Here is a 46,097-nt window from a genome sequence, read left to right as displayed (position 1 = left end):
GAAGTCGACCGTCGAGTCGAAGTCGATCGCGAAGGACGGCGGCCGCACGAACTACCGCGGCCTCGTCCACATCGCCGACGGCGCCGAGAACTCCTCGACCGCCGTGGAGTGCGACGCGCTGATGTTCGACAACGAGTCGACCTCCGACACGATGCCGTACATGGAGATCAACGAGTCGAAGGTCGACGTCGCCCACGAGGCGACCGTCGGGAAGATCGGCGACGAGGACATCTTCTACCTCCAGTCGCGCGGCCTCGACGACGACGACGCCAAGCAGATGATCGTCTCGGGCTTCATCGAGCCCATCACGGAGGAGCTACCCATCGAGTACGCCGTCGAGCTCAACCGGCTCGTCGAGCTGGAGATGGAGGGCTCGCTCGGATAACATGAGCACGAAGCAAATCGAGAGCCTCTCGGAGGACACGGTACGACGCATCGCCGACGAACGCGACGAGCCCGAGTGGCTCCTCGAGACCCGTCTGAACGCGCTCGCCGCGCTGGAGACGGCCGATCTGCCGGACGTCATCCAGACGCCCGGCCGCCGCTGGACCGACCTGGAGGCGCTCGACTTCGAGTCGCTCGTCGACCCGCTGAACCAGTCCGACGCCACGGAGCGGGCGGCCGGCGACGACGAGGTCGTCGTCCTCCCGTTCACCGAGGCGTTCGACGAGTACGGCGACGTCATCGAGGCGAACTTCGGCTCGGTGCTCGACCCGGAGCACAACTACCTCACGGCGCTGTCGGTCGCGCTGTTCACCACCGGCACGTTCGTCTACGTCCCCGAGGGCGTCGACGTCGAGGACGTGACGGTGCGCGCGGAGATGAACTCCCGCTCGCTGTTCAGCCAGACGCTCGTGGTCGCCGAGGAGTCGTCGTCTGTGACGATCCTCGAATCGATCACGTCCGGTGACGGCGAGGCCGCCGTCGACGGCGACCGGTACTTCTCGAACCTCGTCGAGATCGCCGCAGGCGAGAACGCGAACGTGCAGTTCGGCTCGCTCCAGAACCTCGACGACGACTCGTACACCTACTCGCTGAAGCGCGGCGTGACGGACGCGTACGCGACGGTCGACTGGATCGAGAGCAACTTCGGCTCGAAACTCACCCGCTCGGACGTCGAGACCGAGCTGAACGGCGACGGCTCCGAGAGCCAGATCGTCGGGACGTTCTTCGGCACCGACGACCAGCACTTCGACCTGAACGCCCGGGTCTGGCACCAGGCCGAGCACACGACGGCCGACCTCGTCACGCGCGGGGTGCTCGACGACGTGGCCCGCTCCGTCTACGAGGGCGTCCAAGACGTCGGCGAGGACGCGTGGAACACGTCCAGCTACCAGCGCGAGAACACGCTGATGCTGTCGGACGACGCCGAGGCCGACGCGTCGCCGAAGCTGATCATCCACAACCACGACACCGAGGCGTCGCACTCCGCGACGGTCGGGCAGGTCGACGCCGAGGACCTGTTCTACCTCGAGAGCCGCTCGATCGACTCCCGCACGGCGCGGAACATGCTCGTCGAGGGCTTCTTCGTGCCCGTGTTAGAGGAGATCGCGGTCGACGAGTTCCGCGACGACGTTCAGGAGCTCGTCTTCGAGCGGCTCCAGTAGACGGCCGGCCGCGTTCGAACGCGTGTCGCCGCGGTTCTCGTTTTTTGTGCCGCTGACGTCCCGGGTGAAGGGGAACTCCTTAAGTCGGACTACGCCTGAGCACGAGTGTATGCGAACGGGCGTATCGAGCGGCGACGGGTGGTGGCCGTGAGCGTGAGCCAGCGGATCGGCTCCGACGACCAGCTCGCCCGCCTGTTACAGATCGGGATCGTGTTGGAGGAGGTGGTCGAGGCGCGGGCCCACCACCACTACCGCGGGGTCGACGACGAGCTCGACGACGAGATCGAGGCGCTGCTCGCGGACGCGGCCGAGGAGTCGGCCGACCACCGCGAGCGGCTGGAGTCGCTGATCGCCGGGCTCGGGGTCGACAGCGTCCCGTTCGACGAGATCGAGTCGCTCGTCGACGCCCGCTACGGGCGGACGAAGCCCGAGGACTTCGACGGGATCCTGTACGACCAGCTGTGCAACGAGGAGACGGCCTACAAGTTCTACGACGACCTCATCGAGGCGATCGAGGCGTCCGACGCGGCGTTCTCGATCGACCGGGAGCGCCTCCTGGAGACGTTACGGACGATCCGGGAGGAGGAGGCCGAGGGCGTCAGCGAGGTCACGGAGGTCATGGAGCGACGATGAACCGGCGTATCGAACCGACGACGAGCCCCGACGGAGGAGAGCCGTGAACACCGCAGACCAGTACCTCAAGACGATATACGTCGTACAGGAACAGGAAGACGGGCCGGCCTCGACGGGGTCGATCGCCGACGCCCTCGACGTGAGCCCAGCGAGCGCGAACGAGATGATCGGGAAGCTGGAGGAGCGCGGGCTCGCCGAGCACGAGAAGTACAAGGGCGTCCGGCTCACCGACGACGGGATCGTCCGGGCGCGGGACGCGCTCCAGACGTACTGCATCATCGAGCGCTTCCTCGCGAACGTCCTCGGCGTCGAGGAGTTCCGCGAGGAGGCGCACGAGCTGGAGGCCGTCATCGACGACACCGTCGCCGAGCGGCTCGACACGATCATCGACCGGCAGCCGGAGTGCCCGGACTGCTTCGACCCCGAGACCGACGCCTGCGCGTGTCTGGAGGTCGCGATGGCGCCGGTCGAGTCAGACTGAGCCAGGGGCCCCGAACCGTCGGGAGGTCTCTGCGATCCTCAGACGCCCGTCGAGTACCGCAGGATACCCGCGATACCGCCGAAGGCGTCCATCAGCTGTTCGCCCTTCTCGAAGTCCGTGGAGATAAACTTCGTGTCCGTCCCGCGCTGTTCGGCGATGCTCATCAGGTGTTCGATGGCGTCCTCGCGCTCGTCGACGTCGGCCGGCTCCCCGCACTCGGCGCACTCGTGGTCCGGCGTGGAGTGCCGCGAGTCGACCACCTCGTACTCCTCGTGGCCGTTCGGACACTCGTAGACGACGACGTCGGAGCGGAGGTCCTCGGAGATGAGCAGCCGGTCGACCGACCCCATGATCAGGTTCCGGCGGGTCTGCTCGAAGCCGTACGTGGCCTCCTCGCCGGTGTTGAGCTTCTCGAAGAACTCCTCCATGTGGCGCTTGTCCTCGACGATCTCCTGGTCGGCGAGCGCCTCGCTCGCGTTGTCGACGAGGTCCTTCAGCCCGGACTCGTCGGTGTACGCCACGTCGAACTTCCCGAGCACCTTGTCTTGGAGCTCGTGGTGGAGGTAGTCGCCGTCGAGGAACTCGTCTTTCGTCGGGGAGGGGCCGCCGACGAGGATGCCGTCGAGCTCGTGGCGCTTGTCGACGAACAGGTCGTTGGCCATCCCCGCGACCTCCTGATAGAAGTTGTCGATCGCTTCCAGCCGGAGGCGGGCGAACCGCTGCGCGGACTGACCCCCCTTCCGCTGTTTGCCGGGGACGAGCGAGGAGGCGGACTTGACGGGTTCGACGCGCTTGCCCTTGAGCCAGCCGACGTTGGCCTCGCGGCGGTCCAAGACGATGAGCCCGAACAGCCCGGAGTCCTCCAGCATGTGTTCGAGCGGCTCGGTGAGGAACTCGGAGTCGCAGTGGTAGCGGAACGACTCGACGGGCTGCGGGGGCGACTCCAGCGTCCGGGTGACCATGTCGGTCTGGCCGCCGCCGGCGTCGATCGCCCCCGAGAAGATCACGATCCCGTTCTCGGGCGGATACGTGTCGTAGTAGCGGAGGCGGTCCTTGATCGAGGTGAGCGCGTCCTGTACCGCGGTCCGGGTCTGCTTGGACTTGATGTTGGACGCTTCGCTGTGTTCCTGGGTGACGTGGGCCACCACGTCGGAGATCTGCCGGTCTTCGGGAATGTAGATGGTGACGAGCTGCGTGCCGGAGCCCTCGAACTCCTTGAGCTCCTCGATGACCTTCCGGAACTCGTACTTCCGTCGGTCCTCGCTCGCCGCTTGGGCGTCGCTACTCATTACCCGAACTACGGCGGCGTGCGTGTAAGTAAGCTTTGACCTCCCCGTTAGGAAGGCGGTACCGAGTCGCACGGGCCATCAGATGCGTGGTTGTTTATAACCCAACTGCGGTGGCGCGTGCCTCCGAGCGGCCGCCACCGGCGGCCGAGGAGCACGCGCGAGGGAGCCGGTGAGCGCTCGGAGAGCGCGAACCGCGAGGCTGGGGAGGCGTGAGGTGCAGTTGCTGTGCGGAGCGGGGTGGGATTCAAAGGGGCAGTCGCGAGGGCGAAGCACGGCGCAGCAAGTACCGCAGCGAGTGAGCGAAGCGAACGAGCGAGGAACGCAGCAAGCCGCGCGAGCTCTCGCGGCTGGGGCTTTGGGAGTGTTTGCCGCCGAGTCATCGGTCACGTACTACAGAGCGGCTGGGGATTTAGAAGTGTTCGCAGCAGCGTCAACAGCGATATCCCGATCGAAGAAAGCCGAACGACAACCTCGATAGTACCGCTCCTACATCGACTCTGGCGCCTCGACCCCGAGCACGTCGAGCGCGTTCGCCATCGTGTGCTTCGCGGCCGCGACGAGCGCGACGCGCGCGGCGCGGAGCTCGTCGTCCTCGGCGGTGACGACCGGGCACTCCCGGTAGAAGGCGTTGTACGCGTCGGCGAACTCGCGGGTGAACGTGGCAACCGTGTGTGGCTCTAAGTCGTCGGCCGCCGCCTCAATGACGGCCGGGAAGCGGGCGACCTCGCGGAGGAGCTCGCGCTCCGCCTCGGTCTCGAAGACCGCGGCGTCGACGTCGAGGGCGTCGGCGTCGACGGTTCCCGCGGAATCGGCCGTCACGCCCGGCACGTCGACGCCCTCGGCCGCGGCCTCGTCGAGGATGCCGGCGCAGCGCGCGTGGACGTACTGGACGAACGGCGCCGACTGCGCCTCGAAGTCGAGCGCGTCCTCCCACTCGAAGGTGATCGCCTTCGCGGGCTGCTTCGAGACGATGTCGTACCGGACCGCGCCGATCCCCACCTGATGGGCGATGCGCTCGACGTCCGCCTCGGTGAGGTCGTCGTCGCGGATGCGGTCGTCCATCCGGCTCTCGACCGCCTCGCGGGCGCGGTCGATCGCCTCGTCGAGCAGGTCGTCGAGCATCACGCCCGTCCCGCGCCGGGTCGACATCTTCCCGTCCGGGAGGTTCACGTACGAGTAGATGACGTGGCCGAGCCGGTCCGTGTCGTTGCCGAGGAGTTCGAGAGTCGCGTCGAGCTGGTCGGCCTGCAGCTTGTGGTCCTCGCCGAGCACGGTGACGGCGCGGTCGTAGTTGTCGAACTTCCACTCGTGGTGCGCCAGGTCGCGGGTGGTGTAGAGGCTCGTGTCGTCGGAGCGCAGGAAGACGAGGTTCTTGTCGATCCCCCACTCGTCGAGCTCCAGCTGCCACGCGTCCTCCTCGTAGACCGCCTGCTCGGTCTCCTTGAGCCGGGCCGCGATCTCGTCGGTGGAGCCGTCGCGCATGAACCGCGTCTCCTTGACGAACTCGTCGAACTCGGCGGGAAGCCGGGCGAGACACTCCTTCATCCCGCCGAGAACGGTGTCGACGACCTCGCCGACGCGCTCGTACGTCTCGTCGTCGCCCGCTTCGAGCCCCTGCAGGATCTCGGCGATCTCCGCCTCCGCGGCCTCGACCGCGGCGGGCTCGGCCTCCTCTAAGAAGGCGTTCCCCTTGCGGTAGTACCGCACGAGGTCGTACTCGGCGCGGTCGCGGGCGGGCTCCGCGTCGAGGTCGGACTCGTCGAACCGCTCGTACGCCCACGTGAACACCGCCATCTGGCGGCCGGCGTCGTTGACGTAGTAGTGGCGGTCGACGTCGTAGCCGGCGTACTCCATGAGGTTCGCGACCGCGTCGCCGACGATCGGGTTGCGCGCGCGGCCGACGTGGACCGGGCCGGTCGGGTTCGCGCTCGTGTGCTCGACGACGACCGACGCGTCCCGGTCGGGGAGCGCGCCGTAGCCCGCGTCGGCGGCGGCCGCGTCGAGCGCGTCGACGAGGTAGCGCTCGCCCGCGTGGAAGTTGACGTACGGCCCGGCGGTGTCGACCGAGTCGAGGTAGTCGTAGCCGGCGACGGCGACCGCGTCGGCGACCTCGCCCGCCACCTGCGGCGGGGGCGCGCCGACCTCGCCCGCGAGCCGGAAGGCGACGCTGGAGGCGAGCGTCGCGTCCATGTCGTCGGGCGGGCGCTCGATGCCGAGGTCGTCGGTCGGGAGGTCGAGCGCGGCGAGGGCGTCCGCGAGCGCCGCCTCGACCTCCGACCGGAACTGCCTGAACATACCGACCGTTCGACGGGCTGATTAAAAGGGCCTTCCGAAGCGACGCGGTGGAGGAGCGGGCGCGTGGGAGCGGCCGCCGTGACCGCGCGACCGATACGGAGGGCGGATTCCGCGCGCGTCAGTCCAGCGCGTCGACCGCGTCCCGGGGCGTGAGTTCGACGCGATCCGTCTCGTCGGCGCGGATCCGGATCGTTTCGACGTTCCCGTCGGCGAGCTCGGGGAGGGACTCGACGAATCGGCGATACTGTTCGGATTCCGCGTGGGCCTCGGCCGCGGCGGCGTCCTCGTACTGTTCGAAGAAACGCACGACGTCGGGGTCGCCGACGTCGGTCATCGCGCGGTAGCGGACCGTCCCGTCTTCGGTCCGCGAGCGGTCGACGAGGTCGTCGACGAGCGCCATCGCTTCGGCGCGCTTCGCCGGATCGAACCGAATCGTCGTGTGGTTGATCAGCATGTCGAGAGACGAGTAGCCGCCGGAGGTACGTATGTGATGGGTGAATTCGCCGCCGCGTTGACGCCGCGTACGGAGCGGTACCCGCGGGACCCGCTTGCGCTCGTCCGTTCCCGACGCCGAGATACCGTTCGGACATAAAGAGGCTAACTGGGCCGTGGAAACTGACCCACTCGTGGCCCTCGTACGGGCACACATGGGTCGCCGGGAGACGGATAACCGCGCTGCGGAAGGATCGACGGAGACCGCCGCCGACGGACCGGGCGTCCGTCGGACGTACCCCGAGCGCGGCGGTATCGACGTCTTCGACTCGCTGCTGGTCCGCCAACCGATCGCTGACGGACGGACCGGAGCCGTCAGGGATCTGCTGGCGGACTGGGCGGGCGACAGCGCCGACGGTGACGTTCGCACGCTGTTACCGGTCGACGGCGCGACGCTGGTGACGCTGTTCCTCGACGATGGCGGGTTCGGCCTGACCGACAATGCCGGACGCGATCCGAGGCGCGGCGACGCGGTGCTGTGGTACGTCGAGGTGGTCGACGACGACGCCGAGGCGTGGACGACGCCGGACGAGACGATCCGAAGCGCGTCACCGCTGTTCGAGCGCGGACTGTCGGACCTGCTCACGGGCGAAGCGACGGTTCACGCCGACGGTCGCGGCGACCACCGGTACGTCACTCACGTGACGAACCCGCACCGGCAGGAGCGGTACGTCGACGCGGTCGGACGGTCGCTGGTCGCCCCCGTCGCCGGTGACGAGCTCCCGATCCCGGTCGCGGTCGTCTCTCTCGGGGTGAAAGCCGGCCTCACTAGCACCCTCGTCGCACGCGCCGTCGACCTCGTTAACCAACTCAAACGGTTCGACCGCGTACGGGCCTGGGCCCGTGAGGAGACGGAGACGGTCGAGGCGGAAGCGGTGTACACCGAGTCGCTGCTGCTTGAGGAGGTCGGCGACCGTCAGGTGGTCCACTACTATATCGAGACCGAGGACATGGACCGGCTCTACGAGGCCTTCCGCGAGTCCGACGACTGGGAGGCACGCCTTTCCGAGTGGGTGCTGCGGCGGGTGCTAGCGACCCCGGAGACGTTCCTCGATCCGCCCCTAGAGACGGATTGCGAGGTCCTGATCCACGCCGTCGACCCCGAGCGGCCCTGAGCGCTATGTCGGTCCGGCCCACAGGCACCGGTATGCACGCCGCGCGCGTCGCGCTGGAAATCCCGGCCGAACACCTCCACCCGATGCATCGGTTCGTCTGTGAGTCTCCGGCGGTCGACCGAGAGACGATACTCGAACGGGACGCCGGTGGCGAGATGACGACGCTGTTGCTCCACGTTGCGGGCGACCGTCAGCGCTACGAGCGGACCATCGACGAGGTCGCACGGGTCGAGGAGTGGACGACCACCGTCGCCGAGGAGGGGTTCTACGTCTACGTCCGGACGCGGTTACGCGCCCGCGAACGGCGGTACCGAGAGGCGCTGGACCGCGACGCCGTGCTCGTGGTACCGCCGGTGGAGCTGCGCTCGGACCGGACCGTCAGGCAGACGATGGTCGGCCCCGGCGACGCCCTCTCCGCGGCCATCGAGGCGCTCCCGGGCGGCGTCGACGTCGAGGTGCTCCGGACCGGCACGTACGACCGCTCGCGCGGCGTCCGGGTGAGCGACCGCCAGCGAGAGGCACTTGCCGCGGCGTGGGACGCCGGCTACTACGAGATACCCCGCGAGGGCGACATCGAGGCGGTGGCCGGCGCGCTGGACTGCGCGACGTCGACGGCCTCGGACCTGCTCCGACGGGCCGAGCGGCGGGTCGTGGCGGCCGCGCTGGACGAGCGGTCGTGACGCGCCCCGCGGCGAGCCGTCTCCGGACGGACGCCTCCCTATGTCACGATCTCGTCGATGAGTTCGCGCGCGCTTCGCCGCACCGCCTCGTCGCTCTCGATCGACGGCTCCCAGCCCAAGTCGGCCAGCCGCTCGATCGACAGCCGCATCTTCGGCACGTCCCCGGTCCAGCCGCGGTCGCCGCCGGTGTACGCGTAGTCAGGGTCGACCCCCAGCTCGTCGCTCACGATGTCGGCGATGTCGGTGACCGACGTGGTCGTCCGCGTGCCGAGGTTGTAGACGTTGTACGCGTCGTCGGCGTGCTCGACGACGTGCTGAATCGCGTCGACGCATTCGGTGACGTGCATGTACGACTTCTCCTGGCGGCCGTCGCCGAGGATCTCCAGCCTCGTGGGGTCGGCGTCGAGCTTCTCGATGAAGTCGGGGATCACGTTGCCGCGCTGGCGCGGCCCGACGATGTTCGCGAACCGGAACACCCACGACCGGATCCCGTAGGAGTGCGCGTGCGTGGAGATGAGCCCCTCGTCGGCGAGCTTCGAGGAGCCGTAGATGGAGATCGGTTCGAGCGGCCCGTAGTCCTCGGGCGTCGGGCGCGGCGCCTCGCCGTAGACGGTCGAGGAGGAGGTGAACGCGAAGCGGTCGATCCCGACCTCGCGCATGCGGTCGAGGACGTTGTACGTCATCTCGGTGTTCTCCTCGAACAGCTCCCGGTCGTCGTCGTAGTTCGTGTCCGTGTACGCCGCGAAGTGGAAGACGATATCGAGGTCGCCCGTGACCGCCTCGGCGACGTCGCCGGGGTCGGTCAGGTCGGCCGCGACGAAGTCGGCGCCGTCGGGCACTCGGTCGCGGGTCCCCTTCGAGAGGTCGTCGGCGACGCGGACGGTCGCGCCGCGGTCGAGCAGGCCCGCGGCGAGGTGGCTGCCGACGAGGCCGGCGCCGCCCGTGACGAGCGCGCGTGAATCGGCGAGGTGCATGCGTACCCGTGTGACGGTGGTGGGTAAGTACGTGTGGAATCGGAACGGGACGCGGTCGTGAGGGATCGCTGATAGATCGCTGTTGCCGACACAGTGAGCGCTTCCGGAGAACCGGCCGCTCGGCTATACTTCGGTAACCACGAATCTACCACAGACACCTCCAAAGCCCCAGTCGCGAGGGCTCGCGCGGCTCGCTGTGGTCCTCGTCACTCGCTCCGCTCGTTCCTGCGGTCCTTGCGTCGCCGTGCTTCGCCCTCGCGACTGCCCCTTTGAGTCCCACCCGCACAGCACAGCGACCGCACCTCACGCCTCCCCAGCCTCGCCGCGGCCGCCATCGGCGGCCGCGGGCTCCCTCGCGCGTGCGGTTCGCGGCCTGCCGGCCGCTCACCGGCACGCGCCACAGCAGCCTTCGAAGCGCCTCTCTCACAGCCCCTCTTCGCCGCCCTCCTGCGCGAGGATGACGACCATCGAGAGCCCGGAGATGACGAGGAGGATGAGCGTGGGGACGACCGCGTACTGGTACAGCGCCGTCGCCTGCGCGCGCCAGATCTGCGTGACGATCGTCTCGAACCCGGACGGGCGGAGGACGAGCGTGACCGGGAGCTCCTTCATCGTCGTGAGGAAGACGAGGGCGGCGCCCGCGACGATCCCCGACCGCACGAGCGGGAACGTCACGCGCCTGAACGTCCCCGTCGGCGACTCGCCGAGCGTGCGCCCGGCCTCGACGAGCCGCCGGTCGACCTGGAGGATCGACGTGCGGGCCGACCCGACGGCCTGCGGGAGGAAGCGGACCACGTACGCGAACACCAGGAGCGGCAGCGTCTGGTAGAGCCACGGCACGTACCCGGAGCCGAAGTAGACGAGCGCGAGCGCGAGCACGATGCCGGGGACCGCGAACCCGACGTACGTGGCGCGCTCGAAGACGGTCGCGAGCGGCGAGTCGTGGTTCGCCGCGAAGTACGCGATCGGGATCGCCGCGAGCGCGGCGGCGACCGCGGCCGCCGCCGAGACCGACACGGAGTTGAGCACCTGGACCGGGTCGAACGCCATCGAGGGGCGGCGGCCGGACTCCGATCTGACCAGCCACAGCCCGAGGATCCAGAGGGGGACGAGCAGCGCGAACCCGGAGACGCCGGCCGGCAGCAGCGTCGCCGGCCAGCGCAGCCACCCGAGCGACACCCGGTCCTCGGTCCGACCCGCGTCGTCGCCGCTCGTCTCGCGGTCCGAGCGGACGGCCCACTCCAGCGCGAGCACGAGGACGACCACGACGAGCAGCTGGAGGGAGAGCAGCGCGGCGTAGTCGCGACCGAACGCGTTGTACTCGACGTAGATCTGGCGGGTGAACACGGGGAGCCGCATGATCGACGGCGTCCCGAAGTCCGAGACCGCGTACAGCGCCGCGAGCAGGGACCCGGCGGCGATCGCGGGGCGGATCGTCGGGAGGGTCACCCGGCGGAACGCCGACAGCCGGCCGTGGTTCAGCGTTCGGGCGGCCTCCAACAGCGTCGTGTCGAACGACAGCAGCGCGGCGCGGGTCGTCAGGTAGACGTACGGGTACGTGTACAGCGTGATGACGAGGATCGTGCCGGAGAGCCCGTAGATGTCGGGCACCCGCTCGACCCCAAGCGGCGCGAGCACCTCGTGGAACTCGCCCTGCGGTCCGAACGCGGAGACGAACGAGAAGGCGCCGACGTAGCTCGGCACGACGAGCGGGAGCGCGACCGCGACGGACCAGAACCGGCGGAACGGGAGGTCGGTCCGGGCGGTGAGGTACGCGAGCGGGACGCCGAGAACGATACAGGAGACGGTGACGCCGCCCATCAGCAGCAGGCTGTTGACGAGCACGTCGGCGGTCCCCGCGCTGAAGAGGAGGTCGACCGCGCGCTCGCGCTCGACGGCGACCGCCTCGATGACGAGCCACGCCAGCGGGAACACGAGCGCGGCGGCGATCGCCGCGCACAGCAGCGTCAGCCCGATCGGAAGCCGGTCGTCGCCGTCCGTCAAGCGGTCGCGGATCCGGTGTCGCAGGGTCATTGTGCGGGGGGCGGTGTCGCTCTGTCCGAGGGTGGCCGCGCCCGCCGTTAGGGGTTCCGATCCCCCGGCGAGCGCGCTCCGACGGATATAAGAATTTAGGGATACCTAAAACCTTCCATGGAACTGACGCGACGCGACGCGGCGGCCGCGCTGGCCGCGATCGGCGCCACGGGCGGCGTCGCGCTCGGCGTCCGTCGAGCGGGCGACGGTGCGGCGCGACGGGACGGGACCGCGGGAGACGGCGAGGGGACCCCCGACGACGAGGCGGTCCGCGAGACGATGACCGCGGTCGCGCCCGTCGTCTACCCGGAGTCGGTGACCGGCGTCGAGGCGTTCGTCGAGGGGTTCCTCGACGGTCGCCTCGACGGGTCGGCGCACGGCGAGGGGATCCGAGCCGCGGTCGGCGAGGTCCGGTCGGCGTCGCGGTCGTGGTACGACGCGCCGGTCGCCGAGCTCTCGGCGACCGAGCGCGACTCGCTGCTCCGCGAACTCGGCGCCGACACCGCGGAGGAGGACCCGCGCGGGTCGGCGGCGGAGCGGGTGCGCTACTACGTCGTCAACGAGCTCCTCCTCGCGCTGTACGCCTCGCCGACCGGGGGCGAGCTCGTCGGGATCGAGAACCCGCAGGGGTACGCGGGCGGCGCGGAGAGCTACCGGGAGGGGCCGCGATGAGCGGCGCGGAGAGCGTCGGAGACGGGCGGTCGGACGCCGGCGACGGGGGGGCCGACGACGTCGACCGCACGCCGGTCTCGGACGCCGACGTCTGCGTCGTCGGCGCGGGGCCGGCGGGCGCGCTCGTCGCCGACCGGCTCGCCGGCGACCGCGAGGTCGTGGTGCTCGACGCGGGCCCGCGGTTCGACCCCGCGGACCGGCTGGCGCGTCAGGAGCGGGCGATCCGACCCTTCTACGGCCGGCCGGACGTGTGGGGCGTCGGCGGTGAGCGCGACGCGCACGAGAACGCCGGCGACCGGTTCTACCCGCTGAACCACGCCCGCGTGAAGGGCGTCGGCGGGTCGACGCTCCACTGGCAGGGGATGGTGATGCGGCTCCACGAGGACGACTTCAACTCCGGGTCCGTCCGCGGAGTCGGTCCGGATTGGCCGATCGAGTACGGCGACCTCCGGCCGTACTACGCCGAGGCCGAGCGCGAGCTCGGGGTCGCGGGCGCCTCGGACAACCCCTACGCGCCGCCGCGCGAGGAGCCGCACCCGATGCCGGCGTTCGAGCCCTCCTACAGCGACTCGCTGTTCGCCGAGGCCTGCGAGGAGCTGGGGATCGACATGCACTCGGTGCCGAACGCGCGCAACTCCGAGCCGTACGACGACCGGTCGGCCTGCGTCGGCTACGGCACCTGTCAGCCCGTCTGTCCGAGCGGCGCGAAGTACGACGCGACCGTCCACGTCGAGCGCGCCGAGGAGCGGGGCGCGACCGTCATCGACCGCGCCCCCGTCCGGCGGCTCGAACACGACGGCGACGACCGGGTGACCGCGGCGGTGTACGCGACGCCGGACGGCGAGGAGCACAGGCAGGAGGCGGACGCGTTCGTCGTCGCCTGCGGGGGCGTGGAGACGCCGCGCCTCCTCCTCATGTCCGCCTCGGACCGCTACCCGGACGGGCTCGCGAACCGGAGCGGCCACGTCGGGGAGTTCTTCATGGACCACCTGTTCGCCGGCGCTGGCGGGACGCTCGACGAGCCGACCCGGCAGAACCACGTCGGCTTCTACACCAGCGCCTGCGACCAGTTCTACGACGAGGCCGACGAGTCGCAGGCGCCGTTCAAGCTGGAGTTCTTCAACTACGCCGGCCCCTCGCCGGTCGAGATGGCGCTGTCGGGCGACGACTGGGGCGACCCGCTCTTGGAGCGGCTCCGCGACGGGTACGGGGACCACGTCGCGATGGGCGGGCTCGTCGAGCAGGCCCCCGACGCCGACAGCCGCGTGACGCTCGCCGACGACCAAACCGACGGTCACGGCGACCCGGTGCCGCGGATCGAGTGGACCGTCGGCGACCGCGCGCTCGATACGATCGAGCGCGCCAACGAGATCCAGGTCGGGATCTTAGAGGAGCTCGGCGCCGACGTCGAGTGGGTCGCCGGGCCGGACGCCACTGGTCCCGCCTACCACCACATGGGGACGACGCGGATGAGCGACGACCCCGACCGCGGCGTCGTCGACGCCGACTGCCGGACCCACGACCTGACGAACTGCTGGATCGCCTCCAGCTCCGTCTTCCCGACGAGCGGCGCGATGAACCCGACGCTCACCATCGCCGCGCTCGCGCTCCGCGTCGGCGACGACGTCGCCGGGTGGCTCGGCGACGGGAGCTGACGCCTCGACGATATTATTTTAGGTAAACCTAAAAGTTCAAGTGCGTGCGAACGGAGAGACGGGTAATGAGCGACTCAGCACACGCGACGAACGGGTCCGCGGCCTCGATCGAGACGGATTCGGCCGACGAGACGGGCTCGCGCGACGGAACGAACGCCGCCCCGACCGGGGAGGCGGACGCGGCGGTCGGCGCCGCGGACGGCGACGGGTTCACGTTCGATGACCTGAGCGTCGTGATGGGGACGTACAACGAGGAGGAGGCCATCGCGACGGTCCTGGAGGACATCGACGAGGTCACCGACGGGAAGGCGGAGGTCGTCTGCGTCGACGGCTCCTCGGACCGGACGGCGGAGATCGCCCGCGAGCACGGGGCGACCGTCGTCGAGCAGGAGCCGCAGGGGTACGGCGTCGCCGTGCGCGAGGCGATCCTCACGCCCGACCGCCCGGTGGTCGTCACAACCGACTGCGACGACACCTACCCGATGGAAGCGCTGCCGGAGTTCCTCGCGGAGATCAACGACGGCGCGGACGTGGTGAGCGGCGACCGGCTCTACCACGGCGCGGAGGCGATGCCGGCGTTCAACCGCCTGGGCAACCACGCGTTCGCGGCGGTCGCGAGCCTCCTCATGGGCGAGCGCGTCCACGACACCACCACGGGGATGCGCGCGTACCGCCGCGAGATCGTCGAGGAGATCGGGTGGACGGAGAACACCGGGCTCTCCGCCGAGCTCCTCATCCGCCCGCTGATGCGCGGCCACGACGTGCGCGAGCGCCCGATCGCCTACGCGGAGCGGCTCGGCGACACGAAGCTCGACCCGATCGGGGGCGGCGCCGCCATCGCGAAGTCGATCGTCACCGTCTGTCTCGAAGAGCAGCTCCGACGGTTCTGAGGGCGCTTCGCCCTCGATCCGTCGTCGGACGGCGGTCCGGAGGTACACTGTGGGCACAGTGGACCGCCGCCGGCGACGTTTTCCACGACCCCAAGCGACGGCGCTACCCAGTCGTCATCGACCGCAACTGTGCGGTGGCGCGTGCCTGCGAGCGGCCGGAGCGAAGCGGAGGCCGCGAGTCGGCACGCGCGAGGGAGTCGGGCGCGACGAGGGCGACCGAAGGGAGCCCGAAGGACGCGCCCGACGAGGCTGGGGAGGCGTGAGGTGCGGTCGCTGTGCGGGGCGGGACGTGACTCAAAGGGGCAGCCGCGAGGCCGCAGCAGGCGTTCACGAGAGCTTTGCTCTCGTGAGCCAATCAGAACGCGAAGCGTTCTGATGACGACGTAAGCACCGCAGGGAGCGAACGAAGTGAGCGACCGAGGAGCACAGCGAGCGTACTGCGGCCTCGCGGCTGGGGCTTTGGAGGCGTGCTTCGCTGTTCGAGAGCTAATTATATATAGCCGAGCGGCTGGGGCTTTGGAGGTGGTTTTCGCTGGTCTGCTAGCGACTATTTACAAGAAATCGACGTATCAGTCGCTTGTATCAGCGTCCGTCTCGAAGACGACCCACTCGGGGTGGGTGTCGGGCTCGTCGGGAAGGTACGTCCCCTCGTTGCCGCACTCCGTGACGAGCCGGCAGGTCGAGCGCTCGGGCGGCCAGACGGCCTCGACGCGCTCGCCGTCAACGCGTTCGCCCCCGGCGTCCGCCCCGTCGCCGCCCGTCACCCGGACCGTCACCTCCTGCCGATAGGTGTACGTCGCGCCTGCGGGGTCGACGAGCGTCACCGTCACGGCGACCACGTCGCCGTCGGGGTCGAAGGGGACCGGCGCGCTCGCGTTCGCGTCGCCGCCCGCCGTCGCCGCGCCGGGCAGCCGGACCCCCGCCGGCGTCACCGCCCAGTCGACCGCGAGCGACGCACCGGGGTCCGACACGGTGTAGGAGGCGCGCTCCGGGCCGCCGGCCGCGCCCCGCCGCGGGTCGACGCGGACTCGGGCGCGGGCGACGCGGTCCGGGACGCCGACGGTCGCCTCGGCGTCGATCCGCTCTCCGGACCGCCGGTCGAGCGACTCCAGCTTCGGCGTGACGCGGGCGTCCGGGTCCGCGGTCCAGACGCCGTGATAGCCGTAGCGGTAGAGCGTCCGGTCGGGGTAGGCGTCGAGCACCGCGAAGTTCTCCTCCGGGTCGCGGTCGAGCGCGTAGACGACCTCGCCGTCGAGCCCGGGGCCGTTCCGGAGGTACTGGAACGGGTGGTTCTGCCACTCGCCGTACGGCGTGGGGACGAACACCAGCCCGTCCTCGAACGTCGTCTCGTCGAACGGGGCGTACGCGGCCTCGTGTTTCGCGTCGATCTCGGCGTTCCGCTCGATCGGCTCCGCGGCCGCGTCCGCGGCGGCGACACCGGCGACGACGACCGCGCTCGCGACGGCCAGCGCGAGCGCGACGCGGGCGACCCGGGGAGAGCCGATCCGCGCCCCGGCCGCCGAGGCGGTCAGCCGGTCGCGGACGACGGGCAGCGCCCGGGCCACGGCGGCGACGCCGAGCCCGCCGAAGGCCGACAGCGGGACCAGCAGGTCGAAGTGGTAGAACGGACCGAACAGCGACGCGAGCCCGTCGGTCGGGTCCGAGAGGTCGGCGAGCGCGTTGTGCGTCCCCCAGAAGTACAGGTTCCCGACGACGACCGAGACCGCGACCCCGACGAGGAGGAGGGCGGCCGTCCGCCGGAAGGCGGGGGAGCCGGAGGCGTCGACGGTCCCGTCCCCGCCGTCGGCGGCCGGCTCGGCCCGGCGCGGATCGCCGCGCGCCAGCCATCGTCGGAGCGCGACCCCGCCGCCCGCGAGCGCCGCGAGCGTCCCGAGCGGGCCGGCGGCGAACCACCGCGTCGCGACCTCCTGGAGCGCGTACCGGTTCGACTCCAGCGCCAGCCCGAGCGTGTAGTCGACCGAGTGGCCGAGGATGCGCCGCTCGCCGAACCCGGGGCCGTCCATCGGCGCGAACACCTGGTACGGGAAGACGAGCGGCGACCCCGTCATCCGGGCGTTGTACGCGAGCGTGACGCCGACGAACAGGGTGCCGAACAGCGCCGTCAGCCCGTGGCGACGGATCGGGTCGGGAAGTCCGCGGGACCCGCCGACCGGGAGCGCACGGCGGCCGAGGGCCGCGAGCGCGCGCGGCGCCGACCGCTCCGTCTCGGCGCCGAAGCGACGGACCGCCGATCCCACCCGCCACAGCGCGTGGCCGATGAACGGCGCGGCGAACAGCACCGCGGTGTACGGCCGCGAGAAGAAGGCGATCCCGATCGCGACGCCCGCGACCCCCGCGGCCGCGAGCGACCGGTCCCGGACGCTCCGGAGGTACGCGACCGCGAAGACCAGGTTGAAGAACGTCGTCGGCGCGTACGGGAGGAACGCCGACGACGTCGCGATCGCCATCGGCGACGCGGCGAAAAGCACCGCGGCCGCGAGCCCGGCGCGGCGGCCGAACGTCAGCGAGCCGAGCAGGTAGACGAGGGCGGCGTTGCCGGCGGCGACCGCCGCGAGCGTCACGCGCGGCTCGCCGAACAGCCCCATCGAGACCGCGAACATCGCGGCCGGGACGGGGTTGTACTTCGGGTAGAGCCGCCCGCCGTCCTCGATGAAGAACCACGGGTGAACGGCGTCCGCGAGCGGCCCGGCGTGGAACTCCAGCTGCCCGCCGAGCAGGAGCGCGGCCTGCGTGAGGTAGACGCCCTCGTCGTGGTTCGCCGAGTGGTGCGAGAAGACGGTGGCGGCGATCGCGAACGTCAGGACGCCGGCGGCGACGGAGACGAGCGCCGCGGCGAGCGTCGCCCGGTCGGCGCGGGCGAGCCGCTCGCGGAGACGCGTCGCGAGCCGGCGGGGACGAGCGAACGGGGGAAGCACGGCCACGGGCGGCGGGTGAGCTCAGATCTCGACGCCGGCCTCGCGCATGAGGTCGATCGTCGGTTCGAGGTTCGACAGCTCCGAGAGGTCGATGTCCGGGACGTCGAGCTCGTCGATCGTCGGGAGGTCGCCGATGGGTTCGACGTCGGGGATCAGCGGGTACTCGAAGGTGGACCGCGCGAAGTAGTCCTGCGCCTCCGCCGACAGCAGGTGGCGCACGAAGTTCGCGGCGAGGTCGGCGTCGGCGGCGCTGTCGACGACCGCGGCGCCGGCGACGTTGAAGACGGCGCCCGCGTCGCCCTCGGTGAACGAGGTGGCGATCGGCGCCTCCGGGTTCCCGTCGAGCACGCGCTGGATGTAGTAGTGGTTCGTGAACGCGGCGTCGATCTCGCCGTCGGCGATCTCCTGGCAGGTGACGAACTCGTCCGGGTACGTCGCGGCGCCGCGCTCGACCATCGCCTCGAGCCACTCGCGGGTGGCCTCCTCGCCCTCGAGGAGCCGCATCGCGGTGATGAACGCCTGCGCGGAGCCGTACGACGGCGCCCAGCCGAGGTCGCCCTCAAACTCGTCGGGGTACGCCATGATGTCGTCCGGCAGGTCCTCCTCGGAGAACTCGTCGGTGTTGTACGGGACCGTCCGGGCCCGCCCGGAGGTGCCGACCCACTGCTCCGTGCGGAACTCCTCGCGGACCAGCTCGGCGATGTCGTCCGGGAGCGCCTGCGTGCGCCCCTCGTCGGCCAGCGCGCCGAGCGCGCCGGCGTTGACCGAGTAGAACACGTCGGCCGGCGATCCCTCGCCCTCGTTGGCGATCTGGTTGACGAGGTCGGTGGACCCGCCGTACCGGACGGTCAGGTCGAGGTCGTCGTACAGGCCGTCGATGTAGCTGACGAGCTCGCCGACGAGGAACTCCCCTCGGCCGGAGTAGACGGTGAGCTCGCCCTCCAGCGGGGGCATCTCGGCCATCGGCGTGCCGCCGGGGGCGTCGCGCCCCGCGCGGCCGGAGCCGATCTGGCCGACGGCCCCGCCGCCGGCGCCGCCGTCGCCCCCGTCGTCGGTCTCGTTACAGCCGGCGAGACCGGCGATACCGACTCCCCCCGCCGCCGCGAGGAACTTCCGTCGTCGCACGTTTCGCCCGCCGATGTCGCGTTCGTCGGATTCGTGGTTCGTCATGTGTTTTAGGCTTACCTAAACAGTTTTAATCGTGTCGGTTCAGTCGTCCGCGACCGCCGGCGTCCGCCGGATCCCGTCGAGGCAGTCGAGCCAGTCGCGCATGTACTCCCCGCAGTGGTTGAGGAACGCGCCGTTGTTCCACTCGGAGAAGTCGCCCTCGGCGAGCGCGTCGGCCATCTCCCCGAAGACGGCCGCGTACGAGTCGGCGTCGGCGCCCGCCTCGTCGATGACCTCCCAGACGTGCTCGTTCAGCTCCAGCCCGGCCACCTCGTTCGCGAGGTCGTCGAACGTCGAGCGCGGGGCCTTGTTGTGTTCGCACAGCGGGTCGCCGTTGTAGATCCGCTTGCCGAGCACGTCGCAGGCGCGTTTTAAGAACAGACCCGACCAGATGTCGTCGAAGCGGCCCACGTCCCACTCGTTGTCGTCCATCGGGAGCTGGTAGAACGCCGGGATCACCTCGCGGCGGAACGCGAGGTTCATCGAGCAGACGGTGAGGTAGTCGCCGCGCGCGGCGACGAAGTCCTCGCCGAAGTCGTCGGCGGTCGTGCGGGTCTGCGCCTGGCCCTCCAGGTCGCCGTCCATCAGGATCCGGACCGCGTCGAGGTCGGGGACGTTCGTCCACAGGCCCTGCGAGGCGACGACCTCCCCGGCCTCGACCTCGACGGCGTCGGTCTCGACCGTCTCGTCCATCGCCGAGTACGGGTAGCCGCGCGGGTAGAGCCCGTGCTCGTCGGCGTTGTCGTAGAGGACGTTCACCCAGTTCTCGTCCGAGCTCACGCGCTCGATCGAACCGCCGAACGCGAGGTTCTCCATGTGGCGGCCGAAGTAGTCGACGTCGTCGTGCGGGAGCGTGTCGTCGTCGATGAACACGCCGTAGTCGAACGAGTCGTCGGCCCACATGTACAGCAGGCCGAAGCTCGTCTCGGCGTGGCTCGCGGCCGGGACGACGTGGCCGTACTCCGCGACCCCGTTGGTCTCGTACCACTCCTCGCGGCGCGTCCCGTCGAACACATCGCCGGAGACGTCGAGGTCGTCAAGCATGGCGCGCATCTCGTCGACGTCACAGAAGTCCTTGGTGACGAGGACGAAGTGGAGCCGCGAGACGTCGAACCCGTGGTCGCGGGCGTTGGCGACGTACTCGCGGAGGCACTCGTACTCTCGGATCGTGGGGACGATCACGCAGATGTCCCCGCTCGCGGCGTCTGGGCGGCGTTCTTCCATACTCCGAGGTTTTTAGGCTAACCTAAAAGTCTGACGGTCCGGGACCCGACGACTCGGCTTCCGCGCTCGCGTCCGGCGCCGCGTCGCCGCGCGCCCCGCCCGTCCCGGGCTCGCCGGCGACGCTCCCCCCGTCGGCCTTCACCGAGGGGTTCGGCTCGCCGTCCGACGCGGGGCCGGCCGTCGGCGAGAGGCCGAGCGCGAGCGCGGCGACGCCGCCGCCCGCGAGCGTGACGGCGTTCTTCAGCGCGTGGTCGAGGATCGCCGCCGCGAGCGCCGTCTCGACCGGGAGCCCCGTCGCGCTCACGACGAGGCCGGTGAACGCGGCCTCGTACAGCCCGATCCCGCCCTGCGAGAGGGGGAGCACCTTCGCGAGGTTGCCGACGCTGACCGCGAGCGTCCCGACGACGAACAGGGTCGGCGTCGGGACGGCCCCCCCGATCCCCCCGGTGAGCGCGGCGAGCACGAGCACCGCCGTGAGGACGTCGAGCGCCCAGACGAGGACGCTCCACAGGAACACCGCACCGAGGCGGCGGGGGTCGGCGGCGACGACCCGGACGGACGCCCCGAACCGGACGAGGGCGTCGACGGCGTCCGAGAGGCGCGGGCGGTCGGTCTCCGAGCGCGCGAGCCGGTCGCGGAGGGCGGGTCCGAACCGCCGGTCGCTCCGGGCGACCGCAACGGTCGCGACCGACGCGGCCGCGGCGACCGCGGCGATACCGCCGGCGGCCGCGAGCGCGGTCGACGGCGCGACGGCCCCCACCGAGTCACCCGAACCGGGCGATCGCCCGGTGAGGAGCAGGAGCGCGAGCCCGGTCCCGCCGAGGACGCCGATCGCCACGAGGTCGAAGGCGCGCTCGACGGCGAGCGAGGCGACGCCGGTCGGGTACGGGACGTCCCGCCGCTCCTTGAGCAGGTACGCGCGGACACCGTCACCGGCGCGCGCGGGGATCGCGAGGTTCGCGGTCTGGCTGGCGAAGACGGTCGCGGTGAGGAACCCGGTCCGGCAGCGGCGGCCCATGGCCGCGAGCACGTCGCCGTACCGCCGCCCCCTGACCGGCCACGAGAGCAGGTAGACGCCGGTCGCGACGGCGAGGAGCGTCGGGTCGGCCGTCGCCATCGCCGCGACGGCCGCGTCCGCGTCGAGGCCGCGCGCGACGAACGCCGCGCCGACCCCGAGGACGAGGAGCGTTCCGACGAGGGTGAGGCGCTCGCGGGAGACGCCGGCCCGGAGTCGGGCCCGGAGCCCGGCTGGGGTCACGGTCGCGACCCCTCGCTGCGGACCGGACGCGGCCGGCCCGCCGTCGCTCCGAGACGACGGCGTTCGAGGCGCGGTTCGACGGTCATACGTTGATTTAGGTCACCCTAAAACATATAACGCTGACGGTTCGGGACACGGGCTCCCGGCGGCGACGCGGCCGCGCTTAAGTCGGTCCGACGCGAACGGGAGACCGATGCGCGCGACCCTCGAAACCCTCGCGGCCGCCGCGCTCGTCGGGATCGCGCAGGGCGCGCTCCGGCTCGTCGGCCTCGCGGGGCTCCTCGCGCTGTCGACCCCGCTGTCGGCGGCGCCCTGGACGGTCCTCACCAGCGTGTACGCGCACGGGTCGATCGGCCACCTGCTGGCGAACGGGCTCGTCCTGCTGCTCGTCGGCCCCCTCGTCGAGCGCCGGACGACCCGGCTCCGCTTCCACGCGTTCGTGGCGACGACCGGGGCGCTCGCCGGGATCGCGCAGGTGACGCTCGGCGGGCTGTTCGGCCCGCCGACGGCGGTGTTGGGCCTGAGCGGCGCGGTGTTCGCGCTCGGCGGCTACCTCCTCGCCGGCAACGTGGTGACCGCGACCCTGTTCGACCGGCTGCGGCTCCCGCCGCGCGCGCAGTTCGCGCTGTTCGGGCTCGCCGCCGTCGCGCTCACCGCGACGACCGCCGCGCCCGGCGTCGCGCTGATCGCCCACGCCGTCGGCGCGTTCTGCGGCCTCGTCGCGGGCCGGGTCGGACTGCTGGACGTGCGGTGAGAAACGGGAGGCGAAGCGCGGCGCCGCCGCTGGCGGCGGGAATAAAACGGAGAGAGCGAGGGACGCCCTAGCGCTTAGTCTTCGAGAACGATCTCGATGCTGACGTCGTTCGGCACTTGGACGCGCATGAGCTGGCGGAGCGCGCGCTCGTCGGCGTCGATGTCGATCAGCCGCTTGTGGACGCGCATCTCCCAGTGCTCCCACGTCGCCGTCCCCTCACCGTCCGGGGACTTTCGCGACGGGATCTCCAGCGTCTTCGTCGGCAGCGGGATCGGGCCCGACAGGGCGACCCCCGTCGAGTCCGCGATCTCGCGGACGTCGTCGCAGATGTCGTCGAGGTCCTCGGGGCTCGTGCCGGCGAGGCGGACGCGTGCCTGCTGCATCGATTATCGCTCGTTGACTTCGAGCACCTTGCCGGCCGCGATGGTCTGGCCCATGTCGCGGATGGCGAAGCTGCCGAGCTCCGGGATCTCGCCGGAGGGCTCGATGCTGAGCGGTTTCTGGGGGCGCACGGTGACGACCGCGGCGTCGCCGGACTTGATGAAGTCCGGGTTCTCCTCGGCGACCTCACCGGACGAGGGATCGATCTTCTGGTTGATCTCCTCGATCGTACAGGCGACCTGCGCCGTGTGGGCGTGGAAGACCGGGGTGTAGCCGGCCGTGATGACCGACGGGTGCTGCATGACGACGACCTGCGCCTTGAACGTCTCGGCGACGCTCGGCGGGTCGTCGGCGGGGCCGCAGACGTCCCCGCGGCGGATGTCGTCCTTGCCGATGCCGCGGACGTTGAACCCGACGTTGTCGCCAGGCTCGGCCTTGGGCACCTCCTCGTGGTGCATCTCGACCGTCTTCACCTCGCCGCCCACGTCGGACGGCTGGAAGGAGACGTTGTCGCCGGTGTTGAGGACTCCGGTCTCGACGCGTCCCACGGGGACGGTCCCGATGCCGGAGATGGTGTAGACGTCCTGGATGGGGAGTCGGAGCGGCGCGTCCGTCGGCGGCTCGGACTCCGGCAGGTCGTTGAGCGACTCCAGCAGGGTGGGGCCGTCGTACCACGGCGTGTTGTCGGAGGGCTCGGCGACGTTGTCGCCCTCGAACGCGGAGATCGGCACGAAGGTCGTGTCGTCGGTCGCGAAGCGGACCTGGTTGAGCAGGTCCTCGACCTCGCCGATGACCTCCTTGTAGGTGGACTCCTGGTAGTCGACCAGGTCCATCTTGTTGACGCCGATGATGAGCTCGTTGATCCCCAACGTGCGGGCCAGGAACACGTGCTCTCGGGTCTGGGGCGCGACGCCGTCGTCGGCCGCGACGACGAGCACCGCGTTGTCGGCCTGCGAGGCGCCCGTGATCATGTTCTTCACGAAGTCACGGTGGCCCGGGCAGTCGACGATGGTGAAGTAGTAGTTGTCCGTGTCGAACTCCTGGTGGGCGATGTCGATCGTGACGCCGCGCTCGCGCTCCTCGGCGAGGTTGTCCATCACGTAGGCGAACTCGAAGCCGCCCTTGCCCTTCTCTTCGGCTTCCTCGCGGTGCTGCTCGATTACGTGCTCGGGGACGCTCCCCGTCTCGAAGAGGAGGCGACCCACGAGCGTGCTCTTGCCGTGGTCGACGTGGCCGATGATGGCCAGGTTCTGGTGCGGTTTGTCACTCATGGGGTAATCACGCGCTAAGGCGCTCTGTGAGTAAGTTTCGGTAGATTCCACTAAAACGGTTTCGATACGGCTCACAGAGTTTCGCGCCGCGGTCCGGCGATTCTCGACAACGCGGGGCACGGCACAGCGGCGCACGGGCGGGGGCGCGGTCGGCGTCACCGGTGGGGCTGCGGTCGACGTCGCCGCGACGCGGTCCGGGCCGAGGGCGACCTACTCCAACCGCCCGACGTCGCCGAGCACCGCGCTCGCGGTCTCCGGCCCGCCGGCGCCCCGGCCCGAGATGTTGAGCCGGCCGGCGTGCTCGGTCTCGATCTGGACGATGTTCTGCGTGCCGGAGACCGCGAGCGTCCCGTTCTCGGGGACGAGCCGCGGCGCGACGCGGACCGTCTCGCCCGTCGCCTCGCCGATGAGCCGGACCGTCCGGCCGTCCTCGGCCGCGAGCCGCAGCGCCGAGCCGGGGACGTCGCGGATCCCGGAGACGTCGGCGTCGTCGAGCGTGAACTCCCGGGCGGCGGCCGGGTCGTCGGCCGCGCCGAACGAGAGCACGTTCGCGAGGATGACGCACTTCAGCGCCGCGTCGGTCCCGTCGACGTCGAACGAGGGGTCCGCCTCGGCGACGCCGAGGTCCTGCGCCTCCGCGAGCACGTGCTCGTAGTCGAGCCCCTCGGCGGCCATCCGCGTGAGGATGAAGTTCGCCGTCCCGTTGAGCACCCCCCGGACCGCCGTGACGTGTCCGGGCTCGATGTCCTCGACGGTCGAGACCGCCGGGATGGCGCCGCCGACGGTCGCCTCGAACCGGATCTCGCCCGCGCTGTCGGCGACGGCCCGCCGCAGGTCGCCGAACCGCTCCGCGACCGGGCCCTTGTTCGCGAGCACGGCGTGGCGGTCGCGCTCCAGCGCGCGGGTCACGTGCGAGAAGCCGGGCTCGGCGTCGCCGAGCGTCGTCGGCGTCGCCTCGACGAGGACGTCGTAGTCGGCCGCCAGCGCGTCCTCGGGGTCGCCGTCGCCGACGATCCCGCGCTCCGCCTTGCGGGCCACCACGGCGTCGGGGTCGACGCCGACGCCCCGGCCGCCCGTCCCGTCGGCGACGGTCGCCGACGCGGAGTCCGCGACCGCGACGACCTCGTGGCCGTGTTCGCCCGCGAGCTCGACGACGGAGCGTCCGACCGCGCCCGCCCCGATAACGGCGAGTCTCACGCCTCCACCCCCGTGAGCGGCTCGACGAGCCGCAGCTCCTTCTCCTCGGCCAGCTCCCGGACCGCCGCGAGCGCGGCCTCCGTCTCGCCGGCGCGGGCCTCCAGGCGGAGCCGGGCGCTCGACGCCTCCTCGGTGCCCTGCGGCGCCGCGAGCGACACGTCGGCGACCGACGCCGACTCGCAGGCCTCGATCCGCGAGAGCGTGTCGGAGAGGTCGGTGTCGATGAGGTGGCCGAACAGGAGGAGGGTCACCTCCTCGGCGTACCGCTCCGTCCCCGCCTGCATCACGTTCACGCCCTCGGTCCGGAGCGCCTCGACGATCCCCTCGAACCGCTCCTGGGTCGCCTCGAAGTCGACCTCGACCGGGATCCGACCGCGCGGGGTCTTGTTCCCCCGCTCGTGGTAGATCGAGAGGAGGTTGCCCCCGTTGTCGGCGATCGGCCGGAGGGCGGCGAGCAGCTGGCCCGGCTCGTCGACGAGTTCGAGCCGCACCGTGTGCGTCGACGGCGTCGCCGAGGCGTGCCCGCCGTCGGGGCTGGCGTCCTCGTCGTCCGCCGCCTCCTCGGGGACCCCGTCGCGGGCGTCGCTCACGCGGCCACCTCCGCGAGGCCGGCGGAGTCGGCGTCCGCGACCGTCGAGGGCGGTGCGACCGGCGGTGTGGTCGCGGTTCGGCACGGTCCTGTCGGCGACGCGGAGCGGTCGCTTGCTGGCTCCGTCGCGGTGCGCCGAGCGGGAGTCGTGCCCGTCTGCATACCAGAAGGAAGTCGGGGGATCGGGTATAAGCCTTCGGCGATGGCAGGCGTTGCCTCGCTCGTCGGCGTGTGAACTCACGGCACGGAAAGCGGCGGGGGTGGTCCGACGGGGAGCGGCACATTTCGACGGAGCGCGCGGGCGCAGCGTGTGTTACGGCCCTCGAAGCGGGCAAAAGACATTTTCCACCGCCCGCGGTACCGTCCGCAGCGATGCCCTCCACCGACAGGCGAACGGCCCTGAGATACGTCGCGCTCGCGATGACGGGACTGATCGGGGCGGACCTGGCGATGGAAACGGTCGGATCACCGGACGAACCGCCCTCGTGGGGCCCTCCCGTCGAGGGCGGGCACGGGGACTGGGCGATCATCGACCGGGACACCGATCGGTTCGACGGCGAGGCGGTCGACGCGACCCTCGTGTTGACGGTGCAGGGACCGAACGACGGCTCCGACCGGTTCGACGACGACGGGACCCGCGTCGTCAGCTACGAGGCGACCGTGGACGACGAAAACCGGGAGTGGAACTACGTCCTCGGCCGACCGCGCCTCTCGCTCCGCCTCGGACTGGACGGAGACGGTGCGGGGACGGTCTTCTTCTCGAACGCCAACGCGTACGGGGACACGCCGGACGACGACGTGGCCGGACACAGCGAGATCAGCCACGCGTTCGACGCCGGGAGCGGCCGAGGGGCCGTGAATCCGCTCCAGAACTACTCGAGGTCCGCCGACGGCGACGGGACCGAAGTGGACGCGACCATGGAGTCGAGCGTCACCGTTCCGGTAGTGAAGACGTGGCTGCGAGGGGTCGGCGGCCGGATCGAGACCGGGACCTTCGGTGCGAGATCACGGAGACGGTCACCTTCGTCGGGTGACTGCAACCGCGAGGATCCGCGCCGGATTCGAGGGGCGAGCGCTATCGATTACGGGGAGACGCCGCAAAACGGAAGACAGCTAAACCGAGGCAGACCGCGGACCGCGTCGTCGACTTAGAAGTAGTCGATCGACGACGGCAGTTCGAGCTTCATCCCCTTGCGCTCGCGGATCTCCATGATCTTCTCGCGCTGGAGGTTGTCGACGAGGACGCGGAAGCCCGCGTTCTCGGTGTTCCACGAGGCGCGGCCCTCGGTGGCCGAGCGGATGTCGGAGGAGAAGCCGATCATCTCCTCGACGGGCGCGATGCCCTCGACGACCATCAGGTCGCCCTCCTGATACATGTCGTCGACGCGGCCGCGGCGGCCCTGGATCTCGCCGGACGCGGCGCCCATGTGCTCCGAGGGCACGTCGATCCGGACGTCCTGAATCGGCTCCAGCAGGCGGACCTCGCCGTCGATCAGCGCGCGGTGGACCGCGTCGCGGACGGCGGGGATGACCTGCGCGGGCCCGCGGTGGATGGTGTCCTCGTGGAGCTTCGCGTCGTGCAGCCGGAACAGCGACCCCTGGACCGGCTCGGCGGCGAGCGGCCCGTCGTCGAGCGCCTCTTGGAGCCCTTCGAGGACGAGCTCCATCGTCTCGTTGAGGTGCTGGATCCCCTTCGTGTCGTCGATGAGGATGTTGGTCCGGTGGATGTCCTCGACGTTCTGGGAGGTGTCCTTGTCCATGCCGGCCTCCTGGAGCGCCTCCCGGCGCTCAAGCTCGGGCATGTCCATCGAGACCTCGCCGAGCTGGATGGCGTCGACGATCTCCTGGGCCATCGGCTCGACCGTGAGGTAGAACTTGTTGTGGCGGTTCGGCGACTGCCCCTCGACCTCGCGGGACGCCTCCTGGGGCTGCTCGCGGAAGACGACGATCGGCTCGCCGGTGATGACCGGGATGCCCTGGTTGTCGCGGATCCGCTGGGTGATCACTTCGAGGTGGAGCTCGCCCTGCCCGCTGATGAGGTGCTCGCCCGTGTCCTCGTTGATCTCGATCTGGATCGTCGGGTCCTCCTTGGCGACCTGCTGGAGCGTCTCGATGAGCTTCGGCAGGTCGTCCATGTTCTGGGCCTCGACGGACTTCGTGATGACCGGCTCGGAGATGTGCTCGATCGACTCGAACGGCGTCATCTCGACCGAGGAGACGGTGGAGCCGGCGATGGCGTCGCGCAGTCCGGTGACGGACGCGATGTTCCCCGCCGGGACGCGGTCCACCTCCTCGCGCTCGGACCCCATGAACAGGCCGACGCTCTGGATCCGGTTCTTCCCGGCCGTGCCGGAGACGTACAGCTCCTGGCCCTTCTCCAGCGTGCCGGAGAAGACGCGACCCGTCGCGATCTCGCCCGCGTGCGGGTCCATGGAGATGTCGGTGACCATGAAGACGACCTCGCCGTCCTCGTCGACCAGTCGCATCGTGTCGGCCAGCTCGCTGTCCGCGTCGCCGCGCCAGATGCGCGGGACGCGGCGGGGCTGGGCGTCGACCGGGTTCGGGAAGTGCTCGCAGACCATGTCGAGCACGACGTCCGAGAGCGGCGTCCGCTCGTGGAGCTCGTCGCGCTTGTCGGCCCGTTCGAGCTCCATGATGTCGCCGAAGTCCATGCCGGTCCGCTGCATCGACGGCATCGAGACGCCCCACTTGTACAGCGCGGAGCCGAACCCGACCGTGCCGTCCTCGACGGAGACGGTCCAGTCCTCGGGGATGTCGTCCATGTTCTCGGCCATCCCGCGGATGAGCTCGTTGACGTCGGCGATGACCGACATCAGCCGCTCCTGCATCTCCTGGGGCCCCTCCTGGAGCTCCGAGATGAGGCGGTCGACCTTGTTGATGAACAGCGCCGGCTTCACGCCCTCGCGGAGCGCCTGGCGGAGCACCGTCTCGGTCTGGGGCATGGCGCCCTCGACGGCGTCGACGACCACCAGCGCGCCGTCGACCGCGCGCATGGCGCGGGTGACGTCGCCCCCGAAGTCGACGTGGCCCGGCGTGTCGATGAGGTTGACGAGGTGGTTGGTGTCGCCGTACTCGTGGGTCATCGAGACGTTCGCCGCGTCGATGGTGATCCCCCGCTCCTGTTCGTCCTCCTTCGTGTCCATCGCGAGCTGCTCGCCCGCGGTGTCCTGGGAGATCATGCCGGCGCCGGCCAGCAGGTTGTCGGAGAGCGTCGTCTTCCCGTGGTCGACGTGGGCGGCGATGGCGATGTTCCGGATGTTCCCCGGCGTGTCCATCAGCCGCTCGCACTCTTGAACGATCTTCTTGCGTCGGCCCATTATACCGCTTGTTACCGATAGCAGGGTCAAAAGGGTAGTGTTTCTCCGCGGCCGTTTCGGCGCGGATCGCCCCGATCACCGGCGATTTCGTGCCGATCGGTCGCACGGTCCGACGGGGACCACCGAGGCGGACGACCGCCGTTGCGCGGCGGCCGTCTCCACGCGGATTTAAGTGCTCGGTGCGGGACCGAGGCGTATGAACGAGACGCTCTCTCGGCTCGCCGACACCGGCGTCGTCGCGGTGCTGCGCGGGGTCGAGGCCGATCGGCTCATCGAGATCACGGAGGCGCTCCGCGAGGGCGGGGTCACCACCGTCGAGATCACCGCGGACACGCCCGACGTCGCCGGGAAGCTCGGCGAGGTCGCGGGCTCGTTCGGCGACGAGGTCGTCGTCGGGACCGGCACCGTCCTCGACAGCGAGACCGCCCGGACCACGCTGATGGCCGGCGCGGAGTTCGTCGTCTCGCCGAGCCTCCACGAGGACGTGATCGAGACCTGCAACCGCTACGGCGCCGTCACCGCGCCCGGCGTGATGACGCCGACGGAGGCGATCCGCGGCTACGAGGCCGGCGCCGACTTCGTGAAGGTGTTCCCCGCGAAGACGGTCGGTCCGGACCACCTCGCCGCGATGAAGGGCCCGCTCGGCCAGATCCCGATGATGCCGACCGGCGGCGTCGGTCCGGACAACGCCGGCGACTACGTCGAGGCCGGGGCGTTCGCGGTCGGCGCCGGCGGCGCGCTCGTCGACTACGACGCGGCCGAACGCGGCGACTACGACGAGATCACCGAGACCGCCCGGGAGTTCACGCGGGTCGTCGCGGAGGCGCGGACCGACGACTGAACGGGAGCAGCGTCGCGTCGGTCTCCGGAATTTCAATGGCATGCCAGACCATGCCAAACAGACAATAGCGCGAGAGGCCGACGCCGAGACGGCTTCCAGCCCGCCCGCACGACGAGAGGCACACCGCTGGGAGTCGTCCCGAGAACCCTGTCGGCACCCGTTTCCGAGCCCGCCGGCGGAAATCCCCCCTCTCCCCTCCTCCCCCGGCGGGCCGGGTCACGCCGTCACGGTCCGTGCCGCGGCGGCGGTCGCGGCGCGTCACATGAAGTCCGCGATGCCCGACTGCTTGTTGGTGTCGTCCTCGAAGATCGATTCGAGCGACTCCTCTAACACCTTCAGCCGCTGTTTCGTGTAGGGCCGACAGCCGAACCGGTCGGCGACCTCGATCGCCGTGTCGACGTACTTGTTCACCGACCCCCGGTGGACGGTGAGGTTCACCCGGCCGCCGCACTCGCGGCAGTCGCCCGAGAGTGGCATCCGGCGGTACTTCTCGCCGCAGTCGAGACACCGCGTCTCCTGCCGCGAGAACGCCCGGAGGTTCCCGATGATGTCCGGGAGGAAGTGGTACTCGATGACCCGCTCGGCCACGTCGGTCTCGTCGACCGCGCGGAGCTTCCGGGCCAGCTCCAGCTGCGCGTCCATCTTCTCCATCATGTCGCCGAGCGTCTTGTACGCCGATAGGTCCGGGCCCATCGCGATATCCGTCGTGTCGTGGGTGTGGTCGAACCCGTGGTACTCGTCGTCGGTGCCCAGCGTGTCCTCGCCGAGCTGAATGCGGTCCGCCAGCTCCTCCGGGTCGGTCAGATCGAGCGTCGCCTCGTAGAACTCGCGCGGGTACTCGCGCACGATGTCCATGTTGTGCGCCTCGTCGTCGATCTCGGAGGGATCGATCCGCGAGGACATCACGAGCGGGGCGTCCATGGAGTTGTGAGCGTACAGCCAGTTGGCCGTGAACACCGGGTCACCGCCGACCTGCAAGTCGTAGAGGTGGCCGTCGTAATCGATGCGATCTACGTCGGTAACCCGGAGATACGCGAGGTCACCGTCAACGAGCGGACGGATCGCGTCGAGATTCTCGCGTGCGACGGGTGGGAGGTCGCGCTCGTCGAGCGTCCCGACGATCGACTCCAACTGTTCGAGACTGATGTTTTCACGTCGCTTGAGGTATTTCGGGATGAGCTCGGTGATACCCGAGATGTCCATGCGCCTGATTTCGAGGAGCTCCTCAGGAACGCCGACCGTGAGACTCTTCGGTTGATATGGATCCTCGCCATTGAGGACGCGTCGAAGCGGGTTGTCCGATGCCCCGCCGGAGACGGTCACCGTGTAGATCCGTTGTCGAGGCGTCTCTCTGTCGCGCGTCGAGACGTTGGCAACGATGCCGAGTCGGTGGAGCAGGAAGACGATCCCGTCTTTGAGGTCTTCACTCGTCGTATGGAATCTGATCGACGTGTGATTTTCGTCGGTCGTTTCGCTCCCGTCTCCAGTAATGAATCCACGTAAGAACGACCGTACCACCGATCGGTCGCCGCGGCGGATCGGTTCGGGAACGACCTTTTCGCTCGAATCGTACGACTCCTCGTCACGGAAGCCGAGTTCGAACAAGACGTCCTCGAACACGGCCGGGAACCCGATTTCGTACGCCTTGTTCGACCACCGTACCGACGGTTCGACGCCGAGCGTATCCGTGATGATGCGCTCGGCCCGTCGGACGACCTCCTCGTCGGCGTTGGTGATAGTTGGTCGAACGGACGAGGTCGATCCCTCAGCGGCGAACAGTCCGAGAAGCCACGAGAAGTCCTCGTTCATCGGGATATACCGCGAGACGCCCTTCGAGGATCCCTTGCGACCGATCTGCGGGTTCCACTCGGCGCGCCAGTTTCGTGATACCCCTTCGATATCACGGAGGGTTCGCAAGGCGACCTTCTTTTTCGAGAGTCGATACGAGAGTCCGCCGTCGAAGGCAGCGCGAGCGTCACTTCCCCACGGCGCCTCGTCCCACACCTCTCGGAGATAGGATTCAACCGATTCGTCGATGAACACGTAGGGGTCGTCGACGCACTCCGCGACGTCGACGACGTTGCCGGCCTGCGGCTCGACGTCGAACTGCTGTGGTGCGACGACGAGGTCGCCGACTTCGAGGTCATCGCCGGCGACTTCTTCGATACCGTCATCGTACCGAAACAGACTGTGATTCGGCGTGATATCGAGCGATCGTCCGAACTGCGTCTCGACCCTGAGCAGGGTCTCGTCCTCGTCGGCGCGGTATCGGATCGCCTTCTCAATCGGTTGGAGACTCGACTCGTGACCCTCGTCGAACGTGTACGTCTGCCAGCCTTCGTGTACGCACGTTCGTTTCTTGAACTTTCCATCGACTTCGACGGGCGATTCGAGCTCGTTCCAGAACTCCTCGAATGTGAGGTATCGGATCCGCCCCTGTGGATCGCGAGCGACGAGTCGGGAGTCCTCGGCGACACTGCCGCCACGCTGATCGGGGAGGTACTCCTTCGAGAAGTTGAGAAGTCCGTCCATGAGCAGCATTACGCAATCCTCGTCGCCGTCACACTGAGCGACCAGTAAATCGTTCGCCGCGAGCGTGTGCGTCTCGGCGACCGTGAGATTGTAGGTGTATTCAACGTCGCTTTCGAGGAGTTCGATCGAATCGACTACGTCCGGCTTAATCCCTCCGTCCGCAGTCACATCAGCGGTGACGGCCGCCGACGTCTCGTAATCGACAGTCGTCGCTGGAACCAAATCACCGGACTCCAGTTCGTTCGCGGCGACCTTCTGAACACTTCCGTCCTCGACTCGCAGCATCTCGTGGTCGGGCGTCACGCGAATAGAGCGTCCACGCCGAGTCTCGACCCGAACGAGATGGTCCTGACTCGGGTGTTTCGAGATAGCAGTCACCGACTGTGTCGACCTGTTTCCGCATTCGTCGATCGAAGGGACTTCGATTGAGCCATCGAGTTCGTCCACGAGCGTTCCGAAGTCGTCTGTCTCAGGGTCATCCAACCAATCCTCAACGAAGGTCTCGATACTCTCGCGCTGCCAACCCGCTTCGTCTCGGTACTTGATCTCCGTCTCCGGGTGGAAGCAGTTCCGCCGTTTCGCGGCGTGAAAGTACGGATGAGCGTATCCGACGGCGGCCGACGTGAATCCCACCACTCTCCCGACAGTCGCGGCGCTCGTGTGGGGGGCCATCCCGAAGACGAGCTCGCCGACGAGGTCGTCGCGCTCGTTCACCTCGTAGAAGCGGGGGAGCCCGTAGAACTGTTCGAGGAGGTCGTCGACGAAGTCGGCGGTCCGCAGCATGTGCTCGGCGGCGCCGTCGGAGAGGACGATGTCTTGGACCCGGAGCTCGACGAGCTGGTCGTCGTGGCGCAGCGGCTCGCCGTCGATGTCGGTCTCGTAGCCGATCTCGCGGAGGTGGTCGGCGGTGACGTCGAGCTCCTCGGGCCGGACCGACGTGACCGGGAGGTCCGTCATGTCGTATCTGACCGTGCCGTCCTTGAACGACGTGACGCCGTTCTTCGCGCGGAGGATCCCCTTCTCGATCGGCTCGGGGGTCTTGTTCCGCGAGGTGAGCCCCTGGACCCCCTTCAGGATCTCGAAGGAGGCCTCGCGCTCGCCGACGGTCTCCAGCGCGGAGCGGTAGGCGTCGTTGAGGTCGACCTCCTGGTACGTCGCCGCCCGCACCTCCCACTCGCAGCGCGGGCACTCGACGCGGCCGGCCTCGTCGGGCTCGCAGACGGTGCCGCAGTCGTTGCACTCGTAGTGGGGCTCGGTGTGGACCTCGCAGTCGGGACAGCGCGCCTTGTACGTGTGCTCGCCGCAGTCGGGACAGACCCGGTCGGAGACCTCGACCTCCAGCCGGCCGCGGTGGCCCGAGTCGTCCATCACGCTCGCGGCCTCGGCGACGTCGCGCTGGGGGCCGCCGGCCTCGTTGATCGGGAACAGGGTGTGGACCGCCGGGGAGAGGTCGCGGCTCTCCGACTTCTCGGGCCGGCCCATCCGGTTGCCGATCCGGGTCGGCGCGCGCTCTCGTATCTCGAACGGCGCGACCTCGTTGACGGCCTTCACGGCGTTGTCGCCGTCGGCCCACTCGCGGGCCGCCGCCGAGAGGTCGTCCGCGCTCCACGTCTTCCGGAGCCCGTCGTCGACGCCAAGCGACCGCGCGAGCGGGCGCCACGTCGGGATCCGGAGCGCGTCGGGCGTGGCGGTGTGCTCGACCAGCAGCGCCTCCAAGGCCGTTTGCGTCGCCTCCGTGCGCTCGATCGCGAGGACGCCCTCGACCACGTCGCCGTCGGCGACCGCCTCGGCGAGGGCCTCGAACGCCGCGACCGACACGTCGTGCCAGAGGTAGGTGTACTCGGGATGGAGCGGGCAGTCGTACTCGCGCGCCCACGCGAGTGCCTCGTCGACCTCGGGGTGTTCGAGGTCGACGTGGGGGTCGTCGCGCAGGGCCTGCACGTCGGCGCCGGCGTCGGCGAACTCCTTGACCCACCACTCGGAGACGTACGAGGCGGGCGCGAGCGGGTGGTTGTTCTCGACGAACTCCCCGTAGTTGACGAGGTACTCGCCCAGGTCGAGCACCTTCTCGACGCCGTTGCGGACCTCCTTCGCCTCTTCGGGGTCGTCGATGCGCCGGACCTCGCCGTTCGCGAGCCGGACCGTCGGCCCCTCGATGGAGTCGACAGGGACGACCCCGTGGGCCTTCCCCGGGCGCTCCGTCTTGATCTGCGTGCCGGCCGCGAGGAAGTCGTCGACGAGGTGCATCGTCGCCGGGTGGACCCCGCCGGTCGCGAACCCGTGGTTGCGCGCGCGACCGTACCGGAGCCGGAAGCCGCCCGCCTCGCTCGGATGGGTGAACACGGGCCGACCCGCGATCAGGTCGCGGAGGAACTTCTGCGAGGGCTTCGCGCGCGGCGGGCCGTCGGGCTCCTCGCCGCCGGACTCGCCTCCCTCGTCGCCGGCGTCTCCGGCGTCGTCCGCGTCGGTCTCACCGCCGTCCGCTCCCGGTTCGCCGTCATCCTCACCGGACGCCGCCGCGTCGCCCTCGCCGGCCCCGTCATCCCCGATCGTCCCGTCGATCAGGTCCTGGAGCCAGGGCCAGTCGACCTCGTCGAGGTCGCGGGTGTACCGCTGGATCTTCGGGGCCTTCAGCGCGATCCCCTCGGCGGCGACGAGGCACATCCCGCCGCGCGCGGAGTTCGTGTCGACGCGCTCGAGGTCGCGGAAGCCGGAGACCTCCTCGTCGCTCGTCGCCTCCCCGTCGAGCATGACGGGGATGTGCTCCGCGATGAACTTCGACTCCTTGTCCTTCGGCGTGTACTGGAGCCCGGTGTCCTTGTCGTAGAGGGCGATCTCCTCGGCGTAGCGCTCGACCTCCACGTCGCGCGGCTTGTACCGATCGATGCCCAAGAGCGATCGGGCGTAGTCGGCGACGAGCACCGACAGCGCCTGCGCGGTCCCGCCCGCCGACCGGATCGGTCCGGCGTAGTAGACGTTGACGAACTCGGTGCCGTCGTCGTTCTCCAGGAGCTCGACGCGGTCGATCCCCTCGATCGGGGCGGCGACGACCCCCTCCGTGAGCAGGGCGACCGCGGTCCGGACCGCGCCCTCGACCTTCCCGGCGCGGGAGTCGTAGTCGCCGACGGTCCCCTCGACGAAGTCGGTGACGAGCTCTAAGGCCGCCTCCTCGCGGGACATCTCCCCTTCGAGCTCGCGGACGCGCTCCGCGACGCCGTCGATGCCGAGGATGTTCTCGACGCGGTCCGCCATGTCGCGGGCGACGGGGATCTCCACCTCGGGCTCCGGGTCGTACCCCTGCCCCTTCGCCGTCTCCGCGAGCTCCAGCGCCTCGTCGAGCCGGTCTTCGATCCGGGCGAAGTAGCGCTCGTCGTCGGGCCTCATCGCCGCGAGCGCCGCCTCACAGCCATAGGTCGAGGTCGGTCGTCTCGTCGTGCGACCGCTCCAGCGGCTCGTCGAACGCGCGCAGGTGACACTCGCCCGCCCAGACCGTCCCGGAGTCGAGGTGCCCGGCGAGCGCCTGCCCGCTCGGGCGCGACAGCACGGCGTGGGTGTGCGCGAACACGTCGCCGTCGAGCAGCGAGACGTTCCCGACGCATGCGGCGACCTCCAGCGGCTCGTCGAAGGTCACCGACCGGTACTCGGTGTCCTCCTGGTCGTAGAACCAGACGTCGGCGTCCTGCACGGCGCCGAGCGCCGTGAACCAGCCCGCCTCGACGTCCTCCGCGCGGGCGAGGTCCTCGATCTCCTCGCGCCAGTCGGCGCCGGTTTCGAATCGGGCGACGTACTCCGCCGTCGTCTCGACTTCCCGGTGGTGCATAGGAATCGCCCACGGTCGCCGAGGGCAAAAAGGCTTCAGTCGCGGTGTCGCGGCCGACCGGATCCGAATTGGTATAGCGAATACGGGTTTATTCTTCGAACGCGGCTTCACAGCGGGAACGCACAGATCCGTCGCTAGGGGAGCAGAGGCGTCGGAAACGAGGAATCGAGAGGCGACGCGCTTAGAACGGGGCCTGCGGACCTTCGTCGTCGCCGCCGTCGTCGGTCGTCTCGCCGGGGAACGAGGGAGACATCCCGCCGCTGCTGGTCCCGCCGAGGTCGCCGTCGGCGCCCGAGTCCATGCCCGTGTCGGCGTGGACCGTCTCGATCTCCGGGATCTCCTTGACCATCCGGGACTTGATCGCCTGGATCGTCATCGGCGAGATGCCGCAGCCGGAGCAGGCGCCCCCGAGCTGGATCGTGACCTCGCCGTTCTCGCGGTCGAGGTGGCTGATCGCGGCGCTCCCGCCGTGCATCTGGATCTGCGGGAAGTTGCGCCGCAGGAAGTTCGTGATCCGCTCGCGGAGCTCGTTTTCCCCGTCGGCCGTGTCCGTGCTCATGCCAGCGAGTTGGCGGTCGGCGGGCTTATGCCTTTGGTTCGACCGAACTCGAACCGCGAGAACCGGCGTCTCGAACGACGAATCGGGGGGAGACGCTACTCCGGCCGGTCGACCTGGAACGTCCGGTGGAGCTCCGCCTCGATCCGCTCGACGTACTCCTCGAGGGTCTCCTCGAACGTCTCGTCGTCGACGAGGACGCCCTCCAGCCGATCGCGGGGGTTCTCGGGGAGCTCGACGCGGAACTCGCCGTCCTCGTAGAACGGCTCGGACTCGTTGAGGATGGTCTGGTCGATCCCGTGGATGAGCTGGGAGTCGTGACGCTCGTTCATGTGGTTGAACGCGTTCTTGTACGCCCGCTGGAGCTCGTTGAAGTAGTTCGCGTACTTGTCCTCGAACTTCTCGGGGTCGAACTCGTCGGCCATGTCTCGTCGGACGGCCCGACGAGGAAAAAGCCGGTCGATCGCGGGCGGGACGCCGGAAAACGACGGCAAGCGCCGCCTCGGAGCGCTGAGAGGCGCCGTTACCGAAAGGCGGAAAATACGGGGACGAGCGCTTGGTGAATTGTATAGCGCTATATCAAAACCGCGCGAGTGCGGATCCGCCGCTCGACCGAGGTCGACGGAGACGCGCGAGAGACCGCGTCCGCAACGGCGACTACCGCAGCCGGCCGAGCAGCCGGTAGTCGCGGTCGGGGTCGTACCGGCGGAACAGCAGGCTGTTCGTCAGCACGCTCACGCTGGAGAGCGCCATCGCCCCCGCGGCCAGCGCGGGCTGGAGCAGGCCGAGCGAGGCGAGCGGGATCATCAGCGTGTTGTAGCCGAGCGCCCAGACGAGGTTCTGTTTGATCTTCCGAAGCGTCGCGTCCGAGACGCGGATCGCCTTCACCACGTCGAGCGGGTCGTCGCGCATCAGCGTCACGTCGGCGGCCTCGATCGCCACGTCGGTGCCGCTCCCGATGGCGGTGCCGACGTGCGCGACCGCGAGCGCCGGCGCGTCGTTGACGCCGTCGCCGACCATCATCGCCTTCCGGCCGTCGGCCTGGATCGCCTCGACGGCGTCGGACTTGTCCTCCGGCAGGACGCCCGCCCGGACGTTCTCGGGGTCGATGCCCACCCGCTCGGCGACGGCGCGGGCGGTGCGCTCGTTGTCGCCGGTGATCATCATCACGTCGATCGCGCGGTTGCGGAGGGCCGCCACGGCCTCCGCGGCGCTCTCCTTGACCGTGTCGGCGTCGGCGACGACGCCGATCAGCTCCCCGCCGTTCGTGTCAGCGGGCGCGCGAGCGACGAGCATCGCCGTCTTCCCCTCGCGTTCGAGACGTTCCATCGTCTCGGTCGCGGCCGAGGCGTCGACCCCCTCGTCGGCCAGCAGCTTGCGGTTCCCGACGAGGACCTCGCTCCCGTCGACCGTCGCGCGGACCCCCTGTCCGGGGACGTTCTCGAACGTTTCCGGCTCGGGGACCTCTAGGCCGCGTTCGCGCGCGCCCTCGACGATGGCGCGGGCGAGCGGGTGCTCGCTGTCGCGCTCCGCGGCGGCGGCGAGCCGGAGCACCTCGTCCTCGGCGTCGCGCTCGGCGTCCGGAGTCGCGGGGTCGGGATCGGCGTCCGAAGTCGCGGCGTCGCCGTCCTCGGACTCGGCTCGCCGCGCCGCGCCGCCGTCGGGGACCGGGTCGCCGTCGCGGTCGAACGCGACGACGTCCGTCAGCTCCATCTCGCCCTCGGTGAGCGTCCCGGTCTTGTCGAAGACGACGGTGTCGACGTCCCTGGCGCGTTCGAGCACGTCGCCGCCCTTGAACAGGACGCCGTGGCCGGCGCCGATCGCGGTGCCGACCATCGTCGCGGCCGGCGTCGCCAGCCCCAGCGCGCAGGGGCAGGCGATGAGCACCGCGGAGGCGAAGACGACGATCGCGAACTCCGAGACGGAGACCGCGCCGCCGGCGACCGCGGGGCCGCCCGCGACGAGCCCCCACAGCGGGAGGCCGTTCACGAACGCGGCGAGCGCCGCGGGGAAGCGGTACCAGACGGCCCCCCACAGCAGGGCGTTGACGATGACCGCCGGGACGAAGTACGCCGAGATGCGGTCGGCGAGGTTCTGGATGTCGGGCTGACGCGACTGCGCCTCCTTGACGGTCCGGACGATCCCCTGAAGCGCGGTGTCGGCGCCGACCTTGGTCGCCTCGACGACGAGCGCGCCGTTCTCGTTGATCGTCGAGCCGATCACCTCGTCGCCCTCGCGCTTCTCGACCGGGACGGCCTCGCCGGTCACCATCGACTCGTCGACCGCGCTCCGCCCGTCGACGACGACGCCGTCGGTCGGGATCTTCTCGCCCGGCCGGACCTTCATTCGGTCGCCGACCTCGACCTCGTCGACCGGGACCTCCTCCTCGTCGCCGTCCTCGTCGATCAGGGTGGCCCGGTCGGCCTCCATCTCCAAGAGCCTCCGGAGCGCCTCGCCGGCCCGGCCCTTCGAGCGGGCCTCCAGGTAGTTGCCGAGAGTGATGAAGACGAGGATGAGCGCCGCCGTGTCGAAGTAGAGGCTCCCGGCGATCGCGCCCGAGAGCGCCGCGACCGAGTAGGCGTACGCGGTCGTGGAGCCGAGCGCGATCAGCACGTCCATGTTGGCGCGCCCGTTCGTCACGAGCGCCTTGTAGGAGTTCTCGTAGAACGGGCGCCCCAGGACGACCTGCACGGGCGTCGCGAGCAGGAACTGGACCCACCCGATCCGGATCCCGAAGACGGTCTCCGGGAAGAGCGCCCCGTCGAACAGGAGGTGGTCGGCCATGAACAGGAGCAGCGGCGCCGCGAGCGCGGCCCCGAAGAGCGTCAGGCGGAGCTGCCTGCGGACCTCCTCCTCGCGGGCCGCGTCGCGGGCGTCCCGTGGGGCGTCGCTCTCGCCCGTCTCCGCACCGGACTCTCCTCCGTCGGCCGCGTCACCTCCTCTCTCCCGGACCGGCGAGTAGCCCGCCGACTCGACCGCGTCGTAGAGGTCGCCGGGCGAGGCGTCGGCGGGGTTGTACCTGACCCGCGCCTCGTCGGTCGCGTAGTTCACGTCGGCCTCGATCACGCCCGGCGTCGATTCGAGGGCGTCGGCGTTGGCCTCCGCGCAGTTCGCACACGACATGTCCGTGATCGCCACGGTGACGGTCTCGCTGACCGCGCCGTAGCCCGCGGCCTCGATCGCGTCGAATATCTCGCCGAGCGACACCGCGTCGGGGTCGTACTCGACCGACCCCTCGTCGGTGGCGTAGTTGGCGTTCGCCGAGACCACCCCGTCGAGGTCGCCGAGTGCGTCCTCGATCGTCGCCGAGCAGTTGGCGCAGGACATCCCCGTGACGTTCAGATGGGCTGTTCTCGTTGGCATATCTATTACTACGTGTCCCTCCCTTAGGCGGTTTTCTGCTTCGCGATCGGGGGTTCAGATGGGTCGAAACCTTCGAATGCAAAGCGGCTACCGATCCCGAGAGACCGAGGAAAGGGAAGAGGAGAAGTCGGAGCGATTGAAGACCGTATTTAAAAAGAGGGCGGTGGCGCGCCGGTGAGCGCCCGTGAGGGCGCGAACCGCGCGCGAGGGAGTCGCTGGCGGCGCCAGCCGCCAGCGACGAGGCTGGGGAGGCGTGAGGCTGCGGTGCTGTGCGGGGCGGGTGGGACTCAAAGGGGCGGCCACGAGAGGCGCGGAGGCGACGTAAGCACCGCAAGGAGGGAGCGAAGCGACTGACTGAGGAGCGCAGCGAGCGTGCGCGCCTCTCGCGGCCGGGGCTTTGGCGGTGTTCACCGACGATCTTTCGATGGGCCCTTATAAACGAGCGATTGGGGAGTTTCAGGCGTTCACCGACGATCCGCGGTCACCCACTCATGCAGCGTATCACGCGCCCCCCTCCAGTCGCTGGTACCGCTCTCTGAACCGCGACAGGCAGGACGGACAGCAGAAGTGGTACACCTCGCCGTCGATCCGCGCCGTCTCGCCCTCGCTGTCGACGGTGTTCGAACACTCCGCGCAGGTCAGCGCGAACTCCACGCCCTCGACCGAGGGCGTCCACTCGAACTCGTCGACCAGCGTGACGGCGTAGTCGTCGACGGCGACCCCCTCGAACAGCCCGGCCACCCACTCCCTGACGTTCCGCCCCTCGACGCGCCCGTACACCCGCAGATCGCCCTCGGCCGTGACGAAGACGTGTCCGACCGCGTCGGCCTCGCGGGCGCGCTCCCGCGCCGCGTCGAGCGCCTCGGGGCGGTTCGGCGGCAGCTCCGCGTCTACCAGCACGGGGACACCGGCCCGGAGCTTCGTCCGGTCGACATCGACCGTGAACCCCTCGATGACGCCGGTCTCCTCCAGCCGCGTGACGCGGTCGGAGACTGCCGGTCCCGACAGCCCCACGCGCTCGCCGATCTCGCTGAACGGGCGCCGGGCGTCCGCGGCCAACAGCGACAGGATCTCCAGGTCCGTCTCGTCGAGGTCGCGCATGGGGTCGGGTACGGGCTCGCGATACAAGACGGTTGCCCGGGTTCGCTTACGATTCCAAAGCGTGTGCCGCGATTGAACCGGACTCGCGAAGCGGAAAGCGACAAACGTCCGCCGGCCCTATCGTCACTCGTCATGGGCCGAACGATCACGGTCGAGGGAATGTCGTGTGGACACTGCGAACGGAGCGTCGCGGAGGCGCTCGAAGGCGTCGACGGCGTCGAGCGCGCGACCGCCGACCGCGAGAGCGCGTCCGCGACCGTCGAGGGCGACGCGGACCCGGACGCCTTGGTGAGCGCCGTGAGCGAGGCAGGCTACGACGCGTCCGCTTGAGCGGGACGTAGCGGTCGACTCGCCCGCCGCTCGCCTACCGGTTCAGCGTGTGGATCGCCTGGCCGCGGGCGTTCTCCGCGGCCTCCATCACCGCCTCCGCGAGGGTCGGGTGCGTGTGGACCGTCGCCGCCACGTCCTCCAGCGTCGCGCCCATCTCGATCGCGAGCGCGACCTCCGCGACCAGCTCGGACGCCTCCGGCCCGACGATCTGCCCGCCGAGCACGAAGCCGGTCTCGTCGTCGGCGACGAGCCGGACGAACCCCTCGGCGTGGCCGGTCGTCAGCGCCCGGCCGGAGGCGTTGAACGGCATCTCGCCGACGACGGGGTCGAACCCCTCCGCCTCGGCCTCCGCCTCGGTCAGCCCGACCGTCCCGATCTCGGGGTCGGTGAAGACCGCCGCGGGGATCGCTTGCTGATCCATCGCGGCCGGCTCGCCCGCGATCACCTCGGCGGCGACGATCCCCTCCTTCGAGGCCGCGTGTGCGAGCATCGGGTCGCCGGCGACGTCGCCGACGGCGTGAATGTGGTCGACCGCGGTCCGGGTCCGGTCGTCCGTCTCGATGAACCCGCGGTCGTCCGTCTCGATCCCGGCGTTCTCGGGGTCGAGCCCGTCGGTGACCGGCTGGCGGCCGACCGCGACGAGGACCTTATCGACGCCGTACGTCGACTCCGCGCCTTCCTCGGTCTCAGTGTGGAGGAGGTAGCCGCCGTCGGCGGCCTCCGACCACTCGCTCGCGCCCTCGCCGAAATTGAACTCGACGCCGAGCTCCTCGGCGCGCGTGCGGACGATCCGCTTCACGTCGTCCTCGTACGGCTGCAGAATATTGTCGAGCATCTCGACGACCGTCACGTCGGCGCCGAGCTTGGCGTAGGTGGTCGCCAGCTCCATCCCGATGTACCCGCCGCCGACGACCCCGAGCCGGTCCGGGACCGTCTCGGCGTCGAGCGCCTCCGCGGAGCTCCAGACGTGGTCCTCCGCGAAGTCGAAGCCGGGGATCTGTATCGGGCGCGACCCGGTCGCGACGACCGCGTGCTCGAACTCGATCGACTCGGAGCCCTGCCCCTCGCCGCCGTGCGCGACGCGCGCGGTGTGCTCGTCAACGAAGGAGGCGGTCCCCTCGATCAGGTTGACGCCGTTCGCCTTGCAGAGCTTCTCGACGCCGCCCGTCAGGCGGTCGACCACGCCGTCCTTCCACTCGACCATCTTCCCCATGTCGACGGCGGGGTCGGCGTGGACGCCCATGAACTCCGCGTTGCCCGCCTCGTGGGCGAGCCCGCTCCCCGTGATCAGCGCCTTCGAGGGGATACAGCCGCGGTTCAGACAGGCGCCGCCGTAGGCGTCCCGCTCGACGAGCGTCGCGTCGAGCCCCTCCTGTGCGGCGCGGATGGCGGCGACGTAGCCGCCCGGTCCGCCGCCGATGACCAGTACCTCCGTTCCGGTTGCGATGTCTCCGACGACCATTATTCGTTGAGTAGCAGCAGGGGGGTTTCTAAGTGTTCCATCACGGTGTTCGCGAACTCGGCCGCGACCGCGCCGTCGACGACCCGATGGTCGATCGAGAGTGACAGCGGGAGCGTCGGCGCCGGGACGACCTCGCTCGTTCCGTCGCGCTCGCGCACGACGGGGCGCTCCTCGATGGCGCCGAGCCCTAAGATCGCCGTCTCCGGGTAGTTGATGATCGGCGTCGCGAACTCGCCGCCGACGGCGCCGAAGTTGGTGACGGTGAACGTGCCCCCCTTCATCTCCGCGGGCTTGAGCGACCGGTCGCGGGCGCGCGCCGCGAGGTCGCGCACCTCTTCGGCCAGCTCGAAGAGCCCCTTCTCGTCGACGTCGTCGACGACGGGTACCATCAGCCCGGCGTCGGTCGCGACCGCGATCCCGAGGTTGTACTCCTTCTTCAGGACGATCTCCTCCTCGTCCTCGCGGAGCTCGCTGTTGAGGTACGGGTGCTCCTTCAGCCCCGCGACGATCGCCTTCATCACGAACGGCATGTAGGTGAGCTTCACCCCCCGCTCCGCCGCCGTCGGCTTCAGCTCCTCGCGCGCCGCCACGAGGGCGTCGACCTCGGCGGTGTCGTGGTGGGTGACGTGCGGGGCCGTGAACTTCGAGCGCTCCATCTGCTTCCCGATGGTGCGGCGCACCCCGCGGTACGGGACCGTCTCGTCGCCCGACTCGGGCGCGCTCGTCTCGTCGCCGCCCGCCTCTGTCGCGCCGGCGGGAGCGGGCTCCGCGTCGCCGGCGGCGTCGCTCGCGGCGGGCTCCGCGTCCGCGCCGACGTCGACCGGCTCCGGTTCGGGCGTCGGTTCGGCCGACCCGCCTCCAGTCGACGCGGTCGCGGCGGCCGACTCCAACGCGTCGGCGTACGCCCGCACGTGCTCGCCCGTGACGAACGCCTCGCCGTCGCGGGTCTCGTCGGTCGGCACGTCGTCGACGTCGACGCCGCGGTCGCGAGCGAGCTTCCGCGTCGCCGGCGTCGCGAGCGTCGTGTCGCGGCCGGCCGGCTCCGGGGCGTCGCCGGACCCGTCCTCGCCGCGCTTGCGCACGGCCGATTTCCGGTCCCCGGAGCCGACGTCGGTCGGGGTCGGCGCGGGCGCCTCGTCGGATTCGGCGCCGCCCGCGTCGGCGCCTCCCGCGTCGCCCGCGGCGTGCGCCCGCACGTCGGCCTCGGTGACGCGACCGCCGGGACCGCTCCCGTCGACCGCGGCGAGGTCGACGCCGAGTTCGCGCGCGAGCCGGCGGGCCGACGGGGGCGCGAAGGTGCGGCCCGAGGGCGTCTCCGGTTCGGCGTCGGCCGCGGCCGGTTCCGGCTCCGCGTCGGCGGTCCCCGGCTCGGCGCTCGCCTCGTCGGCGGCGGCCTCGCTCTCGGCGGCGGCCGCGGTTTCGTCGCCCGCCTCGTCCACCGCGTCCGCCTCACCCGTCTCATCCGCCTCACCTTCCTCGTCGACGCGGAACGAGATGATCACGTCGCCGACGGGGACCATCTCACCCTCCTCGACGAACAGCTCCTCGACGGTCCCGTCGTAGCTCGACGGCACCTCGACGAGCGCCTTGTCGGTCTCGACCTCCGCGACCGGCTGGTCCTCCTCGACGCGGTCGCCGGGGGCGACGAGCCACGAGACCAGCTCGCCCTCGGCGACGCCCTCGCCCACGTCGGGCAGTTTGAACTCTTTGACCGCCATGGTCAGAACTCCACCGCCTCCCTGATACCCTCCTCGATGCGGGTCGCGGTCGGGAGGTAGTAGTCCTCCAGCGCGTACAGCGGGTAGGGCACGTCGAAACCGGTGACGCGCTTCACGGGCGCCTCCTGGTACAGCAGCGCCTCCTCCTGGACGATAGCCGTGATCTCCCCGGCGAGCCCGCCCGTCTTCGGGGCCTCGTGGACGACGACCGCGCGGCCGGTGGCCTCGAACGCGTCGACGATCGCCTCGCGGTCGAGCGGGGAGACGGTGCGGAGGTCGACGACCTCGCACTCGACCCCCTCCTCGGCGAGGCTCTCGGCCGCCTCCAGCGTCGGGCGCGTCATGGCGCCGTAGGTGAAGACGGCCACGTCGTCGCCCTCGCGGCGGGTCGCGGCCTCGCCGATCGGGACCGTGTACGGCTCCGCGGGCACCTCGTCGCGGAACGCGCGGTAGATGAGCTTCGGTTCGAGGAAGATCACCGGGTCGGGGTCGCGGATCGACGCCGCGAGCAGCCCCTTCGCGTCGTACGGGGTCGAGGGGATGACGACCTTGAGCCCGGCCTCGTGCGCGTAGAACGCCTCCTTCGACTCGGAGTGGTGCTCCGGCGCGCGGATCCCGCCGCCGTACGGGGCGCGCAGGGTCATCGGGAGCGTGAACCGGCCGCGGCTCCGGGCGCGGAACCGCGCCATGTGAGAGACGATCTGGTCGAAGCCGGGGTACATGAACCCGGAGAACTGGATCTCCGGAACCGGACGCAGCCCCATCGCGGCCATGCCGACCGCGCAGCCGACGATCCCCGACTCCGCCAGCGGGGTGTCGACGACGCGGTCGCCGCCGAACTCGTCGAACAGGCCCTCGGTCGCCCGGAAGACGCCGCCGTTCTTCCCGACGTCCTGGCCGAGCACGAGGACGTCGTCGTCCTCGCGCATCTCGCTGTACAACCCGTCACGTACCGCCTGAACGACGGTGAGATTCTGTGTGTCGCTCATTTACTCCTCCAGGAACGCCTCGTCGCCGTGCGTCTCGCGGAACGCCGCGAACTCCTCGCGCTGTCGCTTCAGCTCGGGCGGGAGCTCCGCGTACGCGTGTTCGAACAGCTCGCTCGGTTCCGGCCGCGCGACCGCCTCCGCCGCGTCGATGGCGTCGGCGACGCGCTCCTCGACCGCGCTCTCGATCTCGGCGACGCGCTCGTCGTCGAGGATCCCCTCCGCGCGGAGGTACGCCTCCAGCCGCGGGATCGGGTCCTTCTCCTTCCAGCGCTCGACCTCGTCGTCGTCGCGGTAGACGGTGGGGTCGTCGGCGGTCGTGTGCGCGCCGAAGCGGTACTGGACCGCCTCGATCAGCGTCGGGCGCGGGCGGTCGGCGTCGGGGTCGCGCGCCTTCTCGACGGCCGCCTCCGTGACGCTGTACACCGCGAGCGGGTCCATCCCGTCGACCTGCAC

Annotated in this window: 37 protein-coding genes (1 of these 37 only partly in view); 13 read left to right on the top strand and 24 right to left on the bottom strand. The window is 70.1% G+C overall.

Annotated elements, in window-relative coordinates; all coding sequences use genetic code 11:
* The 4 genes from ACFQMF_RS14780 to ACFQMF_RS14765 form a co-directional block, all read left to right on the top strand.
* Positions 1-385 (top strand): SufD family Fe-S cluster assembly protein (locus tag ACFQMF_RS14780; RefSeq protein ID WP_379792169.1); only part of this gene is annotated, 385 nt, incomplete at its 5' end.
* A gap of 1 nt (position 386) precedes the next feature.
* Positions 387-1,607: a Fe-S cluster assembly protein SufD gene (gene sufD, locus ACFQMF_RS14775; protein ID WP_256409877.1), complete on the top strand. Its 1,221-nt coding sequence runs from the start codon at positions 387-389 to the stop codon at positions 1,605-1,607.
* 147 nt (positions 1,608-1,754) lie between these two features.
* On the top strand, positions 1,755-2,240 hold the full coding sequence (locus tag ACFQMF_RS14770; protein WP_256409878.1) for a ferritin-like domain-containing protein: 486 nt from the start codon (positions 1,755-1,757) through the stop codon (positions 2,238-2,240).
* A 43-nt stretch (positions 2,241-2,283) separates the two neighbouring features.
* Complete coding sequence (locus ACFQMF_RS14765; RefSeq protein WP_256409879.1) at positions 2,284-2,721, top strand: metal-dependent transcriptional regulator; 438 nt, start codon at positions 2,284-2,286, stop codon at positions 2,719-2,721.
* Between the two features lie 38 nt (positions 2,722-2,759).
* On the opposite strand, the gene prf1 is transcribed toward ACFQMF_RS14765, so the two are convergent.
* From prf1 to ACFQMF_RS14750, 3 genes are all read right to left on the bottom strand, one after another.
* Entirely contained in the window at positions 2,760-4,010 is a 1,251-nt protein-coding gene (gene prf1, locus ACFQMF_RS14760; protein ID WP_256409880.1) for a peptide chain release factor aRF-1, read from the bottom strand.
* Between the two features lie 486 nt (positions 4,011-4,496).
* Positions 4,497-6,305 carry an arginine--tRNA ligase gene (argS, locus tag ACFQMF_RS14755; protein ID WP_256409881.1) on the bottom strand — a complete coding sequence of 603 codons (1,809 nt, stop codon included), beginning with the start codon at positions 6,303-6,305 and terminating at the stop codon, positions 4,497-4,499.
* Positions 6,306-6,423: 118 nt separating this feature from the next.
* The gene (locus tag ACFQMF_RS14750; RefSeq protein ID WP_256409882.1) at positions 6,424-6,759 is read right to left on the bottom strand and encodes a putative quinol monooxygenase; all 336 of its coding nucleotides are present in this window, start codon (positions 6,757-6,759) and stop codon (positions 6,424-6,426) included.
* 172 nt (positions 6,760-6,931) lie between these two features.
* Between ACFQMF_RS14750 and ACFQMF_RS14745 the strand changes: the two genes are divergently transcribed.
* Positions 6,932-7,912, top strand: a complete 981-nt coding sequence (locus ACFQMF_RS14745; RefSeq protein WP_256409883.1) for a hypothetical protein — start codon at positions 6,932-6,934, stop codon at positions 7,910-7,912.
* A gap of 32 nt (positions 7,913-7,944) precedes the next feature.
* Positions 7,945-8,592: a helix-turn-helix domain-containing protein gene (locus ACFQMF_RS14740; protein ID WP_256409884.1), complete on the top strand. Its 648-nt coding sequence runs from the start codon at positions 7,945-7,947 to the stop codon at positions 8,590-8,592.
* A 38-nt stretch (positions 8,593-8,630) separates the two neighbouring features.
* On the opposite strand, the gene ACFQMF_RS14735 is transcribed toward ACFQMF_RS14740, so the two are convergent.
* Positions 8,631-9,566, bottom strand: a complete 936-nt coding sequence (locus ACFQMF_RS14735; RefSeq protein WP_256409885.1) for an NAD-dependent epimerase/dehydratase family protein — start codon at positions 9,564-9,566, stop codon at positions 8,631-8,633.
* A gap of 423 nt (positions 9,567-9,989) precedes the next feature.
* The gene (locus ACFQMF_RS14730; RefSeq protein ID WP_256409886.1) at positions 9,990-11,600 is read right to left on the bottom strand and encodes an ABC transporter permease; all 1,611 of its coding nucleotides are present in this window, start codon (positions 11,598-11,600) and stop codon (positions 9,990-9,992) included.
* A 117-nt stretch (positions 11,601-11,717) separates the two neighbouring features.
* On the opposite strand from ACFQMF_RS14730, the gene ACFQMF_RS14725 reads away from it, so the two are divergent.
* The 3 genes from ACFQMF_RS14725 (at position 11,718) to ACFQMF_RS14715 (ending at position 14,817) form a co-directional block, all read left to right on the top strand.
* A complete protein-coding gene (locus tag ACFQMF_RS14725; protein ID WP_256409887.1) occupies positions 11,718-12,272 on the top strand; it encodes a gluconate 2-dehydrogenase subunit 3 family protein in 555 nt (184 codons plus the stop codon).
* Complete coding sequence (locus ACFQMF_RS14720; protein WP_256409888.1) at positions 12,269-13,927, top strand: GMC family oxidoreductase; 1,659 nt, start codon at positions 12,269-12,271, stop codon at positions 13,925-13,927. The genes ACFQMF_RS14725 and ACFQMF_RS14720 overlap by 4 nt, the downstream gene beginning before the upstream one ends.
* A gap of 236 nt (positions 13,928-14,163) precedes the next feature.
* Entirely contained in the window at positions 14,164-14,817 is a 654-nt protein-coding gene (locus ACFQMF_RS14715) for a dolichyl-phosphate hexose transferase (protein WP_256410010.1), read from the top strand.
* A 569-nt stretch (positions 14,818-15,386) separates the two neighbouring features.
* On the opposite strand, the gene ACFQMF_RS14710 is transcribed toward ACFQMF_RS14715, so the two are convergent.
* The 4 genes from ACFQMF_RS14710 to ACFQMF_RS14695 are packed head-to-tail and all read right to left on the bottom strand — an operon-like array spanning position 15,387 to position 21,402.
* Positions 15,387-17,759, bottom strand: a complete 2,373-nt coding sequence (locus ACFQMF_RS14710) for a DUF7846 domain-containing protein (protein WP_256409889.1) — start codon at positions 17,757-17,759, stop codon at positions 15,387-15,389.
* A gap of 15 nt (positions 17,760-17,774) precedes the next feature.
* Positions 17,775-18,923 (bottom strand): extracellular solute-binding protein, encoded by a 1,149-nt coding sequence (locus ACFQMF_RS14705; protein ID WP_256409890.1) that lies wholly within the window; start codon positions 18,921-18,923, stop codon positions 17,775-17,777.
* A 39-nt stretch (positions 18,924-18,962) separates the two neighbouring features.
* Positions 18,963-20,144 (bottom strand): alpha-1 4-glucan-protein synthase, encoded by a 1,182-nt coding sequence (locus ACFQMF_RS14700; protein ID WP_256409891.1) that lies wholly within the window; start codon positions 20,142-20,144, stop codon positions 18,963-18,965.
* 22 nt (positions 20,145-20,166) lie between these two features.
* Positions 20,167-21,402, bottom strand: coding sequence for a lysylphosphatidylglycerol synthase transmembrane domain-containing protein (locus ACFQMF_RS14695; RefSeq protein WP_256409892.1), 1,236 nt, complete (start codon positions 21,400-21,402; stop codon positions 20,167-20,169).
* Between the two features lie 193 nt (positions 21,403-21,595).
* Here ACFQMF_RS14695 and ACFQMF_RS14690 point away from each other — a divergent pair, with 193 nt between their 5' ends.
* Positions 21,596-22,156: a rhomboid family intramembrane serine protease gene (locus ACFQMF_RS14690; protein ID WP_256409893.1), complete on the top strand. Its 561-nt coding sequence runs from the start codon at positions 21,596-21,598 to the stop codon at positions 22,154-22,156.
* A gap of 74 nt (positions 22,157-22,230) precedes the next feature.
* Here ACFQMF_RS14690 and rpsJ read toward each other — a convergent pair whose 3' ends face one another.
* From rpsJ to ACFQMF_RS14670, 4 genes are all read right to left on the bottom strand, one after another.
* Positions 22,231-22,539 (bottom strand): 30S ribosomal protein S10, encoded by a 309-nt coding sequence (gene rpsJ, locus ACFQMF_RS14685; RefSeq protein WP_004048854.1) that lies wholly within the window; start codon positions 22,537-22,539, stop codon positions 22,231-22,233.
* A 3-nt stretch (positions 22,540-22,542) separates the two neighbouring features.
* Positions 22,543-23,808: a translation elongation factor EF-1 subunit alpha gene (tuf, locus tag ACFQMF_RS14680; RefSeq protein WP_256409894.1), complete on the bottom strand. Its 1,266-nt coding sequence runs from the start codon at positions 23,806-23,808 to the stop codon at positions 22,543-22,545.
* Between the two features lie 210 nt (positions 23,809-24,018).
* On the bottom strand, positions 24,019-25,005 hold the full coding sequence (locus ACFQMF_RS14675; RefSeq protein WP_256409895.1) for a homoserine dehydrogenase: 987 nt from the start codon (positions 25,003-25,005) through the stop codon (positions 24,019-24,021).
* A complete protein-coding gene (locus tag ACFQMF_RS14670; RefSeq protein ID WP_256409896.1) occupies positions 25,002-25,595 on the bottom strand; it encodes an amino acid-binding protein in 594 nt (197 codons plus the stop codon). Before ACFQMF_RS14670 ends, ACFQMF_RS14675 begins: the two co-directional genes overlap by 4 nt.
* 371 nt (positions 25,596-25,966) lie before the next feature.
* On the opposite strand from ACFQMF_RS14670, the gene ACFQMF_RS14665 reads away from it, so the two are divergent.
* Positions 25,967-26,746, top strand: a complete 780-nt coding sequence (locus tag ACFQMF_RS14665) for a hypothetical protein (RefSeq protein ID WP_256409897.1) — start codon at positions 25,967-25,969, stop codon at positions 26,744-26,746.
* Here ACFQMF_RS14665 and ACFQMF_RS14660 read toward each other — a convergent pair.
* Positions 26,743-28,932, bottom strand: a complete 2,190-nt coding sequence (locus ACFQMF_RS14660) for an elongation factor EF-2 (protein WP_256409898.1) — start codon at positions 28,930-28,932, stop codon at positions 26,743-26,745. The two genes, ACFQMF_RS14665 and ACFQMF_RS14660, sit on opposite strands and share 4 nt — an antisense overlap.
* A gap of 196 nt (positions 28,933-29,128) precedes the next feature.
* Between ACFQMF_RS14660 and ACFQMF_RS14655 the strand changes: the two genes are divergently transcribed.
* Positions 29,129-29,773, top strand: a complete 645-nt coding sequence (locus tag ACFQMF_RS14655; protein WP_256409899.1) for a bifunctional 4-hydroxy-2-oxoglutarate aldolase/2-dehydro-3-deoxy-phosphogluconate aldolase — start codon at positions 29,129-29,131, stop codon at positions 29,771-29,773.
* Between the two features lie 258 nt (positions 29,774-30,031).
* Here ACFQMF_RS14655 and polC read toward each other — a convergent pair whose 3' ends face one another.
* The 6 genes from polC to ACFQMF_RS14625 form a co-directional block, all read right to left on the bottom strand.
* The gene (gene polC / locus ACFQMF_RS14650; protein ID WP_256409900.1) at positions 30,032-35,689 is read right to left on the bottom strand and encodes a DNA polymerase II large subunit; all 5,658 of its coding nucleotides are present in this window, start codon (positions 35,687-35,689) and stop codon (positions 30,032-30,034) included.
* Positions 35,690-35,705: 16 nt separating this feature from the next.
* Entirely contained in the window at positions 35,706-36,125 is a 420-nt protein-coding gene (locus ACFQMF_RS14645) for a PPC domain-containing DNA-binding protein (RefSeq protein WP_256409901.1), read from the bottom strand.
* Positions 36,126-36,306: 181 nt separating this feature from the next.
* The gene (locus ACFQMF_RS14640; RefSeq protein ID WP_144799984.1) at positions 36,307-36,684 is read right to left on the bottom strand and encodes a NifU family protein; all 378 of its coding nucleotides are present in this window, start codon (positions 36,682-36,684) and stop codon (positions 36,307-36,309) included.
* A 95-nt stretch (positions 36,685-36,779) separates the two neighbouring features.
* Complete coding sequence (locus ACFQMF_RS14635; RefSeq protein ID WP_256409902.1) at positions 36,780-37,106, bottom strand: DUF5783 family protein; 327 nt, start codon at positions 37,104-37,106, stop codon at positions 36,780-36,782.
* Positions 37,107-37,338: 232 nt separating this feature from the next.
* Positions 37,339-40,044, bottom strand: a complete 2,706-nt coding sequence (locus tag ACFQMF_RS14630) for a heavy metal translocating P-type ATPase (protein WP_256409903.1) — start codon at positions 40,042-40,044, stop codon at positions 37,339-37,341.
* Between the two features lie 501 nt (positions 40,045-40,545).
* Entirely contained in the window at positions 40,546-41,145 is a 600-nt protein-coding gene (locus ACFQMF_RS14625) for an AsnC family transcriptional regulator (RefSeq protein ID WP_256409904.1), read from the bottom strand.
* Positions 41,146-41,277: 132 nt separating this feature from the next.
* Here ACFQMF_RS14625 and ACFQMF_RS14620 point away from each other — a divergent pair, with 132 nt between their 5' ends.
* Entirely contained in the window at positions 41,278-41,475 is a 198-nt protein-coding gene (locus tag ACFQMF_RS14620) for a heavy-metal-associated domain-containing protein (RefSeq protein ID WP_256409905.1), read from the top strand.
* 34 nt (positions 41,476-41,509) lie between these two features.
* On the opposite strand, the gene lpdA is transcribed toward ACFQMF_RS14620, so the two are convergent.
* The 4 genes in view from lpdA to pdhA are tightly spaced (at most 2 nt apart) and all read right to left on the bottom strand, a layout consistent with a single transcriptional unit that may run on beyond the window.
* Positions 41,510-42,937, bottom strand: a complete 1,428-nt coding sequence (lpdA, locus tag ACFQMF_RS14615) for a dihydrolipoyl dehydrogenase (protein ID WP_256409906.1) — start codon at positions 42,935-42,937, stop codon at positions 41,510-41,512.
* Positions 42,937-44,655 carry a 2-oxo acid dehydrogenase subunit E2 gene (locus ACFQMF_RS14610; protein WP_256409907.1) on the bottom strand — a complete coding sequence of 573 codons (1,719 nt, stop codon included), beginning with the start codon at positions 44,653-44,655 and terminating at the stop codon, positions 42,937-42,939. Before ACFQMF_RS14610 ends, lpdA begins: the two co-directional genes overlap by 1 nt.
* A gap of 2 nt (positions 44,656-44,657) precedes the next feature.
* Entirely contained in the window at positions 44,658-45,644 is a 987-nt protein-coding gene (locus tag ACFQMF_RS14605) for an alpha-ketoacid dehydrogenase subunit beta (protein ID WP_256409908.1), read from the bottom strand.
* On the bottom strand, positions 45,645-46,097 hold the 3' end of the coding sequence (gene pdhA / locus ACFQMF_RS14600) for a pyruvate dehydrogenase (acetyl-transferring) E1 component subunit alpha (RefSeq protein WP_256409909.1). The gene runs 651 nt beyond the window's last position; only the last 453 of its 1,104 coding nucleotides appear in the window; the start codon falls outside the window, past its right edge; it ends in the stop codon at positions 45,645-45,647.

Source organism: Halorubrum rutilum (assembly GCF_042665015.1).
In the GTDB taxonomy this organism is placed as follows: domain Archaea; phylum Halobacteriota; class Halobacteria; order Halobacteriales; family Haloferacaceae; genus Halorubrum; species Halorubrum rutilum.
This window is presented reverse-complemented; position numbering and strand designations above follow the sequence as displayed.

What these genes read in the sequence shown, in the direction of transcription:
- sufD (WP_256409877.1), top strand. Translation starts at nt 387, where the DNA reads ATGAGCACGAAGCAAATCGAGAGCCTCTCGGAGGACACGGTACGACGC.
- prf1 (WP_256409880.1), bottom strand. Translation starts at nt 4,010, where the DNA reads ATGAGTAGCGACGCCCAAGCGGCGAGCGAGGACCGACGGAAGTACGAG.
- argS (WP_256409881.1), bottom strand. Translation starts at nt 6,305, where the DNA reads ATGTTCAGGCAGTTCCGGTCGGAGGTCGAGGCGGCGCTCGCGGACGCC.
- ACFQMF_RS14750 (WP_256409882.1), bottom strand. Translation starts at nt 6,759, where the DNA reads ATGCTGATCAACCACACGACGATTCGGTTCGATCCGGCGAAGCGCGCC.
- ACFQMF_RS14740 (WP_256409884.1), top strand. Translation starts at nt 7,945, where the DNA reads ATGCACGCCGCGCGCGTCGCGCTGGAAATCCCGGCCGAACACCTCCAC.
- ACFQMF_RS14735 (WP_256409885.1), bottom strand. Translation starts at nt 9,566, where the DNA reads ATGCACCTCGCCGATTCACGCGCGCTCGTCACGGGCGGCGCCGGCCTC.
- ACFQMF_RS14730 (WP_256409886.1), bottom strand. Translation starts at nt 11,600, where the DNA reads ATGACCCTGCGACACCGGATCCGCGACCGCTTGACGGACGGCGACGAC.
- ACFQMF_RS14725 (WP_256409887.1), top strand. Translation starts at nt 11,718, where the DNA reads ATGGAACTGACGCGACGCGACGCGGCGGCCGCGCTGGCCGCGATCGGC.
- ACFQMF_RS14720 (WP_256409888.1), top strand. Translation starts at nt 12,269, where the DNA reads ATGAGCGGCGCGGAGAGCGTCGGAGACGGGCGGTCGGACGCCGGCGAC.
- ACFQMF_RS14715 (WP_256410010.1), top strand. Translation starts at nt 14,164, where the DNA reads ATGGGGACGTACAACGAGGAGGAGGCCATCGCGACGGTCCTGGAGGAC.
- ACFQMF_RS14705 (WP_256409890.1), bottom strand. Translation starts at nt 18,923, where the DNA reads ATGACGAACCACGAATCCGACGAACGCGACATCGGCGGGCGAAACGTG.
- ACFQMF_RS14700 (WP_256409891.1), bottom strand. Translation starts at nt 20,144, where the DNA reads ATGGAAGAACGCCGCCCAGACGCCGCGAGCGGGGACATCTGCGTGATC.
- ACFQMF_RS14690 (WP_256409893.1), top strand. Translation starts at nt 21,596, where the DNA reads ATGCGCGCGACCCTCGAAACCCTCGCGGCCGCCGCGCTCGTCGGGATC.
- rpsJ (WP_004048854.1), bottom strand. Translation starts at nt 22,539, where the DNA reads ATGCAGCAGGCACGCGTCCGCCTCGCCGGCACGAGCCCCGAGGACCTC.
- tuf (WP_256409894.1), bottom strand. Translation starts at nt 23,808, where the DNA reads ATGAGTGACAAACCGCACCAGAACCTGGCCATCATCGGCCACGTCGAC.
- ACFQMF_RS14665 (WP_256409897.1), top strand. Translation starts at nt 25,967, where the DNA reads ATGCCCTCCACCGACAGGCGAACGGCCCTGAGATACGTCGCGCTCGCG.
- ACFQMF_RS14660 (WP_256409898.1), bottom strand. Translation starts at nt 28,932, where the DNA reads ATGGGCCGACGCAAGAAGATCGTTCAAGAGTGCGAGCGGCTGATGGAC.
- ACFQMF_RS14655 (WP_256409899.1), top strand. Translation starts at nt 29,129, where the DNA reads ATGAACGAGACGCTCTCTCGGCTCGCCGACACCGGCGTCGTCGCGGTG.
- polC (WP_256409900.1), bottom strand. Translation starts at nt 35,689, where the DNA reads ATGAGGCCCGACGACGAGCGCTACTTCGCCCGGATCGAAGACCGGCTC.
- ACFQMF_RS14645 (WP_256409901.1), bottom strand. Translation starts at nt 36,125, where the DNA reads ATGCACCACCGGGAAGTCGAGACGACGGCGGAGTACGTCGCCCGATTC.
- ACFQMF_RS14640 (WP_144799984.1), bottom strand. Translation starts at nt 36,684, where the DNA reads ATGAGCACGGACACGGCCGACGGGGAAAACGAGCTCCGCGAGCGGATC.
- ACFQMF_RS14635 (WP_256409902.1), bottom strand. Translation starts at nt 37,106, where the DNA reads ATGGCCGACGAGTTCGACCCCGAGAAGTTCGAGGACAAGTACGCGAAC.
- ACFQMF_RS14630 (WP_256409903.1), bottom strand. Translation starts at nt 40,044, where the DNA reads ATGCCAACGAGAACAGCCCATCTGAACGTCACGGGGATGTCCTGCGCC.
- ACFQMF_RS14625 (WP_256409904.1), bottom strand. Translation starts at nt 41,145, where the DNA reads ATGCGCGACCTCGACGAGACGGACCTGGAGATCCTGTCGCTGTTGGCC.
- ACFQMF_RS14620 (WP_256409905.1), top strand. Translation starts at nt 41,278, where the DNA reads ATGGGCCGAACGATCACGGTCGAGGGAATGTCGTGTGGACACTGCGAA.
- lpdA (WP_256409906.1), bottom strand. Translation starts at nt 42,937, where the DNA reads ATGGTCGTCGGAGACATCGCAACCGGAACGGAGGTACTGGTCATCGGC.
- ACFQMF_RS14610 (WP_256409907.1), bottom strand. Translation starts at nt 44,655, where the DNA reads ATGGCGGTCAAAGAGTTCAAACTGCCCGACGTGGGCGAGGGCGTCGCC.
- ACFQMF_RS14605 (WP_256409908.1), bottom strand. Translation starts at nt 45,644, where the DNA reads ATGAGCGACACACAGAATCTCACCGTCGTTCAGGCGGTACGTGACGGG.